We start from the raw sequence: 47540 nt of genomic DNA on the forward strand, positions 1-47540 counted from the left end.
CCCTCATCCAGCCGTGTAATTTACCTCCCATTGTAAACCCATCCCAAATTACCAGGCGTTTAACTCAAATCTCATCTTTTGGTCAAAAAACATTCTTGACATATTCACAATTCGTTAATAGTGTGGAAATGCGAGTTCTTATTCGCAACAACAAACAATAGAAGGAATTAGTTATGAAAACGATTAAAGCCAAGCTACTACGTGCACTCGGCGTTCGCAGTGCTAAGCCATCAGCTTCAACGAAGTATATATGGCCTTACTACAACAACATCTAATCAACAAGTTAGAAGGAATTAGTTATGAAAACGATTAAAGCTAAGCTATTGCGTGCACTCGGCGTTCGCAGTGCAAAACCATCCACCTCCGCGAAGTACTTCTGGCATCACTACAACAACATCTGATCATTGAGATAGAAGGAATTGACTATGAAAACACTGAAAACTAAGGTGCTTCGCGCACTGGGCGTTCGCGCAACATCCCCTTCTCAGTCCAAGCGTTACCTATGGATAATGTACAACAATATCTGATTGATATTGCCTGACTGAACACAACTTAGAAGGAATTGATTATGAAAACACTGAAAACTAAGGTGCTACGCGCACTTGGCGTTCGCGCTACATCAGCCTCTCAGTCCAAGCGTTATTTATGGATTATGTACAATAATATCTGATTGATATGACCTAAATAACCCGCAATCTAGAAGGAATTTAACTATGAAAGCACTTAAAACAAAAGTAATGCGCGCATTGGGCCTTCGCACCGCCACTCAGTCAAAGCGCTATCTGTGGAAGTTGTATAACAACATCTAATTCCGCTCTTCAGCCCATGACCTAACCCATGGGCTGTTTCACCACCTCTCCCCAGAATGGCAACCCACAGAGCGAATAATAACAATGATGATACCCAAAGAGCGCCCTGACATTACGGCAATGAGAGAAGATTGCAGTAAGGGAAAAGAAGATTATCAGGTTGACGACCAAAGCTATGCCTTTTTTAGCCCGCAAAGTGCCCGGCTGGCGAATCAGCTGAACTTTGCAGACATGACCCTGCCAGAGTCCCTGTTTGGTACCCAAGATAACGGCCAGCGGGTAATGAGCTGGCAGCATATTCGCAGCGGCTGGCTTAAAACCCTCAAAGAATTAGACACTCAGACCGCGCTCAGTCGGGTCAAACAGACAATGAAAGCGCATTTACTAAGTACCGCTGGCAAGCCTGCTAACCTGGACCTGCTAATCCAGGAATGTATAGCATTTTCTGTCCTGGATGTGATGATCTGCGATCTCACCGCACAACAGCGGGCACTGATAACCCGCCACATGCGTGCCCAGATCCAGGTGTTACTGAAACCCGAAACGCACACTCGAATGAGACAATATTCCTTGCTCTGGTATAATCTGCGTGCGGCTCAGGTGATCCGCAAGGCGATCCATAAACGCCGCAAAAGCAAGGAGCCCAGGCTCGACCTGCTGCAAAGTGTTGTCGATAACTATGCTGCGCTGGGTATCGACAGAGCACTGGACGCCATGATGACCCTGGTCACCGCGATTTCGGGTCCGCCCGGCGCGGTCGCCAGTTGTATGGCTGCGCAGCTCCTGCAATCTCCCCAATGGCAAGACAGGCTTCGTGCAGAATTTAACGCAGCCCCCACTCAGGTACCCGCTCTGCCCTTTAAACACACACCGCAGTTACACTGGTTTATCAAAGAATCGCTGCGCATGTGGAGTGTTCCAATTGTATTTCGTGAGGCACGCTGTCCGTTTAGCGTGGGTAAATTGACCGTGCAGGCTGGCGATACCTTTTTTAACAGCAGCTACTTTGTGCACCGTAACGAACAGTACTGGCCCGAGCCTCATGTGTTCAACCCGCTGCGCTGGCAGCAGGCAAACGTGCAACCCAACACCTATGTGCCATTCGGCTGGAATCCTCGCGCCTGTGTTGGTGCGCAGCTGGGCACAAACCAGCTGGCCATCTTGTGTCAGCTGTTATTGTGTGATCTCAACATCACCCTCACGAGTTCGTCGGCGCTCGCGTTTGAAAATATGAACATCCCCTCTGTAGCCGGTTTTGAGGGCACCATTAGCGAGCAGCAGGCATGAGATTAGAAGACACCGAAGAAAAATTTAACAAGCCTTTTCAGGCACTGGACCAGGCTCTGTCCAAATGTCCCGCACACATTGAGTTTGAGCAGGATAATTACTATGTGACTGACTTTGACTCCGCGAAACAGGCGATGGGAAATCCCGACGGCAATTATGTCGAACAATCCGATTTTTTTAACGTTAACGGCGCGATGTTTTCGACCCGGGATGTACAAATTGCCATCGGCAAAGACGCCATTCTCAGTCTCAAACGTTACTATGAACAGCGTCGGAGCAAGATAATTGAGCAATTCAAACATCAGATAAACCTTGGCCAGCGCTGGCCGGATAGTGCCAATGACCTGATGTACAATGCATTTTATGACTTTCTGGTCGATAACCAGCGCAGTCCCCAGCTACGTAAACTGCTCGATCAGGTGCTCATTTATTCTCTCTACAGTGGTCAAAAAACCCACGGGGCCGGATGGCGACGCGCCTTTATCCGCATGCGGGTGCACCGGGCGCTGCGTGCAGTATTTAAGGCACGCCGCCAGCAAAACCCGTATCAGGGCAATAACCGCGATGTGATTGACATCTTGCTGGCATCAAGTCCGGAAAACGAGTCACCCAAAGCGTTGGCACAAATTTTTTTGTCCTTCTTTTTTGCCATTAACAGCTCCATGGCGTTTACCCTGGCCTGGTCTTTGTATTTTTGTGCCAAAGAGGGCGGCGTTTTACACCCGGCCCCCTGGATTGTCAAAGAAGCTTTGAGGCTCTGGCCTGTCGCCTGGAACCTGCCCCGCACGCCCAGTAAAGCCCATACCCTGGGGGAACTGGACATCAAGCAGACGGACACCGTTACAGTCTGCCCATACGTGCTGCATCGCCACCCGGACAACTGGCCGCAACCCGAGCGCTTTTATCCGCCACGCTGGGAAAATGCCTCTGCTGACGCGCCCTATATGCCGTTTGGCTGGGGCACCCATAAATGCATTGCCTCTGCCTTTGCACTGACCTTTACCGCAGATCTGATTGGCGCGATACAAGGCCAGCAACTGACATTTGAGCAGCTGTCGGACGAGCTGCATCCGGAGCCTGCCATCGCGCCGCCCGCCTTTAGAGTCACGGCACACAACCCAGCCTGATCCTGTCCTGAAAAAGCCCGCTCTGCGGGCCTGTTCGGGGACCTTACTCCCTCACGTAACCTGTTGTAATAGTTATTACACGACTTTGCATCTAGAGTTTCATCAGATACCGATCGGCACAGCGCAGCTATACTCTCAGTGGGTTGGCGTGAATCGTCATGCCCGGTCGGGACAGGTAAACGGCGTATCTGTGACTCACGCGTTAACTCCGGAGTGACATGTGCGCTATTGCAGTTACCTGACAAGGAAACAAGATAAGCGGAAACCGTTATGAGCGATAAGAAAAAACGTAGTAAGCAACAAGGTGAACTGGTTAACCCCAAGTATCTGGATAAAAACATCAAACATGCCCCAACCGCCAACAAGGTACAGTGCTGGAGCGGTGGCGATGACTATCAGCCTATTGAGCTGGCCACCCAACGCCTCAAAGAAATGTTTGTTGAAATGGGACAAAAAACCCGTATTGAGCGCGGTCAAAAACCCGCAGAGCGGGCTGTATTTCGTAAGCAACATGGCATCGTCTATGGCACCTTCGAAGTACACGGAAAGCTCGATAAAGCCCTCCAGAAAGGGGTGTTTGCCAAGCCCGAGAGTTACGACTGTGTGGTACGCTTTTCCAGTGATACAACACCAGAGAGCCCGGATCTGCACACCACCTTAGGTGTCGGGATCAAACTGTTTGGCGTGAAAGGCCAGAAACTGCTGGGCGACAGCGACAATGTTGATTTTATCATGCAAAACATCGATCGCTTTTTTGCCCGCGATGCTTCACAAATGTGTGCCTTTACCACCGCCGGTGTCATCAACCGCGATTATCCGGCTTATCTTAAAAAACACCCAAAAACGGCCGCCGTGCTTGATGCCATGACCAAGGTCGAAGCCAGCTGCCTGAGTGCGCATTATTGGGCAATACTGCCCTTTAAGCTTGGCGAGCAGAATGCCGTGAAATACCGTATTCGCCCAGTGGATACCTATCGCGGTGCGCCGGCACAGGGCAATAATTACCTGGCTGATGATCTACAGATCCGTCTGCGTCAGGGTGAAGCCAAATTTGTATTTGAAATCCAACGTCGTCCAGCCAATGCCTCAGAAGAAGACTTTCCCATCGACAACGCCATGGTGGTGTGGCCGGAAGATCAGGCACCTTTTGAGCCCGTTGCAACACTAACGCTGCCACAACAAGATGTTTGTGCCATTGGCCAGGCCGAGTTTGGTCGCAACCTCGCCTTCAATATTTGGCGGACACTGGCCGACAATGAGCCTCTGGGTTCCATCGCTCAGGCGCGAAAAGTGGTGTATCAAGCCAGTGCCGATACCCGCCACCAGGCCAATGGTCAGCAAATGAATGAGCCCGATGCCATTGACCCAAAGTTCACTGGTAATACAGACGAAGACAGCACCTGTATTGTGCGTGCCGGTATTTATCCCCCCATTGGGGTGATGCGGGTTGGCGGTAGTAACGAGTACTTTATCGGCCCGCAAGTGCCTAACCCTAAACCCCGGCTGGAAAAAGATGCCTATCGTGATGGCAAAGGGCTGCTTAAACGTCAGGCAGCCGAATTCCGGATCTATGGCTTCAATGCCGCAGGTAAGGCCGTCAAAGAGCTGACCATGGACAATGCCAAAATCAGCTGGCAGGTGCATTTGGCCAATCAAAAGTCATCCTGGTATGAATTTCAGCTGGCCCTGGATGTACCGGAAGCAGCCGATGCGCCACCCAGCCTGCTGCGTAACGCCAATGTTGCCGATCGCAACCGCTTGCTAATCGATGGCGGCAGCCACACGCTCGATAAGCCCAAAGTGAAAAAAGGCCCGCAATTCCAGGGCGAGTTTATGGGCGAAGAAGTCTATCTGGGTGAGCTCAAATCCGATAAACAGGGCCGTTTGGTTGTGCTGGGCGGCAATGGTGTATCACGTAATATCAATGGCGATATTGCGATCACCTTTGCCAACAATGAAGGCTGGCACGACGACATTTCCGACGGTCCGGTCACTGCCGAGGTAGAATATGAGGGCGTTAAGCTGCAAGTTGACCCGGCCTGGGTGGTGTGTGCCCCACCTGACTATGCGCCAATGCAAAAATCCGTGCGTACCATGTGGGACTTAATGCGCTCAGTGGCCGTCAATGCCGGTATGCTCACCCGCCCGGCTCGCCCTTCTTTCAGGCAGGATATTTTGCCCATTTTCGAGCGTATGACCGACTTACAATGGGTCAATGCCGGTTTTGCCGCCGGATTTGGATTTAAAGCCCCCTTTAACTACACCAGCGAAGAATGGAAAGCTAAACTCGGCAACCCTTCCCCGGCTTATAAAGAGCTGCGTCGCACCCTGTCGAACAATTTCCGTCGCTACGGACAACCAGGCGCTCAGGCTGCACAACTGTGGCCCTGGCTTTATGGCGATGCGTTGTCGATCCCACCAGCGGGTTCTGAGCGACAGCACTCCACGTTATCAGCACTGCAATTGTCTTTCTTAGAACAGTGGGTTGAGGGCGACTTTACGGCCGATTATGTCGATCCCACAATTTGTCCGCATGCGGCTGAGCCCGATGACATAGACAAAGTGCCGGTTGCCGAGCAACCCGATATGCTAACCCGTGGCGCACTGGATTTTTGTCTTGCTGATGCCTTCCACCCGGGGTGTGAAATGACCTGGCCTATGCGTACGGCCGGTATGTATTCAGCGCCGTTCCGTATTAAGCATGCTGACAAAGCGATTTGTAAAGACACCACTTATTATGGCGCGCAGATCAATGGCGATACCATTACACTGGCACAAGGCCCCATTCTGGGTGGTCAGGTTGCCGGTGGTATTACGCGCTGGATGGCGATCCCCTGGCAAACCGACACAGCCAGTTGCCGGGATGGTTACACACCAGAATACGACCCGTATCTACCGACCTTCTGGCCAGCGCGGGTACCCAATAATATTCTGGATGTCGCGCGCTACGAAGAAGCAATTAACCCGGCACTGGATGCTCAAACCCGCGTTGAGGCTTTCAATTATCGCAGTGACTGGCTGGATGCCCTACCGCTCTATGGTCAGCCGGCCACCTACACCGCACAGATCAACAGCATGATCAAAAACTTCGACAAGCTCGCAGTAGTACAGGGCCGTCCGGGCGCAAGCGACGACGTCGACCTGCCCACCAGCATGCAAGTCGGTATCACGGCTGAAGATCATCGCGAAGGATTGGCCAGCGAGGCCGAAATCACCGAACTGGGCAAGCTACAAACCATTGCTGAGATTGCTGCTAATCTGGTACCCAGCCCGGATGGCCGCGATCCGGCTCAACCGGTGATGGCAACCTCGCGTTCTCGGGTCGATCTCGGGGTCATCGAAAAGGTCAGCCGTTTTGCGGTGAACTTCCCCAAAGACTTAAAGTAAGGTCGAACGCAATGACACAGGTAAAACACTGTCAAATTGCGATTATAGGTGCCGGGGTGGCGGGCTGTATCGCCGCCCTGGCACTGAGTCGCCACTTTCAGGTACTCTTGATTGATAAGCAAGCTGCCTGCCCTGACAAGGTTGGAGAGTGCCTGCCGCCTGCTGCGGCGCGGATACTTCGCAGCCTGGATCTGTTGCATGCTTTTGAACAGCGCCAGGATCTGCATATGCCAAACTATGGCATTAGAAGCCATTGGGGCAGTGAACATGGCCTTATCAACGATACCCTCAGCAACCCGGATGGAACAGGCTGGCAGCTTAACCGGGCCGGATTTGAAAACTGGTTACGCGAGCAGGTGACTGCGCGGGGCATAGAGACGCTCTGGCCTGCTAAGTTGCAGGATGCTCAGCCTGGCAGCGATGGTTGGCTACTGCATCTGACTACGCAAACACAAGTTCAGGCCAGAGCGCAAAGTATCGCGGTACCTTGTCACTTTGTGATTGATGCAACCGGACGTCACAGTGCGTTCGCCACCAAACTCGGGCTCAAACGCAAAGTGCTGGATAAGCAAATTGCGCTGTGGGCCAGCCTGGATTGCGCTTCAGAAAATCAACTGGCATGCATCAATACGAGCCCACAAGGGTGGTGGTATAGCGCCAAGTTACCCGCAAAGCGTCGCGTACTGGCATTGCAAACAGACAGCGACTTACTCGAAAAAGGGCTGCAACATGACCTGAGTCAGTTTTGCCACCTGGCACGCTCACAGGCAGGATTAAAAGCCCTGCTGCCAAAGGGGATTGAACAATCAGGGAACATGCAGCTGCATGGTGTGGTATCAGCCAACAGCACCTGTCTGACCCAAACCGCAGGACATCGCTGGGCCGCTTTGGGCGATGCAGCATGTAGCTTCGACCCTTTGTCTTCGCAGGGAATGTTCAATGCCATGGCAACCGCCATGCAGCTGACCAATAGCCTGACAGGCCATGGCCTGACTGACCCCAGTGCCACAATTGAGATTGCCCGCTTGCATCAGACGCAAATCGGCGCAATCTGGCAGCACTATCTGTCTCATCGGGCGCATTATTATGGCCAGGAGCAACGCTGGCCCGATGCCCTCTACTGGCAACGTCGCCATACGCAAAAAAACGCCGAGTTCAGTTGAGCCCGGCGTGAGGTTCGCAATTCAAGTCCTTTTTAGATACCTGTCCATTTTTATATTTGCTCATTTGGGGGGAGCAAAGTGGTATTATTTTACAATCAGCTGATCTTCATAGGTGTAGATGCCGTTTGGATCTGTCAGGTTAAAGACTTTCACCGCCATGGTCTTACCTACCGCGTTTTCACACTCAAGGATCTGATATAGCACTGGATTCTTAGCCTTGTTATCTACCACAGTGTCCAGAGTGAAAACGTCTGAATGGAATGGACCCTTGCGATCTTCACCATGGAATAAGCCCAAAGACACACCACGGTCTGCAACTATGCTACAACGCGCGTCATTGTTTTGGTTATCAATGACCAGACGGCTGCTGATGTGGTAAGCCGTGTGATAGCCATATGAGTATGGCTGATTCACAAAGTCACCAGCAGGTGTCAGCTCGATTTGCCAATCGACTACAGGCGCGCCCGGTACGTTAACCAGCACTTTGTACCAGTCACCCGCCGCATCATAACAGCTGACATGCAGTACTTTCTTTTCAGTCAGCGTCGCTTCAGGAATAGCAACACCCATTTCAACTGTATTGCGATCTGCAATCGTCTTCACACCCAGGTTAACAATATGACGACCGTCATTTGCAGAGTACAGGTTTGCAGATTCACAGTAAGCACCTTCACCACGCAGGACCAGTTGCGCTTCAAAGTTATGCGCAAACTCACCGGTTAGTAATGCTGAGCTTACCGGGCCTGAGGTGTAGTTAGTCAAACGCTCGTATCCATCAGTATCAAACACATTTTGATAAGCCGTAGCCTGGCTACCAAATGCACTGAACAAAGCGACTGCAGCAAATGACAAAGTTAAGGTTTTCATGGTTATGTCCTTTTAGAAAGTAACGAGTAAAAAATGTTAATGGTTAAACAGTGCAGCGCAGGTCAACGATTGACCATCATGTCTGACCCTTGCTGGCTAACTGAGGTCACCATAGCAAGAGAAATTCGCCCCGGACAAATTTCAAAAACAAGTAGGATTACTCATCTAAAAATGAAAAATATCCAATATAATCATAGCAATAAAAATCAAATTCCTTACTCTCCTAAGCATTACACAGCATTGCTCAGGGTTTCAAAAGCCACTCCTAATAGACCCTGTTTTATTCTGTTCAAAAAATAATGAAACTTCATCTGAGTCACTTTATTCCCATTTCTATAAGCTGATAAAGCTTGATCTACGACAAAAAAATTTATCACTCAGCAGCAAAATTTCTCGTCGAAGTAAAGCTTGCGCGCCCACCCCATGCGCCCTACTATTTGCGTGTTTTCTGAAGATAGCCAATCCGAGTACATCGCGGTGGTGTGTTTAGCATGACGTGTCAATGAGCCCGTTATGACGTGGTCACCCTGTGGCAAGGCGATAGAGCAACTATCCAGGATCTATCACTGGTTCAGGTAAAGGTAATACGCTGATGCGTCGCCCATACCCGAGTCGCTTTGCTCAAGACCTGAGGCGTTGATCGTGCGCACCACAAACAAGCACAGATCACACTGACAGCTTACAGGTCGTTATTCGCTGATACTATTTGGAGTCGCTATGCCTATTCAGCCGCAAGTACAAAATTTTGATATCGACGCAACGCTGGTCACCGACTTAGTTGCTCAGTACGGATCACCCTTATTGATGCTCGATTGTGCGCAAGTGCGTGAACACTATCTGGCCCTTGCTGATGCATTGCCCGGAGTACGTTTACACTATGCACTAAAGCCTTTGCCACACCCATCGGTGGTGCGCACTTTACTTCAGCTTGGTGCCTGCTTTGATCTGGCAACCAGTGGCGAAGTCAGTTTGGCTCGTGAGCAAGGTGTGCCGGCTGAGTGCACAATCCATACGCACCCGATCAAGCGTCGCAGTGACATTGTTGATGCACTGGACTACGGGTGTCAGGTGTTCGTGGTTGATAACCTGAACGAACTGGCCAAGTTTCGCGAGTTCACCGAACAAGCTGAAGTACTAATCCGATTGAGTTTTCGCAATAGCGAAGCCTTTGCTGATCTGTCGAAAAAGTTCGGTTGTAGCCCGGCCGATGCAATGACGCTCATACGCCAGGCACAACAATGGGGTATTCGGGTGAAAGGTCTGTCGTTTCATGTCGGCTCACAAACGGCCAATGCTGACAAATATATCGCGGCTATTGAAGCGTGCAAACAGCTGATGGACGAGGTGGTGGCTGCCGGATTGCCGGCGCTAAGCTGCCTGGACATAGGCGGTGGATTTCCGGTCTCTTACGCGAGCAACAAGGTGGATATTCATGCCTTTTGTGCACCGATCAATACGGCTCTGGCACAGCTGCCGGACACGGTACAGCGCATTGCTGAGCCAGGTCGCTTTATTGTTGCCGGTGCCATGACCTGTGTTGCTTCGGTCATGGGCCAGGCTCAGCGTGAAGGTCGCACCTGGTATTACCTCGATGATGGGATTTATGGCTCTTTCAGTGGGCTGATGTTTGATATGGCCTGTTACCCGTTACGCACCTTAAAAGCCGCAGATGTGGTCTACCCCAGTGTGCTGGCGGGGCCGACCTGTGACAGCATAGATGTGATCTGTGACGCCGTTGAACTGCCCAAACTGGAAGATGGCGATCTCGTGGTCACCCGCATGATGGGTGCATATACCAGTGCAACAGCAACCGACTTCAATTTCTTCAAACGTGCCACCACAGTGGTACTCAATGAAGTGATCCAACTTCACCAGGCCGAATTCGGCAGCTAAACGCCCACCCTTCAGAGGCCCTTTCGGGCCTCTACGCTTTATTTATTTACGCACACACAGCTGCTGTGCACTCAAAACCGTATTTTATCGGGAGAGTGCAATAATTTACGCAACGATATTCCATAAAAAGTAAGGTAACTCAGGTACACGTACCTTAATTTTACACCGAAAAAGAAAGAACAATCACTTCCATAAATACTAACACTTGACATTATATAGACCACAAATCCGACCAGATAAGATTTTTTATTCAATTAGTTTGACTTTCGTTCATTTAAACCTAACTTTTAAAACAACTCGACACACTGAGTTAACCAAATAAAAACAATTACCTTTATGACAACAGGAAAAACGAATGAAACATTCTTTAATTTGCTTATCGATTGTAAGTGCTCTATCCAGTGCCGCTGCGGCTGCGTCAGAACCCGACTACCAGGGTGCAGCCGCTGAGCTGACGATTAACAACACCTGCATAGTCAGATTCGACGACAAGACAGAAAAGCTGGATGTTGAGGGCAAGGCCAGAGGGTTGCTGGCACGCGCAAACGCACAAGCAAAACACATCTATAAACATGCAATGAAAGGCATGGCAGTTAATATGAGCTGCGAGCAGGCACGCACCATGTTTGCCGCAGAATCGGCCACAATGCGCTTTACGCCTGACGGTGCTGTGTATGCCAGCCCAGCAAAAAAACTTGGTAAACCCGGCGGCGGCACGCAAAACCAAACCATTCCATGGAGTGTCAGCCGTGTTGGTGGCCCGGTTGATGGCAGCGGTTATACAGCCTGGGTTATAGATACCGGCATTGATGTTGACCATGCCGACCTGAATGTGGACAGCAGCCGGGGCTTCAGTGCCTTTAACAAAGGCAAGAATGCCGGCGTTGATGATGCTAATGGTCACGGTACCCATGTTGCAGGCACCATTGCAGCGCTGGATAATAGCCTGGATGTGGTTGGTGTCGCAGCTGGAGCCACCGTTATTCCGGTGAAAGTACTCGACTCCCGCGGCTCTGGCAGCTGGTCGGGCGTATTGGCTGGCATTGACCATGTCGCAGCCAATGCGTCACCGGGAGATTGTGTCAATATGAGCCTCGGCGGTGGCTTTAACCAGGAGCTGAATGATGCCGTTGAAAGCGCAGCACAGCAATCTGGTGCTTTCTTTGTGATTGCAGCAGGTAATGAAAGCCAGCATGCCAGCAACGTCTCACCTGCCAGCGCTTCGCATCCACGCGTATATACCATCTCAGCGACGGATGCCAATGACCGCTTCGCCAGCTTCTCGAATTATGGTAACCCACCTGTTGACTACGCGGCTCCGGGCGTCAGCATTTTGTCAACACGCAGCGGCGGTGGTACGACAACTATGTCGGGCACATCAATGGCATCACCTGCAGCCTGTGCCGTGATCATGATGAACAATGGCAACCCCAGAACTGATGGACGTGCATCCGGTGATCCAGATGGAAATGCCGACAACATTATTCATTTATAAGTGATTATTAGCAGTTCAGCCTTCGCACTGAACTGCTGTCAACTCAGACATGTTTAATTGGCAATATAGTCCAGGTTGGCCTTACAGATTCAGACCGATATCCCTTGCGCTTGCATCGACCTGACGCCAGCAATCGCCTGCATAATATCCATAAAATACACATCCTCAAGCAGTGAAATCACATCATTCCACCTTGGGTTAAATTCGTTATTTTCCCAGCGCCTCAGGGTACGCTCCTCAATACCATAACTTGCGGCAGATTCTGCCTGAGTAAACCCTCTTAATTTACGCGCATACTTTAATAACTGTGCCCCCCGGGGAGCACGCAACAAATCAAATGCCTGTGCGTTATCTTGTTGCGGTGATGGCACACCTCCTCCCAGAGTGAACGGGTTAATCATAGTGTCTGTTGGGATCTTGCAGTTTGCTGTGCTGGTCATATCCACTTCCTTACTTTTTTACGCAATCTTGTCATGTTACCCATACATATTGGTGTAATTGGGTCATTATCTACTATCAGCAATGGCTGTTAACGCGGACTGAATCCTTAAAACGCCGCCAATGCGTAATTTATGAAAGATAATAGTTTAATTTTTTACGCGGATCAATGCGTAACAATCAAAATTTTGCGTAAAAATTTGAATTGCGTTTTCCCATATAAGTTCCTATAATGCCTTATTGCTTAAAAATGGGACACCAGAGGCGTGGTATCAAACAATGGAAAAACAACATAATACGGAAGCTGACAGCTCAGCATTCGCAGAGCGCGTTGAATATGCAATTAAACCGCATAGCATTCGTGCCTTTGCGTCAAAAATTGATATTTCGGAAGGCACCTTAAGACGCATACTCAAAGGTGAAGATCCAAAACTGAGCATTGTAGAACGCATTGCTCAGGTCGCCAATGTTGACCTGATGTGGCTGATCCAGGGGGAAACCGCAGCAGATTGCCCCCAATCTCCCATCATCACCCAGCCGCTGGTCAAGCTGGATGAATTTAACGAAGCCTTTGTCTTAGTGCCTGGCTATCATGTCTCGGTCAGTACCGGGTATGGTGCCTTTAATGATAATGCCCAGGTTGCGCGCCATCTGGCGTTCAGAAAAAAGTGGATCGACTACAAAAACCTCGATAAAAGTGAACTGGCAGTTGTGTTTGCTAAAGGCGACTCGATGGAACCCACCATCCATAACAACAACACCATTTTGGTCGATCTGAGCGATAAAAAGCTCAGCGAAGGTCTGATCTATGTGGTCCGGCTGGGTGAAGAGTTATATGCCAAACGGTTACAACAGTATCTGGATGGCTCAGTCAGACTGATCAGTGATAATAAAGAGTATGTCGAACAGGTTGTCCGTGCCGACGAGCTGGAGCAACTTGAAATCATCGGTAAAGTTGTGTGGATTGGTAAAGATCTGGCGTAAGCAAAGTGGCTAACGGCCACTGTACACGCTCAATGGCCTTGCCTGAGTATGCACATAGGCCTGTCGGGCTCAGTACCAGCCGCCTCGTTCTTTTTCGCTGGTGACTATGTCTCCCTGATACAGTTGATTACGCCCGGCACCGCCGTTCAGGGTATCGTACCCCGGACCTCCGGCCAGGATATCGTTACCCTCTTTGCCTTCCAGTACATCTTTGTCACCACCGCCGTTCAGGGTATCATCGCCGGGCCCACCCACCAGCTTGTCACGCCCGGCAAAGCCATTTAATTCATCATTACCCGCACCACCAAATAGCCTATCTCCGCTGCGGCCCCCCATGACCTCATCGTCACCGTTACCTGCCCAGATATGCTGCGCTATCGTAATAGTGCGACCATCGTAATTGTCATCACCGTCGCCCAGATAAACCTGAACTTGCTCAACCTGGCTGGCATAAATAAATACACAACTGGCACTGTCAGACGTCGCCCGCATCACTTTAATGCGCCGACCATCTCGTGTCAGGCGATATGTTTCTGCCTCAGCAGTCCCAACAACATTAAGTACAACCAGGTATTTTGCTGATTTCGCCGTTCTCAAAGCCATACGTTTGACCTCGACAACGGCTCCCCCACCGAGGCCGGTGCAGACACCATCTGATGCAATAGCAATGCGTGTCTCAACAAAGCTCAGCGCGCTCAGTAACAGCGCAAACAAACCATACTTATTCATATCCCTATCCCTCTCATAGTGCCACGCACTCGGGCTGTTTGACAGCGCAGCAGCGATATCAGCTCAAGTTGCTGTTATTTTAGCCATGGAGTGTGGACACAATGTGCAGATATCACACTGGGAGCAGGTTTCAGACCCGTTGTGAGTCATCACCATATGGCTAATGCTTGCAGCCTCAGCAATGGCACCATACTGATAAGTAAACAGTTCTAGCATAGCATGCGGTGTGTAATATGGCGTTCACACACAAAGCGCACAGACAAATGGGGCTGTGACAGATCCCGGATAACCCTAGACGGCACGCTTTATCACCATGCAAAATTTTAATTCACAACCTTACAATTAGAAATCCATAAAAATACGCCACGAATTTACGGCTCAATAACAAGAGAAAATTTATAGACCTACTTTATAAGGTAGAGAATCAAAACGAGGGACTTTATTTTTAGCCTGTAGATAATAATGAAAAGATAAAAGCATCAGCAGGAGACAGTAATCAACAAACCAAACCCTTCTGTCTGGGCACGGTCGATAGCAAAGATGAGCCCGGACCGGATTTCACGGGCTCAAATAACATTACGCAATAAGGTGCGTGTTAACACATACACTGCCAGAACTGATTGCCCGTTTCTGACTCAGCCGGGCGACAACGGTAGGTATAAGGCGCACCACCCGCGATGTTTGGCGTTTGTTGCTGTGCAAGCTGTTGTGTTTCTGTCAGACGTTTTAATGCAGACTTCTTAATTTGTAGCTTCATATTCTTTTCCTTGAGTTGAATTTTTTATGATCATAAAGATGATGATCACAAATAAACTGACACCAACAGAACAAAAAATCAACAACACCATTACTTTTTTATGAATCGTCCGTCATCCACTCAGCCATTCTTGCGACAATTTCCTCTTCACTCAAATCTTCCTGATGCGTACCTATCGTCCAAACATGGCCGAACGGGTCCTGTAAAGTACCCGCTCGATCTCCATAAAACTGATCGACCACAGGGCGAAGTTCTGTGGCACCAGCTGCAATCGCCTGGGCAAAGGTACTGTCTACGTCAGGCACATAAAACATCAAACTCACGGGCGTACCACCAAGCTGTTTCGGACTCTTAAAATGGGCATCCGGACACATATCAGACAGCATCAAATGAGAGTCACCAATTTTTAGCTCAGCATGCGCCACCCCTCCATCCGGCATTGGCAATTGCATTATCAGCTCAGCGGCGAAGGCTTTACGGTAAAAGTCTATCGCCTGCGCCGCATTTTCGGTGATCAAATAGGGTGTCAGGGCATGGTAGCCATCCGGTATCGCTGAAACTGTCATGGTGATTTCCTCACAGGTTACGGGCAGTATCACACTTTGTTTGTCGTTACCTATCGCCGATAATCGCGACACTGCTCGTCAGGCAAACGGTACATTTAAAGCTAGCCTAGTTCAGTGAAATGTCGAGTTGTGGCAGCGCTGAGAGAATTCGCTTTGCAGTGTGTTCATCGCTTTTTCAGCAAGACAAAAAGCGCTAAAATAAGCGCCTTTGACGCCTAACAGTGAGAGCATGATGCAACGTAAAAAGCTGGTAAACCACCTCAATGAATATCTTAAGCCGTTCCAGATTAAAGACTATTGCCCAAATGGCTTGCAGGTCGAAGGCAAGCCTGAGATCCGAAAGGTCATCACCGGAGTCACAGCCAGCCAGGCCCTCATCGATGCAGCCATCGAAAAACAAGCGGATGCCATACTGGTTCATCACGGCTACTTCTGGAAGGGCGAAGACCAAACCGTAACCGGCATGAAAAAGCGCCGCCTCCAGGCGCTGCTCGCACATGATATTAACCTGCTGGCTTATCATCTGCCGTTGGATGTACACCCAGAAGTGGGCAACAACGCACAGCTGGGTAAGTTACTTGGCCTGACATTAGAGCGTCCACTGGAACCCTGGAACAGCAACAGTGTTGCGGTAAAAGGAAAACTCAGCGAGCCTATGTCTGCAAGCGACTTCGCAACATTAATTGAGCAAAAGCTGGGACGCAAGCCACTTGTAAATCAGGCGGGTGATCACCTGATCAAAACCATTGCCTGGTGCACGGGGGGTGGGCAGAGCTTTATCGATTTGGCTGCCAGTCAGGGGGTCGATGCCTACCTGACCGGCGAAGCGTCTGAACAAACCATTCACTCATCCAATGAGCAGCAGATCCACTTCTTTGCCGCCGGACATCACGCAACCGAGCGTTATGGTGCAAAGGCACTGGGTGAGTATCTGGCCACCCAGTTTGACGTAGACGTTGAGTTTGTTGATATCGACAACCCTGTGTGATCTATGGCTAAGCACAAACAACGTACCCTCAACCGTGATGAGGACCGCAATTTCGGCGAGCTAACCGGTAAATTTAAAAACAACATTTATGGCACTACAAAGGGCCAGCTAAGAGAAGCCGTGTTGCAGCGCGATCTCACCCAACAAGTGCCCTGGCTCGGTATTGATCTGACTAAAACCGTACTTGATGTAGGCGGCGGCCAGGGTCAACTGGCGCTGTTTCTGGCCCAGCTAGGCCATGCTGTAACACTTGTCGATATCTCTGAGGAGATGCTGGCGCAGGCACAGCGTCAGGCCGACGCGTTGGGCGTGAGTGAGCAGATAACCCTGATCCATGCACCGCTTCAGGCACTCCCGGATCTGGCACTCGGTCAGTTTGATCTCGTGATGTGTCATGCCGTGTTGGAGTGGTTGAGTGAGCAACAACAGGCTTTATCACTGTTGACACAGCGGCTGACGCCAGATGGGTTTTTGTCGCTGATGTATTACAATCGTGCGGCTCAGCGCATGGCCAATATGGTCTATGGTAATTTTGATTATGTACGCAATGGACTCAAGGTAAAGCAAAAAGTCGGTTTGAGCCCGAACCGTCCGCTCGAACCCGCGGATGTCGACCATTGGCTGAGCCAGCTGCCGCTGCAAAAGCGAGTACAATCAGGAGTACGGTGTTTTCATGATTATTTACGCGATCCAAGTAAAGCCAGTGATGGATTTGATGCATTACTGGAGTTGGAGCTGAAGTACAACCAGCAGGAGCCGTATGCCTCACTCGGCAGATACACGCACCTGGTGCTAAAGCACCTCACCACCCCATCAAATACATAAAAAAGACCCTGGCACCGATTACAAGTGCCAGGGCCGAGACATGTGTCCAGGTCGTTAATCCTGTCGTCATATACTCACATTGCTCAGCAAGTATATGTCAATGCCAAAGGTCGGGAGAGCAACAATTTAACCGTGGCACAGCACTGTAAAAAAGTCATCAATTATCCTTTGAATAATTTGGAAAAGTAATTTTATCAATGACTTATGATGATTTATTTCTTAGCAAAGTGCGATAATATCTGGCCATACAACTGCGGCCGTTCAGTGGCAACACCCTGTCCACCACTGGTTTTGATCACCTCAAGCATCTCCTGATTGTCTATCAGAGTATAAAAATAATAAGGCGTATGATCCCCCTCAGACCTGAGATGTTGCAGCAACTTTAATCCCGCCAGAGGCTCCTGCGCCCGGCCCATGTCTGAAATAATCAGATTGTATTCATACATCTGCAACAGCAATAATGCTTCTTCACTGGATTTAACGGTATATACACCAATATGGTGGCGCTCAAAATAGCGTTTTTCCTGCAGATTATTTGCCGGATTGTCATCCACCCACAGTATTCGCCCAATCGCATCACTCGGCTCACCATAATGTAATCCCGCTGTTTGCTCTGTGCTATGTGTCATCAGTCCGACAAAGCACAGACAGGCAATCACCAAAACAGGCAACCAATATCGTGCTGGTAGAACGTTATCGCCCTGGGGAGCAACTGCCGGCAAAGGCTGTCCGGTCGCCAGCGGCACCTGTGCGCTCATTAAGGAGCTGGTCAATGGGTATTCACTAACCGCAATCGCGGGTGCAAACCGGTAACCCTGTCCACGCACAGTGACGATACAATTTTGCTGTAAGCCTGCACGATTTAACTGGCTGCGCAGATCGGAGACCAGCTTTGGCAGCGACCAGTCGGATACGACGGTATTTGGCCACAGCAATTTAACCAGATCGGCATGAGAGCAGACCTGCGGCCGGCGCTGCAATAAGCAGTGGAGAAGCATAAAGGCACGGTCGTCTAATTGTGTCGACCGCTCATCGATAATGACGCACTGCGTCGCAACATTCAAACGCGCGTTGGCGAATTGAAATTCCATAACCCTGACAATATTCTTGTTATTATCGCACCAGCGTAGCGGATTTCTCATTCACATGCTAGTTACATGCACTTGAATTGTTATCAACTTTGGTCTTACAGGCGCGGCGATTTATACTAAAAAATTCAATTTATAATTATAAAAATCATATAATTAAGTGTTTTATTCAAGCCACTCGAAAGCACGTTTCAAAAAAGCAACGGCGTCTTTTTCAATGATCAAACCATGCGCCATGACCAGACGTTCGGGTGCCCAGTCTAGTATGGTGTTCAGATGTGCCCTTGCCGTGTCATGGTGAAATATAAAGCTCAGTCGCCAGTCCAGTGGTGTCTGACCGTCAGGTGCCACTACGCCGGCACCTTTCGCCACAAAACGCTGGAATGTATTCAGGCTGTTCGGATCAAAGTTTTCTATCAGGTCTGTAACCAGCAAAGTGCGACTTTGAGGATGGAAAAACACCGCTTCTTCCATTGCGGGTGAGCCGGTAAAAAGCATTGTTTTCAGAGTATTAGCCCACGGGTAATGCTGCTCATTATCTAGGACCCCATCAAAACTGAGTGTCTTGCATTTCTCTTTGACCTCTTCAGTGCCAAAGGTTTGTGCCTCCGGGTAGGTTTCCTGCCAGGGCGACATGAATAAATGGTGCAGATGATTCGGTGCTAACAGATAGAGCACAGGTCCAAGCGCATCCACTTGCGCTCGTAATTCAGGCGTCAGGCGGATTGGACTGTGCACCCAAAGGCCGCCGCAAGGTAAACGTACTATGGTCATCCGGGTAGTGAATGGCATGGTGAAAAACGATACGGCTTCACCATCGAAGATCCAGATATTCTCGTCCAGCTGTCTCATATTAATCTCCCTGGGGACCTAATTTCCCCTCATCAAACTCATCTAATATAAGAAAAAGTAATGAGATTTGAGACTAACACATTTGCTGATATTTTATCCAATACACACTGTCGCATGACCAAATAACGCGTAAATTTTACTTTACTGACAGACGTCTTTAAGTATCTGTGCACCCAGATCGCGCATGATCTGTGGCTCCGGATGGGTGTGCGCAAAAGTGCGTAGCCCATAAATACTGACAATGAGGCTACGCGCTCTATCCAAAGCGCTGCGCGTACCAGCCAGATCCCCCTGCTCAGCAATGCGCTCAAATACTGCGCAAAGTGCATTGCGCCACATGGCACATTGCTCACTGAGAATAGCCTGCGCCTCTTCATCTTGCTCGGCCAGTTCGTTCAGTGCTTTTTGTGTCAGGCATAACTTTTGTGGATCATAACTCACACATTCCTCCACCACGTGCGTCAAATACGCTGCCAGTCCGGCACTGGCAGAAGGGTGTTGTGAAAACAGTGCCTGTAACTCATCGCTGCGATCTCGGTTATATTGCTCCAGTGCCGCCAACAGCAGGCCGCGCTTGTTTTGAAACGCACAGTAGATGGAACCCGGGTGCAATCCAGTTGCCGCTTTGAGATCCTGCATACTGGTTTTTGCATACCCCTTTTCCATAAAAGCCGTCATCGCGGCTCTGAGTACCTGCTCTTTATCAAATTCAGCACTGCGCATTCATTACTCTCCTCATCAAACGTAATGCATTTTACTCATTTTTGAACATTTGTTCAAAATATACTTGAACGTTCATTCAAACGATCATATCTTGAATAAGCATTCAAAAACTAACTGGGTCCGACTATGACAAGCAAACTGTTTGAAACTTATGCATTAAATGATCAAATTTCACTACAAAATCGTATTTTGATGGCGCCGCTTACCCGTTGTATGGCGGATGATAACTTAGTGCCAACTGAGGCAATGGCCGACTATTATGCACGCCGGGCCGATGCCGGGCTCATTATCTCTGAAGCCACCATCATTCGTCCAGACGCTCAGGGTTATCCGAATACACCAGGCCTGTTTACGAGCGAACAAATTGACGGGTGGCGCAAAGTAACCGATGCGGTGCATGCCAGGGGCGGTAAGATTTTTGCCCAGCTATGGCATACTGGCCGGGTCGCTCACCCGCACTTTTATAATGGTGATAAAGTACTGGCACCCAGTGCTGAGAAAGTGGAAGGTACTGTGCCCCGAATGCGGGATCTGAGCTACATCACACCAACACCGGCCACACTTGATGACATCAATCAGCTTATTGCCGATTATTCGCAAGCCGCCAGCAATGCCATTGATGCGGGTTTTGATGGCATTGAAATTCACGCTGCCAACGGTTATCTGATAGACCAGTTTTTACATTATGAAAGTAACACTCGTACTGATGAGTACGGTGGAACCCCTGAAAATATGAGTCGTTTTGCTCTGCAAGTTATCGACGCTATCGCAGATCGTATTGGTGCAGAGCGCACAGCCGTGCGTCTGACACCAGGCGCTTACTTCAATATGCAGGCTGATCCCCGTGATAGAACTGTTTTTGATTACCTGCTGGCACAACTGGAGCAGCGTACACTGGCATTTGTGCATATAGGTACTTTTGATGACGCCATGGAGTTTGACTTCCTGGGTGGGCGGGTCTCTGATTACGTCAGAGCCAACTATAGTAAAACTCTGGTTGGCGTGGGCGGCTTTACACCTCAATCAGGTGATCAAGCACTCCGTGACGACCGTTTTGACTTACTGGCAATTGGCAGGCCTTTTATTGCCAACCCGGATTACGTCGAAAAAGTCAGACAGGGTGAAACATTGACGCCCTATTCTGAAGAAATGCTGGAGACCTTAGTATAACCAATTGCAGGCAGGAAACAGATGCGGATGATCCCCTTCCGCTCTGTTTACCTTATTAAAGATGATCACTGCTCAGTCTTTACGGGGTCGGGCGTAATCACGGGCAGCTGGGCAGCTTGCCAGTCACGGAAATCGCCACTCAGGTGCAACAGGCTAAAGCCCTGCTCAGCCAACGCTTGTTCAAAAATGGCAGCACGACGCCCGGAGCGACAATAAACCACCAGCGTGTCGGGTTTGAGTGTGTCCAATAAAGATTGATGCTGTGAGATCTGGTCAAATGGAATATTAATGGCCCCTTTGAGATGTCCTGCCTCGAACTCGGCTGCACTTCTGACATCCACTATGACATGCGGCCGGGCTGACATCTGATTGCGCAGCAATGCCTGCTGACTAATGATATCGGTTGCTGCTTGTGCAACTAAACAAAACACACTGAGCAACGCAAAAATACAACTCCTTACCATATAACGCTCTCTACTTCATAGACTTTCCTGTAACTGAAAGCGTAGCAAAAAAGTACATTATTCACCTTAGGAATAATTTAATTTCACAAAGTGAGAATATGGGAATAATACTCTTTCTTGATTTGGACTTACCCACAACAGGCACATTACGCAAGATGGGAATTTTTCATGCTGAAACCTTACCATTTAATTTACAATTACTTAGTTATTTGATCTGGCTCATTGGTAAGACAACTAAGGCTATAGTCTAATACTCATCAGCTTATTTTACTTCTATTACTAATATCTTGAAGCTAGTGATCACTTGGTAAGTCAATGGAAAAGAAACATCTGAGTAAAACTTGAGCTTTTACTCTATTTTGCTATATTTTTTATCACCCCTGATATGACAATGCTTTAACCCCCTATAAGGGACAAAACAAAAATAACGAATAAACCGATGAAAATTTGTCTTGGGAATTAAATATATCGGTTATTAATTCGTCACAATGACGGATAACAATAACGCCAGTTCGTAAACCTTTTCGGTTGTATAAAACCCAACCGGAAACGTGGCTTAGAAGTGCGATAGTTGAGCCGCCTTAAGTTCGGAAGAGCAATATGGAAAGCAAAAAAATCGCAGTCGTCACTGGTGCACTGGGTGGCATCGGTTCAGCTATCGTCAAAGAGCTGGTAAATGCAAACTGTTTTGTAGTGGCTGTTGCCAGCCCACGACGTACCTCAGCGGATATTGACGCATGGCTCAATGAGCAGTCAATCAACCCGGCTGCCGTACATGGCATATTCCTGGATGTGACTGATCACCAGGCGTGCCAGGAACAGCTAGATGACGTAATCGACCAGTTTGGTCGCATTGATATTCTGGTGAACAATGCAGGCATCACTCGGGATACCTCATTTAAAAAGATGACCCTGACACAATGGCAGGAAGTTATCGACACCAACTTTAACTCTATGTTCAACATGACTCACCCGGTCTTTGCACACATGTGTGCAAACAAATCAGGCCGCATCATCAATATTTCCAGCGTGAACGGCCAAAAAGGTCAGTTTGGTCAGGCGAACTATTCGGCTGCCAAGGCCGGTATGATCGGCTTCAGCAAAGCGCTGGCTTACGAAGGCGCCCGCGCAGGCGTAACCGTAAACGTGGTTGCCCCTGGCTATACAGCTACCCCTATGGTTGAAAAAATGCGTGAAGATGTGCTTGAAAGCATCAAGGCACAAGTGCCGATGCAGCGCTTAGCCACGCCACTCGAAGTGGCTCAGTCGGTCGCTTACCTGGCGTCTGATCAGGCAGGCTATATCACAGGTGAAACGCTGGCGATTAACGGCGGACTTTATATGAACTAAGCGGCGTATATCAGGATTGAGCCTACGCTCTGAAGTACCTGGGCAGTAACGCTACCTATACGGACTTTTTTGATAAACAGGAAGCACACCATGTACAACGATCTAATGAAAACTTTTACTGAGCAAAGCGAGCAGTTTTTCTCTCCGGCAATCAAGTTCAACCAACTGGTTGCTAAAAACATTGAGCAACTGGCTCAAATCCAGCTTGATGCAACAGAAAGCTTCACTAAAACTTCTGTTGAGCAGCTTAAAACAGCCGCTGAAGTAAAAGATGTTAAATCTTTCATCGACTTCAACGCAAGCCAGCTCACTGCAATGAACAAGCTAAGCCAGCAAATGATCGACGATGGTCAGAAACTGACTCAACTTGGCAACGAGTTCAAAGAGCACCTAGACGCAATTTCTAAAGACAGTGTTAAAACCACTGCTAAAGCTTAATCGCTGTCGTCTGCCCCTGCCTGTTGCGGGGGCATTTTTTTAGCCTGTTTTTTGTAGTGGCTGATCCGCTATACCAAACACGACACAAGACACGTGCAATCAATTTGCCTATTAGGACACGAGTAATGGATACCGATAACACAGATCTTAATAAAACGCTGACGGCCTGGTGGCAGTACAATCAAGATCTCTACACTATATTCAGTAATAACCTGCTCAAAGAAAACCCCGTTCAACAAGCCCTGAACGAGCAAAGTGCCCGGGATTTTGGTATCTGGTTGAACGAAATAGCGAAGCAGCCAGAAACCTTTGTTCAGCATCAGTTTGACTGGTGGCAGGAACAAATCAAAATTATGCAACAAACCTGGGGTCAGGGATTCGACACCGAACAACCTGATATCATCGAAGCGGAGCGCGGAGACCGCCGTTTCAAGGCCGAAGAATGGCGTGATAACCCCTGGTTTAATTACATCAAACAAAGCTATTTGCTGTTTGGTCAGTCTTTATTGTCATCTATCCGTGAAACACCAGGACTGGATGACAAGCTCAAAGAGCGTCTGGAATTTTTTGCCCGCCAGGTCGTGAACTCTATTTCCCCCAGCAACTTTATTTCCACCAACCCTGAGCTGCTTAAGCTGACGTTAGATTCAAAAGGTGAAAACCTGATCAAAGGGCTGGACATGTTTAAAAAAGACCTGGCCAAAAGTGGTGACATGCTGCGGATCAGCATGACTGACGAACACGCTTTTGAGCTGGGTAAAGACATCGCGACCACCCCTGGGCGCGTGGTATTCCAGAATCATTTATTCGAACTTATTCAGTATGATGCCACCACCAAAGACGTATTCAAAACGCCTCTGCTGATCGTGCCACCTTATGTCAATAAATACTATATCCTGGATCTAAAACAACAGAACTCTCTGGTGAAATGGTCTGTTGATCAGGGCCATACTGTGTTTATGATTTCATGGAAAAACCCGGATGCCAGTATGGCTGATGTGGGTTTTGAAGACTACATCGTAGATGGGGTTATTGCTGCGCTGGATGCCATTGAAAAGCAAACCGGTGAAGCGTATGTCAATGCCGTGGGTTACTGCATTGCGGGTACTCTGGTCACCACAGCGATGGCATACTTTGTCTCGAAACGCATGAAGCACCGTATCAAGAGTGCCACCTTGTTAACGACCCTGTTGGATTTCTCGCAGCCTGGTGAGATTGGCGTATTTGTTAATGAGCCGACGATTTCTGCGCTGGAAAAATACAACCTGCAAAATGGTATCATGCATGGCCATTTGCTGGGCGTCTCATTCAGCATGCTGCGCGAAAACAGCCTGTACTGGAATTACTACGTTAATAACTACCTGAAAGGTGAGGCCCCCATGGATCTGGACCTGCTGTACTGGAACGGCGACAGCACCAACCTCACCGCAAAATGTCATAATTTTATGCTGCGCGACCTGTATCTGGAAAACCGCCTCGTACAACCTCGCGAAATTGAAGTCAGAGGCACTAAGATAGACCTCAGTAAAGTCAAACAACCGGTGTATATGTTATCCACGCGAGACGACCATATCGCCCTGTGGCAGGCTACTTTCCAGGGTATTCAGCACACCAGCGCAAAAACCACGTTTGTATTGGGTGAATCAGGTCACATTGCCGGTGTGATAAACCCACCAGCCGCCGAGAAATATGGTTTCTGGTATGGCCCGGAAGCAACCGGTGAAGCCAATGCCTGGCTGGACAAAGCCAAGCATCAGAGTGGCTCATGGTGGCCACACTGGGGTAAATGGTTAAGCCAGTATACCGACGAGAAAGTGCCCAAGCGCGTTACCAGCAGCAAAACCAATCCAGGCATTTATGCTGCGCCCGGTGAGTACGTTAAAGTTAAAATCTAACCAACTAAGAGGCTGCCAATTGGCAGCCTTTATTTTTGCCGGAGCAGCTCACTGTGTCTGGCTGACATCATATGTAAACCACTCAGTCTGACAGCCTGCTTGCTTAATCTTGGAAAATCCTGGCGCAGCTTATAACTGTGATAAAGATTACTAAATATACTGCTGCGAGAGAGCCTGTCCAGCTGACCCAGAAACACCTTTGCGCTGTCTGGCTGCCCCGCTGGAGCCTGCGTCCTGCAACAGGTCTGATAGCGCTTTAGCAAACTCACCAAAGTCAGCGCCGGATCTTTTTGCCGCAATGCCAGATCTGCTTCTATAAAAAATGCCGCACCACTCCAGTAAACACGAGCATGAGCCCTGAGCCGCCACATATCCTCACTGACCCGGGCAAGTGGACCTGGTGTCTCCCAGGTGCCCAATCGGCCCCGCTCCAGGCCAGCCATGATCCGCTGTACGTACTCATCAGTGGTGATCACACCGCCGTGCAGCATAATGATGTTTTGTAAATAGGTGGCAAGCCCTTCAGCTAACCAGAAATCCGGATAATCGAGCAAAGGATGATATAAGTGGGCCAGCTCATGATACAGGGTCCAGTCGCTGATCAGCTGCTGCTGCGTCGCGAAATAGCTGATATGCAACTCAATTCCATCCACTTCCGAGCGATTTACGGCTCCCCAGGGGACCGGCTCACTGCTCAAATACACGTTTTGTAACTTCACTGGCAGATGAGATTGTGCCAGGGGTCCCAAAGTCTGCTCGGTCGTTTTGAGTCCCTGATTCAGCCAACTTTTAACAATGGCTTGTTGCTTGCCATCGAGCACATGCAAATCCTGGTAAACCACTTCCGTGGCCCAACCCTGCGCGCACAGTAATATCGCCACTATCGATCCACGCATCATGCCTCCCGTTAGCCTCTTTCTCTCACCATAACATACACAAAGTATTTGTGACGTACTGTAATAGTCTATTGTTCAGCGGGCAACACGCCTCATCGCGAGTGAATTAACAATGTTGAGAAATTAATTGTTATTGACAATAGACAAAATTCCACTACGATACGACCATATGTGACGAATCGTCATATATAAAATTGTGAACAGACTATCCAGGTAAACATGGCACCCAAAGTATTAGATGAATTCAGCCTCAGAGCACGAGAGCAAGAAATTATTGACACTACAATCGCGCTGATTGACAAACTCGGCGTGGAGAACATTACCATGGATAAGGTTGTGGCTGCCGTTTCTTATTCGAAAGGTACTGTATATAAACACTTTCTTGGCAAAGAAGACTTGTTTTTGGCAATTGGAAACCAAGCCATTGCCATCATGTACGATTTATTCAGCCGAGCAGCACAACACAAAGGCTGCCCGCGTGAACGTATGTTGTTGTTAAATATATCGTACCTAATTTATGCCATATTACATCCGGCTTTATTTAAAAGTGTTCAATGTGCAAGAAGCCCCAATGTGTATGGTAAATCGAGTGAAAAGCGTCTCCAGGAGCAGGAACGCCTGGAGGCCCAGGTGATGAGTGCCACTATGGGTATAATTGAGGATGCAATAGCGAAAAAGCAACTGATTTTACCTGCGCACATGACAATGCACCAGGTGTGCTTTGCTATCTGGTCGCAGAATTTTGGCACCATTTCACTGCTGTCAAACGAAGTGGAACAATGCAGTGGCGCATCAGGTATGGTTGTGGAGCGCGAATTACTTAACCAGGCAAATCTGCTATTTGATGGCTTGCAATGGCTTCCCGCTACCCGAGAGCATAACTATCGCCAACAAATTGAACTGGCGTTACAAAAAGTCTTCCCGAGTGAACTGGCATTGATGAAGGCCATGGGAAGAGAACTGTGTTTTGAATAAGGTATAATGCGCGTTTATGCATGGATGCGCTTTACACGCATAATTGAGCGGCTTTTTGCCGTTTTTTTTAAAACTTATAGTGACGATTCGTCACCATAAAAGAAAACTATTGACCTAAAAACGAAGAGTTAATTGGGCATTTTTGCCCTTTTTTTAGAATACTATAGTGACGATTCGTCACAATGGAGAGCATATGAAAGACAAGCTATTTGGCTTTGTTGGAAAGCACCCTTACTGGGTCATCCTTGTGAGCCTGACTTTAGCATTTCTCGCCGCTTCTGGGGCGCAGAATCTGGTGTTTAAGAGTGACTATAGGGTGTTCTTTGGAAAAGACAACCCGCAGCTTGTCGCTTATGAGTCGATGCAAAACATTTACTCCAAAAGTGACAACGTATCCTTTGTTGTGGTGCCCAAAGATGGCAATGTATTTACTGCACAGCACCTGCAATCGTTGAAAGAACTGACCAAACAAAGCTGGCAAATTCCCTATTCAACACGGGTAGATTCGGTAACTAATTTTCAATACACCTACGCAGAGGAAGACGATTTGATCGTTGAAGATTTGGTAGGTGATACGCGAACTCTGAGTCAGGCGGATCTTGACAAAATCAAATCAATTGCGGTCAGGGAACCACTGCTGGTAAACAAAATTGTATCACCGCAAGGTCACGTCTCTGTTGTAAACGTCAGTATTCAGTTCCCTGGCATTGACCTCAATGCAGAAGTACCTGAGGTCTCTGCATTCGTAAAGAACATGACCAATACCTTTTTGGCTAATAACCCAGACGTCGAAGTACATCTGTCTGGCATGGTTATGATGAATGGCGCGTTTACCGATGTTGCAATGAGCGATAGCGCTACGCTGGTGCCACTCATGTTCCTGATAGTGATTGTATTTATCGGCGTCCTGTTACGCACCATAACAGGCACTTTTGCAACCGTCGTCGTGATTATTCTGAGCATTGCAACCACAATGGGCATTGCCGGCTGGATGGGAATTTTCTTAACAGGCCCTTCTTCATCTGCACCAACCATGATCCTGACGCTCGCAGTGGCAGACTGTATCCATATTCTGTCGAGCATGTTTTACGAAATGCGCCGTGGCGCCGACAAAAAAACCGCTATAGCGCGCAGCCTGCGCCTGAACTTCCAGCCAATTTTGCTCACCAGTGTAACAACCGCGATTGGCTTCCTGAGTATGAACTTTTCCGATTCACCGCCTTTCCATGATTTGGGCAACATGGTGGCCATAGGTGTGATGCTGGCGTTTGTTTTTGCTATCACAATTTTCCCAGCATTGTTGAGTGTACTACCGATAAAGGTAAAACAAGTGAGCACGAAAAAGCACGGCAAGATGGAGAAACTGGCCGAGTTTGTTATTAAAAAACGTCGCTTACTTCTGCCCGTCACCAGCGCTCTCATCATTGCTTCAGCGTTGTTCATTCCTAAAAATGAACTGAACGATGATTTCGTCAAGTACTTTGATACGTCCGTGCCTTATCGCGTTGCAACAGACTTCATGCAGACACACCTGTCAGGCATGACCCTACTTGAGATCTCTGTTCAGACTAACGAGTCCAGTGGCATCAATAAACCCGAGTATCTGCGTACCGTCTCTGATTTTAGTGAGTGGTTGCGCGATCAACCGGAAACCGACCACGTAAACACAATCACAGATACGTTGAAGCGCCTGAACAAAAACATGCATGGCGACGACCCCGCCTGGTACAGGTTACCAACCGATCAGGAAATGGCTGCACAGTATCTGTTGCTGTACGAAATGTCGCTGCCCTACGGTCTCGACTTAAACAACCAGCTTAACGTAGACAAATCGTCGTCAAAAATCGTGGGGACGTTCAAAAACATGACCAGCAATGAGCTTATCGCACTGGAAAGCAAAATCCAAAGCTGGTTCGGCACTCATGCAGCTCAGTACAAGGTCGACATAGCCAGCCCAAGCCTGATGTTTGCCCATATTGGTCAGCGTAGTATCAACAGCATGTTGCTCGGTACCGTACTGGCACTGCTACTGATCTCTGTGATTCTAGGTGTGGCCTTAAAGAGCTGGCGCTTTGGCGCAATCAGCCTGTTGCCAAACTTAATTCCGGCAGGCGTAGCTTTTGGTATCTGGGGACTGAGCGTGGGTCAGGTCGGTATGAGTATTTCCGTTGTGATAGGCATGACACTGGGTATTGTGGTCGATGATACCGTGCACTTCCTGAGTAAATACCTGCATGCCCGTCGCGAGCAAAAGGCCGACACGCACACCGCGGTTAAATATGCCTTTGGACATGTTGGTACAGCCTTATGGACCACGACATTTGTACTGGTTGCCGGGTTCATTGTGTTAGCTCAGTCCTCCTTTAGCCTCAATGCTGATATGGGCCTAATGACTGCAATCACCATTTTTGTGGCTTTAGTTGTCGACTTCCTGTTCCTTCCTCCTCTGCTGATGATGCTCGACAAGCGTAAAAATACGCAGTCATCTGCACAAAGCGAGGAAACACAACAAACCGACACGCCATTGGCAAATACCACCGGCTAAGTCACTTACACGCAAACAATGGCGACACTCTGCCACAGCACAGATGCAGGCAGAGTGTAGCTTTACAAAGAAACAAATAATCTGGAGTACCCTATGTTCAACAAACCCGCTTTTAAATCACAAACCCTGAATGGCATGTTCTTTACCAGCTTACTGACTTTCGCAGCTTTTTCTGCGTCAGCATCCACTGAGGGCAGTGCAGCAGCAGAGGCTAAAGGCCTTGCGATCTCACAAGAAGCAAAAGCCCGCGATACCGGTTGGGGAGACTCAACCGCGGATATGCTGATGATCCTGCGTAACAAACAGGGTCAGGAAAGTATCAGGGAAATATCCACTAAAACCCTGGAGCTACTGGATGATGGCGATAAAAGCCTGACGATCTTTAACAAACCCAGAGATGTTAAAGGCACGTCTTTTTTAAGCTTTTCACACCCAGTTGGCAATGACGATCAGTGGCTGTACCTACCGTCTTTGAAGCGCGTTAAACGCATCGCGTCGCGCAATAAATCAGGTCCTTTCATGGGATCAGAGTTCTCTTTTGAGGATCTCAGCTCCTTTGAAATTGAAAAGTATCGCTACAATTACGTCGGTGATGAACAACTGAACGGCCTGGATAACTTTGTCGTGGAGCAGTTCCCTGTTGATGAGAACTCAGGCTATACCCGTCGCGTGGTCTGGATCGACCAATCCGAATACCGCTTACAAAAAGTCGACTTTTATGACCGCAAAAACACTTTGCTTAAAACCCTGTCCTATCAGGGGTATCAACAGTATCTGGGCAAATACTGGCGCGCCGACAGTGCAGAGATGACCAACCATCAAAGTGGTAAAAGCACTACATTAAAATGGCAAAACTACGCCTTTAAAACTGGTTTGACCGACAGTGACTTTAACCGTAATTCTTTGAAAAGAGCGCGCTAAGCTATGTTGAAGTCAGCGAGCACTTTGACTAAAAAGAGACTAATGAGTGCCATCGCGCTGAGCTGTGCGATGGCTACCTCCTATTTGCATGCAGCGGAGTTCGAACTGTCCGGTAAAGTGGGCGCGGAGCAGCGCTACTTTTTTAATAAGGGTCAGTATAAAGACCAGTTAGGGAACACACAGGGCTCAATCTATGTGGAACCAGAACTATACTGGAGCTGGGATGACGGGGTTCAGTCCGTCACCTTTAAGCCTTACTACCGATTTGATGAGCGCGACAGTGAACGAGACCATGGCGACATTCGCGAATTGTCATATGTGTATGTCGGTGATGACTGGGAGTTGCGCGCAGGTATTCGCAAGGAGTTTTGGGGCGTCACTGAATTTCAACACCTGGTCGATGTGATCAATCAAACCGATAGCGTTGAAGACTTTGATGGCGAAGATAAGCTCGGCCAGCAAATGCTAAACCTCTCTCTGGTGAGGGACTGGGGGATTGTGGACTTGTATGTCTTGCCTGGATTTAGGGAGCGCACCTTCAGTGACAAACACGCTCGTTTGCGCTCAGATCTAGTTGTAGACACTGACAGTGTGCGCTATGAATCCTCAGCAGAAGAAAATCACCTCGATTTTGCAACGCGCTGGAGCCATAGCATAGGTGTGTTTGACCTGGGGGTTTACTGGTTTCACGGTACTAACCGCGAGCCAATTTTAACACCACGTTTTGTCAGTTCGCCTGATACTATTAATGGGATAGAGCCCATCGGACTCTCCCCTTATTATTTACAGATGGACCAGCTTGGTGTGGACGTTCAGGCAACGGTAGATGACTGGTTATGGAAATTCGAAACCATTTACCGCAGTACCAGTGAAGAAGACTTTGTAGCAACTCAGGCTGGATTTGAATATACCTATGTGGGTGTTTTCAACTCTGCTGCTGATCTGGGGTTGCTAGTTGAATATGCCTGGGACTCCCGGGGAGCAGGTGACAATAACAATCCCGGAGCTGCAATGCAAAACGACATCTTCATGGGGGCCAGGTTAGCATTGAATGATATTCAAAGCAGCGAACTGTTGATGGGCTTCGGCTCAGACCTAGATCACAGTGCAGTGAACTTTATCCTGGAAGCTAATCGCCGTTTAGGTGAAGATGTAAAAATTAGCGTCGATGTAAGATTGATGCAAAGTTCAGAACCAACTGACTTTTTAAACGCGATAAAAGAAGATGACCACGTACAGCTATCCCTGGAGTGGTATTTCTGAACGGGGCACCCCCTCTTTTTTGGTTGATGAATAACTGGCAGGGAAGCTGGTTCTTCTTATCATCCCAAAAAGCTCTTAATTACCTAATTGGTATACACAATGCCTTGTAAGCAGTGAAATCCAATGGTAATTTAACCCCAGTTTGAGAGTCGGTTTGCTTTGCCCTTGGTATCAAAATAGCAGTGCTTCACGCAGTTAAAGCCACAAGGAGCTCACATGGAGAATAATCGTCCACTCTTTATCGCGGGCTGTTTGAGCTTTATAGCGTCATTCCTTCACCTTATGTGTATTTGGGGTGGCCCTGACTGGTACCTGGCACTGGGGGCTGGTGAGGAAATGGCCAATCTGGCCGCGGCAGAAGATCCCTACCCAACAATAGTGACCTCGACAATTGCCACTATTTTAGCACTCTGGGGGCTATATGCTTTTTCCGGTGCAGGCCTGATATTAAAACTACCCCTGCTAAAAACTGGCCTGGTGCTCATTAGCGCAATTTACTCCCTTCGGGGTGCAGGTGGTTTGCTTGCTCCCTTCGTGACCAATTCCCCGATGATACAACAAAATTCCACTACCTTCTGGCTGCTCAGTTCACTGATATGTTGTGTTTATGGTACTTTTTACGTATTGGGCACAATCAGGCTGTGGGGTGAAAGAAATACGCTCTGATGGGTTTTGCTTTATTGCTATCCGCGCAAAAAAACCTACCAAACCATGCCTTTTTCGTATCCTCTTTGTTTACTATCACTGCTAATTTATTTCTCTGTGAAAGGCGTTTGCTCAGAACTTCACCTTTTGCAGGGATGCAGTGAATACTGTCACTCAGTGCTGTGCGCTTAACTCAAGGACACACAGCATTGTACAGTGCGCTGCAACAAAATGGATGACGTCTTTTTGGTCAATTGGAATGGTCAAACTTATGAAAACACCTACTTATGCAACCCTCACAGCCGGGGCTTTATCGCTCGCTCTTTCTCTTCCTCTGCTGGCAGCAACCAGCGATAACGCCAACTCAGGCGTGGGGATTAATCTTACCGGCATTAACTATTGGTCAAGTCAGTGGACCACACTGGATGTCATGAAGCATGCTTCTAACGGTAGCGGTCAACTGTGGGCAACCAGTAATGCCCACACCTGGGAATACAACACCGGCGATCAAGCGTTGCTGGACCTGGACGAGCAAGGCTGGCCGCGATCTTTACCGGGCGACTCACCCGATGCGCCTTTTCACTATGTCACCACCATTATTTATCACGATAACCCGCACCACCCGGTTGGCGAGTTTGTGGTTTTATATGAGGGCGAAGGCGAGCTCTATTACTCGGGCCCTGAACTCATCAGCTCGGAACCCGGGCGCGATGTAGTACGTATGGCCGCAAACAGTTTCTTTCACTTGCAGATCCACACCACCGACCCAAACAATACCGGCAACCACATCCGTAATATCCGCATTATTACCCCGGGCGGTAGTTGCAGTGACGCCGCTACGGATTATGCCGCCAGTGCTGCAGACTGTGCTAATCCTGACCAATTTGTTTCATTCGAGCACAGCTATCAGGAACGTCTATTCCATCCACTCTTTTTGGATGACATGCGTCAGTTCCGTACTTTGCGTTTTATGCAGCTACTGAGCACCATAGACAACCCGGTTCAGCACTGGGCGCAGAGAAACCAGTACGATTACGCCAGCTGGGCCCTCAATGGCGGCAGCCCCTATGAAGTGGCCATTGCCATGAGTAACAAGCTGGGTGCCGAGCCCTGGTACACGCTCCCGGTTCGGGTAGATGATGACTATATCCGCCAGTTTGCCCGGCTGCTGAAGACGCAAAGCGAAGGCAACTCTGCTATTTATGTGGAGTTTGGCAACGAGCTGTGGAATAACGCCTGGCCATATATTTTCGATGGCCTGTATCTGGAGGAACAAGGGAAAGCCCAGTGGCCCGACACCAGCTACCACGACATTGAGTATCGCATGAACTACTACGGACTGCGCAGCGCGCAGATGTGCGACATCATCAAAGCAGAGTTTGCCGAGGCAGCAGGCCGGATACAATGCGTGATGGGTGGCCAGACCGGTGTACCCTGGATAAGCGAACAAGCACTGAACTGCCCTATTCACGCAGCGAGTGTGGGTCGGCGGTGTGCCGATAATATGGATGTGCTGGCAGTGGGCAGCTATTTTGCCGGATACTTTGCCGATCAAAAATATTTGCCTATTTTACGGGATTGGGCCAGCAACGGCGCTGAAGGCCTGAATAACCTGTTCGAGGAAATGGACTCGGGCATACTGTATGGCCTGACTTACAACCCCGATGAGCCACCCTGGTGGCAGGCACCTGAGCATGGCGCACTGGCACAGGCCAGAGACAACATTCAGGGCAACCTGGCACTGGCCCAGCAAGACGGCCTAATGCTGGCAGCTTATGAAGGCGGTCAGCACCTCACCTATGCCGGAGATATTCGCGACGGGCGAGATACCATTAGCGAGGCTTTATTCCTGAGCGCCAATCGTGACCCGCGTATGGCAGCAGCCTTTACCAACCACCTGAACGACTGGCAGGCATCCGGTGCGGGACTATATGTGGTGTTTGAAAGCATCGGCCGCTGGGACAGCTGGGGCGCATTTCCACTCAAAGAATATCAGACTCAATCCCGCGAACTGGCACATAAATTCGATGCGGTGCAGCGCTTTATTGAGCAAACCCCCTGCTGGTGGGCAGGATGTGAACAAAGCCTAAACGATGGGAACAGTGCGAATAGCCAACCTGCTAGTGACGAGCAAGCCAGCATGCAACCTGCTCGTTAATACAGTGCGGTTGCCAGCAGAAGCTGGCAACCTTTATTTGCTTAAGAATCTTTTTGTCATGGATTTCAGGGCGAAGCAAGGCTTCGAAGCCCTTACCAACGAACCAAAACAACGCCTTTTCGGTTTGTTTGTCATCAATCTGACATTTTTTCAAATTTTTTACTAAAGAAGTCGCACAGCCGGACGATACACTAATCATGGCAGGCAGTGACTATCTCTTCCATCGCCATGACTTTAAAAGCTTTATCAACTTATACCCCAAGATAGTGCTAATTGATACGGCTCGTTCCTGGTCTTTGGCTTTGAACGAGCAATCACCTTCTCATGTTAAATTAAATCCCTAAAACCCCTCTTTCGGGCTTCTTTCCAGACAACATAACGAAAACAATGCCAAAAATGCCGTTTTTGATACAAGAATACTCGCTCTGAAACTGAGCTTACAGAAAAGAAAAAAGGCATATGCGAGTACATATGCCTTGATAGAAAGCTCTTATATGATTTTATGTTAAGCTTTACGCCAAGTCGTTTTACCGGCACTGTCTTCCAGTACCACACCCATTGCGGTCAAAGCATCACGCGCGGCATCGGCTGCAGCCCAATCTTTGTTAGCACGAGCATTTTTGCGTTGCTCTATCAGGGCTTCAATTTTTGCCACTTCGTCTTCGTCCTGGTCACCGTGTAAGAAAGCTTCCGGATCTTGTTGGGCAATACCCAGTACTTCCGCGAGTTTCACCAGGATAAAGGCATGTTCACCCGCCGCTTTGGCATCTGAGTCTTTCAGCAAGTTCACTTCTTTCGCCAGCTCAAAAATCACCGGCAGCGCTTCCGGGGTGTTGAAGTCGTCGTTCATTGCCGTTTCAAAACGTGCAACGAACGGGTTGCCCGCCAGTTCCGTGTCAACCAGTTCAACGCCACGCAGTGCCGTGTAGATACGCTCCAATGATGAACGTGCCTGCTCGAGGTTTTCCTGTGAGTAGTTCAACTGACTACGGTAGTGGCCGTTGATCAGGAAATAACGCACGGTTTCACGGTCATACGCTTTAAGCACTTCACGCACCGTAAAGAAGTTACCCAGTGATTTAGACATCTTCTCTTTGTTTACCTGCACCATTCCGGTGTGGATCCAGGTATTTACGTAACGACCGTTGTTGGCGCAGCATGACTGCGCAATTTCGTTTTCATGGTGCGGGAACTGCAAGTCAGAGCCACCACCGTGGATATCAAAAAACTCACCCAAATGCTTAGAGCTCATCGCGCTACATTCAATGTGCCAGCCCGGACGGCCTTCACCCCAGGGTGATGTCCAGCTAGGCTCACCGGCTTTGGCTTTTTTCCACAGAACAAAGTCAAGCGGATCGTCTTTGCCTTCTGCCACTTCAACGCGCGCACCCGCCTGAAGCATATCCAGATCCTGCTGAGACAGCTGGCCATACGCTTCAAAGGTAGAAACATCGAACAGCACGTCGCCATTACTGGCGACATAGGCGTGGCCTTTCTCAATCAGGCGCTCAATCATTACGATGATCTCATCCATATGGCCGGTGACAGTCGGCTCAATGTCTGCTGGCAGAATATTGAGCGCTTCAAAGTCTTCGTGCATGGCCTTGGTCATACGTACAGTCAGCGTGTCGATCTCTTCATTGTTCTCTGCGGCACGTTTAATGATTTTATCGTCCACGTCCGTAATGTTACGCACATAAGTGACCTGATAGCCCAAGTGGCGCAGGTAGCGATTCATCACATCAAAAGAGACATAAGTACGGGCGTGGCCTACATGGCAGAAGTCATAGATAGTAATACCACACACGTACATGTCTACTTTGCCTTCCACAAGCGGTTTAAACTCAGTCTTTTGACGTGTTAGTGTGTTGTAGATCTGCAACATGTAGCTTTATTCCTAAAATTTATCCAAATTCCCTGCAATCATATCACTTGCACCGCTCTGGCTCTATAAAAAATCCTGCGCTCAGTGGATGAAAAAGTAACAGTTAGTTGACAATTTCGCCGCTCGTCCACTCTGGGACTTTGTAGTTATCAATTTGTGCTATAAAATAGGCTCCTAATATGAAACATGTAAATCAAGGACCTGTTATGGTTGTTTTACAAACAAACTTTGGCGATATCAAAATCAACCTGTTTGCTGACAAAGCGCCGGCAACGGTTGAGAACTTCTTAAAGTACGTTGAATCTGGTTTTTACAACGGCACTATCTTCCACCGTGTTATTGATGGCTTTATGGTTCAGGGCGGCGGTTTCGAGCCTGGCATGAACCAAAAAGAAGTCGGTGCGCCAGTTAAAAACGAAGCCAATAATGGCGTTGCCAATAAAACAGGCACGCTGGCAATGGCACGTACGCCTGATCCGCACTCTGCAACGGCCCAGTTCTTTATCAATGTGAACGACAATGACTTTTTGAACTTCAGCAGTGAAACGGCACAGGGCTGGGGTTACTGTGTATTCGGTGAAGTTGCTGAAGGCATGGACATCGTGAACAAGATTAAAGACGTCGCGACGGGCTCTGCGGGCTTCCATCAGGATGTTCCACTGGAAGATGTTGTGATTGAAAAAGCATTCGTTGCTGAGTAAACGACTGCTTTTACAGCTTGAGAGGGATGTGTCACGCATACGTCCCTCTTCTCCTTTCCTGCCCTAGCCTGAAGTTGTCTCCATGCGCAAAAGCTACTTTATTTCTGATCTGCATTTAACCGAGCACCGCCCTGACATCACTGCCGCCTTCTACCGTTTCCTTGCTAAACATATGCAGGATGACGTCGATGCCTTGTACATTTTAGGTGACTTTTTCGAGGTCTGGATTGGCGATGACGAAGGCAATCCGCTGGCACTGGAGATTGCAACTAAGCTGCGCGCCATTTCCGAACGCGGTATCAAATTGTTCTTTATCCATGGCAACCGGGATTTCCTGGTAGGTCAGCATTACGCCAAACTATGCGGCATGACCTTACTGCCCGAGCAAACTGTCATTGACCTGTACGGCACCCCAACCGTCATTTTACACGGTGATGAAATGTGTACGCAGGACGAGGTGTATCAGAAATTTCGTAAAAAAAGCCGTGGCTGGTGGTGGCCAAGACTAATGCTGTCTATGCCCTTATGGTATCGTCGTAGGGTAGCACGCAATGCCAGAGAGAAAAGCAAACAAAGCCAGATGGGTAAAGCGCCAGAAATTTTAGATGTGACCGAGGAAGCCGTGCTGGCCATGTTTGCCCGCTACAAAGTCAGCAACATGATCCATGGCCACACACACAGGCCTGATGTCCATCATTATACTGACCAGACCCGCACGGTGTTAGGTGACTGGTATAGCCAAAGCTCTTACCTGGTGGCGACTGAGCAAGGTCAGAGCCTCACTCAGCATCCTTTTTCAGACTAGCTCATGCAACCAGTTGTGGCGCACCACTGTGGAATTTAAAATCGCTATCTGGCGTTAAGATCAGCGCGTTTTCGATCTCTTTAAATTCACCAACGCGTGCCGCAATATCGAACCGCTGTGGATCCGTGGCGTCGGCAACTTGCTGCGCCAATTCCAGATAATCCTGATAATGACGTGCTTCTGAGCGCAGCAGCGACACATAAAAACGTCCGATGTCCGGCTCCAGATACGGTGCCAATTTGGCAAACCGCTCACAAGAACGTGCTTCGATAAAGGCACCTATGATCAGTTTATCAATTAGTGCCGCCGGTTCGAACGTACGCACATGCTTGATCATCCCAGACGCATAACGGGATGCATTGAGGCTCTGGACTCGTAACCCTTTCTCGTTAATGATATCCAGTACCTGCTCAAAGTGATGCAGCTCTTCTTTGATTAGTCGCACCATTTTATCCAGAATATCCTGATTGTAGGCATACTCGGGCTTGGCGGTTAAGCTACCAATGAGCTCATTCTTACTGGCACTAAACTGACCATCGCCAATTTTACGGTAGACAAAGTCTTCATAAGGCTTGATCCAGCCCAACAAAGTCTGCGCAGAAGCGTTATCTACCGCATATTTACGGATTAAAAAAGCGGCGCTTTGTGCGGCTTTCAGCTCACAGTGCATGTGATCAACCAGCAAGGCTTGAAGATGTGCTGGTTTTTTCGCTTCGTCTATCCAGCTGTCGGGCGTTTCACATCCCAGAAACTGATAAATGGGTGCCAGCAGGTCGGCATACTTCTCTAACATGTCTCAGATAATCATTCGCAAAAAATTGCCGCCATTCTACCACAAGCGTGCCAGAGGGCACTATGAGAGGCTGCGAGTTAACATAAGTTTGTGCCAGATCAAAGACGCTGGGATTTCAGATTTGTTTCTTGACAAAAATTAACCAATCTTTCATAACTAAAGTGATGTTGTATAAATTTCATACTCACAGGCGTCGCCAGTGGTCCCGTTTTTATGGTGATTACGCAGATTAGCCGCATCCGCTCATGATGTTACTAAGCTGTTATAAAAGACAAGGAGTGCACCCGTGATCACCGGGCAACTTAGGCACGTCGGACAACAATCTTTTTTGAGGGGCTCGTTATGATTTTAAATCATCTGTGGGGCTTATATGCCCACCCAATCGAAGAGTGGCAAACCATAGACAACCGCCACGAAAGCGCGACCTACAGTTTATCTCACATTGCCTTGATTGCCCTGATCCCAAGTTTAATGGGCTACTATTCTTCCGTTTATCTTGGCTGGAAAATAGGCACCGGGGATGCCGTTTTCCTCACCCATAACAGTGCCGTATTGATTGGCATTGCCATGTATTTTGCCCTGATCATTGGCGTATTCGCGCTGTCTTATCTGGCGCACTGGATGGCTGTCACTTTCGGCGCTAAACCAACCTACACGCAAACGCTGGAATTGTCGGCGTACACGGCAACCCCCGTGTTTATGTCGGCCTTTGCCGCCTTTTACCCTGAATTGTGGTTTGTGGTGTCGGTGGGTCTGGCAGCACTTGCCTACTCAGTCTATCTGCTCTACACAGGTGTGCCTATTCTGATGCACATACCGGAAGAGCGTGGATTTATCTATGCCAGCTCAGTGGTGACCTGTGGCCTGGTTTTATTGGTGATAATTCTGGCTGCAACCGCGATATTGTGGACGAATGGCATAATCAGTCCTACATTTACCTAGGGAGCGCGCTTATGCCCCACTGAGGTGCATAGGTCAGCTCGCTTCCTTTGCTTTTATCCTATAGAAATCTAACAAAAAGGGCCGCAATAGCGGCCCTTTTTTTAAACCAACTAGGCAAGATTATTCGCCTTCACCCGTTTCCTGATTATGCAGTTCCAGACTGGCCGACATCGCTTTTTCACGTGTCGATTTTGCCGAGTCGTTACGCAGTGCATCAATACGATTCAGGTAATCCTGATTGACGTCGCCGGTGATGTACTGGCCGTCAAACACCGAGGTTTCAAAACGTGTGATATCTGGATTCTCAAGCGCAACCGCATCTTTCAGATCCGAAATAGACTGGTAGATCAGGCCATCTGACCCGATGCTGGCATTGATATCTTCTACGTCGCGACCGTGCGCGATGAGTTCCGCAGCCGAGGGCATATCGATACCATAGACATTCGGGAAACGTACTTCAGGGGCTGCCGATGCAAAGTAAACATTTTTAGCGCCTGCATCACGTGCCATTTCAACGATCTGTGCAGATGTGGTACCACGTACAATAGAATCATCCACCAGCAGTACATTTTTACCGGCAAATTCTCTGTCAATGGCATTTAACTTACGGCGTACCGATTTTTTCCGTTGTTCTTGACCTGGCATAATGAAAGTACGGCCAATATAGCGGTTTTTCACAAACCCCTGACGATAAGGTAACTCTAGTACGGACGCGATTTCCAACGCAATATCACAGGAAGTTTCTGGAATAGGGATGACGACATCAATGTCTTTGTCAGCCCACTCATGCTTGATTTTTTCACCCAGCTTAGTACCCATGTTCACACGAGTTGCATAAACCGACATATTGTCGATGTTCGAATCCGGACGTGCGAAGTACACAAATTCAAAAATACACGGCGCGTGCATGGTTTTGTCAGCACAGATCTGCGAAAAGAACTGACCGTCTTCAGTTACATAGATGGCTTCACCCGGCGCAACGTCACGAACGAATTCAAACCCGTCGATAGACAAAGCCACACTTTCAGAAGCGAACATGTATTCAACACCACGTTCCGTTTCGCGCTTACCAAATACCAATGGGCGAATGCCGTGCGGATCACGAAAAGCCAGAATACCATGACCAATGATCATCGCGATGGTCGCGTAACCACCAGATGCCTGTTGGTTAACTTCGCTGATGGCGTTAAACATATCCGCCGCATCCAGCTTCATTTTATCGTTACGACCTAACTCATAAGCCAGGATATTCAGCAGCACTTCAGAGTCAGACGTTGTATTTACATGACGACGTGCTTTAGTGAACAAACGCTCTTTTAGCTCTTCCGCATTGGTTAAATTACCGTTATGCGCCATCGCGATGCCAAACGGTGAATTCACATAGAACGGCTGAGCTTCTGCCGAACTAGAAGAGCCAGCAGTAGGATAACGCACATGCCCTATGCCGATGTTACCCTGCAGACGCTTCATATGACGGGTATGAAACACGTCTTTTACCAGGCCATTGGCCTTGCGCAAGCTGAACGTATTGTTGTCAATGGTAATGATGCCGGCTGCATCTTGGCCACGGTGTTGCAAAACAGTTAAGCCGTCATAAATCGCCTGATTAACAGGAGATGTTCCGACTATCCCAACGATACCACACATTAAAAATTTCCTCGCCGATTAACGGTTTGCTGAATTCAAAAAGCTTGAGTTATGTTCTAGATAGGAAAAAAACCATTCTATTACAAAGCCAAATTCAGGGATTACTTGGGATGCCTGCCACCACGATGTATCGGGGGCTTTGGTGAAGGCATCCAGAAAAAACAACGTGGCGCTAACGACCAGCACGCCCCGCATCGCACCGAACACAATGCCAACCAGGCGATCGGTACCAGACAAGCCCGTACGCTGTACGAGTTCACCTAAGATATAATTGACAAACCCACCTAACACAAGTGTCGCAATGAAAAGTATGGCGATTGCGGCGGCATTTCTTAAAAGGGGTTCTGAAATGAAGGTCAGGAAGGTTGCAAGATATTGGTAGAATAAGCTGGATATGAAAAAGGCACCGATCCAAACCACGAGTGACATGGTTTCTTTCACAAAACCTCTCATCAGGCCAAACACTGTCGAAATACCGACAATTGCAAAGATGGCGTAATCAACCCAGATCATATAAACCAATAAGTCGTTAATTTGGGGCGCATTCTATAAGACACGCCCATCAATTACCAGATCATTTTACCACGGTAAATTGAGTCAGGCGGCCATTCAACTTAGTTAATTTCTTTAATTCTGGGAGCTTAGCTTCGAGTTTTGCTTTATTTAAATCTGGTCCGACAAACACTTTCGTTAAAGTTCCATTGGGCGTTTTCACCGGACGGGTAAAGGTCTTGAAACCATTTTGGGTAAGCTTTTTCGTCAGCGCTTCGACATTGGACTTATGTGAGAAGCTACCGAGCTGGATCACATAGGCCATTTGCGTAAAGTTAGACGCCTCAGGGCGCGTTAGCGGCTCGCTTTTTACCTCAGGTGTGACTGTTGGTGCCGAACTTGATTCAACTGCTGGCACAGTTGGCTCAGGCTGCACAGTGACTTCACTCACAGTGGTGGTTTGATCCACCTCAAGATGGTCTGTATGCGCAGTTTCGGACACTGCCTCATTCGATTCAGGCACAGATAAATCAGTACTTAACTTGGCATCATCTGCTTTGATGTCTTCAACTACTTCCGCCATCGGCTCAGTGGCCAGTGATGCACGTTCATCGATCCGTGTCTTTAATTCTATGGTTGAGAACTCAGGGCGCTCCGGGATAGGCTTAAATCCCTCCTTATAATGGACTTTTTCGCCATCCAGAATATTGGGTATAAACACCACCGCTGCAATCACAACAATGCAGGTGCCGACCAGTCGGTTAATAAATCCTGAGTTCACAACTATTGCTCTCTACTGTTCAAAGTACTGCATGGCCGCAGCCACAGTCACAAATGAGCCAAATATGATCAGTGCCGTGTCCTGGTGTTGCTGAGGAAGCAGACTTTGCAGGGCCGAGTCGACACTCGGAAATACCTGACTGTGCTCACTATGCGCTGCAGGCAACAAGGTGAGTAGCTGCTCAGCATGCTCGCCACGGGGACCTTCCAAAGACGCACAGCTCCATTTTTCCACCACATCTGACAGGGCATCAATCACGCTCGCTTTATCCTTATCAGCAAGCATAGCGACTAAGGCATGAATTTTAAAGCCCTGATTTTTCAAACGCATTAATTGCGTTCTTAGGTAACGGGCCGATTCCGGATTATGCGCCACATCGGTGTAAATCAATGGCTGCTGGCTAAGCTGCATAAACCGCCCTTCGACTTGTAACTCAGCCAGAGTTTGCTTTACCAGCTCGGCATCGGGCATTAAATTAAGCCGGGCAAGGACGGTTAACGCTGTTGCCACGTTTTGCGCTGGGATGGCAGGCTGTGCCAGTGTCAGGTCATGCTCACCATATTGCCAGCGCAACCCATCGGGCAAGGGCGTAAAGTGGAAATCGCGTTTTGACAGAATGAGTTCTGCGTTAATTTCCTCACCATAGTCCGTCACCGTATGCGGAATCTCCAGGTCGCCTACAATTGCAGGTGTGTCTGTGCGAAAAATACCGGCTTTATCATAGCCCACTAACTCTCGTGTATCACCGAGATATTCCTTGTGATCGAGATCGATAGTGGTAATCACACTGGCATAAGGGGTGACAATATTGGTCGCGTCAAAACGCCCACCCAGACCCACTTCAAGGAGCACGTAATCCACCGCGTGCTGCTTAAACAGCCATAATGCCCCCAATGTGCCGTACTCAAAGAAAGTCAGCTCAACCTCTCCACGGCCCTGATCCAATGCATAGAAGGCATCAACATGTGACTGATCAGGTAAAGTTTTACCATTGATCCGAACACGCTCGTTATAGTGGATTAAGTGCGGGGAGGCATACGTACCAACACTGAAACCTTGTGCCAGCAACATGGCTTCGAGGCAACGAGCCGTTGTGCCTTTGCCATTAGTGCCACCAATAAGAATGATTTTACTGCTGCTGTTAAGCAGGTCGATATTGTTGGCAGCCTGCGCTACGCGCTCCAGGCCCATTGCAATGTTGGCGGGATGTAACTGCTCTAAATAACAAAGCCAATCATTCAGAGTCGATGATTGGCTTGGTGTAGTCTTTGACATAGTGCGCTCAAATTAAAAAATTTACGCTACTCTATGCTCTTGTTCGGTAGAAGGCAAGTTCATGAACTTGGCCAGAATACGTGCCAGTGAGTCACGCATTTCACGACGGTCGATGATCATGTCAACTGCACCGTGCTCCAGCAGGAATTCACTACGCTGGAAACCTTCAGGTAAGGTTTCACGTACCGTCTGCTCAATAACGCGTGGACCCGCAAAACCGATCAGTGCTTTAGGCTCAGCCACGTTGATGTCGCCCAGCATGGCCAGAGACGCGGAAACACCCCCCATGGTCGGGTCAGTCATCACTGAAATAAAAGGCAAGCCACGCTCACTCATCTTAGCCAAAGCTGCGCTGGTTTTAGCCATCTGCATCAATGACATCAGGGCTTCCTGCATACGTGCACCACCTGACGCTGAAAAACAAACCAGCGGCATATTGTGCTCAAGACACTCGTTCACAGCATCGACAAAACGCGCACCAACGACAGAGGCCATTGATCCACCCATAAATGAAAACTCAAACGCAACGGCAGCAACTGGGATACCTTTAAGGGTACCTTTCATAGCTACCAGGGCATCTTTCTCGCCACTGACTTTTTGTGCCGCAGTGATACGATCTGAGTACTTTTTCGAATCTTTAAACTTGAGTACGTCCTTTGGCTCGTGCTGCGTACCCAGCTCGACGCGACCACCATCGTCCAGGAAACTCTCCAGACGCTTACGTGCGCTGATGCGCATGTGATGATCACACTTAGGACAAACGTGTAATGACTTTTCCAACTCCGCTTTGTACAGGATTGAATCGCAGTCTGTACATTTTGCCCAAACGCCTTCAGGGATCTCTTTTTTGCCCGTCGATTTAGCCGTTTTAGGTAAGATTTTTTCTAACCAACTCATTTGCAACTCTCTTAGTGCTCAATCTGTGTCGCTCTCTGCAAATAGCAGACATATTTTCTCAATTAAAACATGATTAAGACATCAGTGATATAAAAAACTGGTCTTAGTTGTATCAAATGATTAAGACGCTCGCGCTCAGTTTTGCTTTAGTCATTATTCAACTAAATTAGCGGATAGTCACTTCTGGTAAAAACAGCGGTCCGGCAGGTGTTGACGGGATCTGCCAGCGCTCAGGATAATCCACATCGACCAGATACAAGCCATTCGGTTTCGCAGTCGCGCTGGCCTGAGTACGGTCTTTGATACGTAATAACTCAGCCATCCACTCCGGCGGGTACTTGCCCACCCCGATATCCATCAAACATCCCGTGATGTTGCGCACCATGTGATGCAAAAATGCGTTGGCTTTAACATCAATAACAATGTAGTCGCCAAACCGGTCTACCTGTAAATGATGGATATTGCGACACGGCGAATTTGACTGGCAATGGACTGCCCGAAAAGAAGAGAAATCATGCTCGCCAATCATCACAGGGCAAGCTGCCTGCATCAATTCTGCATCCAGCGGATGATAGTAATGGGTCACGCCGCTGCGTAAAATGCCCGGGCGATTGACACTATTGTAAATCACGTAGCGGTAGCGTCTTGCCGTTGCACTAAAGCGAGCACTGAACTCGTCATGGACCGGTGTGGCGTAGCGCACGGCAATGTCGTCAGGCAGCTGAGAGTTCACACCGAGTGTGAATGCTTTCATATCCCTGTCAGCGTGGGTATCGAAATGGATGACCTGACCGGTAGCATGCACACCCGCATCTGTTCGCCCGGCACAGACCACGTCAACCTTGTGATTACAAATGTTAGACAGGGCTGTCTCCAGCTCCTCCTGAACACTATTTACATTACACTGACGTTGCCAGCCACTGTAATTACCACCATTGTATTCAATCCCCAAAGCTACACGCATAAACTACTCAAACTCTCATTTCGAACTTAGCCGCGCATTTTATGCGATCGCCGCCGATAATACCAACTTCATCGTACCACTCGTGGCTGACGGCTTATTTGATCTGCTTTTGGAGTGCCTGCGCTTCAGCCTGTACCGACTCTGGCCCATCAGCAAGAATTTCTTCAACGGCGTTTTGCGCCGAATCAAAATCGCCAATTTCAATGTAGGCACGAACCAGGTCAAGTTTGGCGGCATAGCCACCCTCTTCGAGGTCAACATCAGTGGCATTTTCACCGGCCAGCAGCTCTTCAAAGTCTCCCAATCCCACATCCATATCCGGAGATTGATAGGGCTCTTCCTGTGCCGGCTCATCTTCGCTTTGCGAAAGCAAATCGTCTATCTCCAGGAAGTCCCCTTCTGCCGCAGCCGTTTCGCTGTCGACGAGATCACTGTCAGCTGGCTCATCGATATTCTCAATTTCCAGATCCTGTGCCAGCTCTTCACTCAATAACGCGTCAAAATCCAGCTCAGGTTCCTCTGACAAGACCACTTCGGAGGTATCCGGCTCCGCAGACTCATCGAGTAAGGCACTGAAATCAGTGTCATTGAGCTCTGCAAGAAACTCATCTTCTATGGCCGCTTCGTCTATATTGATTTCAGGCTCTGACGTTTCGTCTGCGTCATCCTCATCGGCCAGCTCACCCAGCTCATCCAAAAATGCATCTGGCTCTTGTGTGAGCTCAGGTTCTTCAGAGACATCGGCTTCTTCTGGGTTGCTTTGCGCCAGCTCGGTCAAATCGTCATCTGTAAGCATCAGATCGGATAAGTCATCCTCCAGATCTTCAAGCTCCAGTTCCCCTTCAGGCTCCGACGCCATGGCACTGAGTGCATCTTCTTCATTGAACTCAGGGAAGTCTTCGTCTACCAGCGCCTCATCCGCTAGCAACTCTTCTGCTGTTTCTTCTGCTTCTGAAGGTGCCGCTTCAGCCTCCGGCTCTGCCGCTGCTGGCTCTGCCTCCATCGCTTCTAAAGCATCATCTTCTTCGAACGCCGGGAAGTCTTCGTCTTCCAGCGCCTCGTCCACTAGCAACTCTTCTGCTGTTTCTTCTGCTTCTGAAGGTGCCGCTTCAGCCTCCGGCTCTGCCGCTACTGGCTCAGCCTCTATTTCTTCAAGGGCGTCATCTTCATCAAATGCCGGGAAGTCTTCGTCTTCCAGCGCCTCATCCGCTAGCAACTCTTCTGGTGTTTCGGCTTCTTCTGAAGAGACCTCTTGGACCTCTGGCTCCGCCGCTGCGGGCTCCGCATCCATTGCTTCGATCACATCATCTTCATCAAATGCCGGGAAGTCTTCGTCTGCCAGCGCCTCATCCGCTAGCAACTCTTCTGGTGTCTCGGCGTCTTCTGAAGATATCTCTTCAGCCTCTGGCTCCGCGACTGCCGGCTCCGCCTCCATCGCTTCTAGCGCATCGTCTTCTTCGAACGCGGGGAAGTCTTCATCCGCCAGCGCCTCATCCGCTAGCAACTCTTCTGGTGTCTCGGCGTCTTCTGAAGATACCTCTTCAGCCTCTGGCTCCGCGACTGCCGGCTCCGCCTCCATCGCTTCTAGCGCATCGTCTTCTTCGAACGCGGGGAAGTCTTCATCCGCCAGCGCCTCATCCGCTAGCAACTCTTCTGGTGT

42 protein-coding genes are annotated in these 47540 nt (G+C 48.8%); 23 read left to right on the plus strand and 19 right to left on the minus strand.

The window, feature by feature from the left end:
• Window positions 1-893 precede the first annotated feature (893 nt).
• The 4 genes from QNM19_RS10220 (at window position 894) to QNM19_RS10235 (ending at window position 7773) form a co-directional block, all read left to right on the plus strand.
• Window positions 894-2096: a cytochrome P450 gene (locus tag QNM19_RS10220; protein WP_049865195.1), complete on the plus strand. Its 1203-nt coding sequence runs from the start codon at window positions 894-896 to the stop codon at window positions 2094-2096.
• On the plus strand, window positions 2093-3223 hold the full coding sequence (locus QNM19_RS10225; RefSeq protein WP_284026659.1) for a cytochrome P450: 1131 nt from the start codon (window positions 2093-2095) through the stop codon (window positions 3221-3223). Before QNM19_RS10220 ends, QNM19_RS10225 begins: the two co-directional genes overlap by 4 nt.
• Before the next feature lie 270 nt (window positions 3224-3493).
• The gene (locus QNM19_RS10230; protein WP_284026660.1) at window positions 3494-6610 is read left to right on the plus strand and encodes a LodA/GoxA family CTQ-dependent oxidase; all 3117 of its coding nucleotides are present in this window, start codon (window positions 3494-3496) and stop codon (window positions 6608-6610) included.
• 11 nt (window positions 6611-6621) lie between these two features.
• Window positions 6622-7773 carry a tryptophan 7-halogenase gene (locus QNM19_RS10235; protein ID WP_284026661.1) on the plus strand — a complete coding sequence of 384 codons (1152 nt, stop codon included), beginning with the start codon at window positions 6622-6624 and terminating at the stop codon, window positions 7771-7773.
• Window positions 7774-7857: 84 nt separating this feature from the next.
• Here QNM19_RS10235 and QNM19_RS10240 read toward each other — a convergent pair whose 3' ends face one another.
• Window positions 7858-8640 carry a hypothetical protein gene (locus QNM19_RS10240; protein ID WP_284026662.1) on the minus strand — a complete coding sequence of 261 codons (783 nt, stop codon included), beginning with the start codon at window positions 8638-8640 and terminating at the stop codon, window positions 7858-7860.
• Between the two features lie 33 nt (window positions 8641-8673).
• On the opposite strand from QNM19_RS10240, the gene QNM19_RS10245 reads away from it, so the two are divergent.
• The 3 genes from QNM19_RS10245 (at window position 8674) to QNM19_RS10255 (ending at window position 12028) form a co-directional block, all read left to right on the plus strand.
• Window positions 8674-8940: a hypothetical protein gene (locus tag QNM19_RS10245; protein WP_284026663.1), complete on the plus strand. Its 267-nt coding sequence runs from the start codon at window positions 8674-8676 to the stop codon at window positions 8938-8940.
• A 417-nt stretch (window positions 8941-9357) separates the two neighbouring features.
• A complete protein-coding gene (locus QNM19_RS10250) occupies window positions 9358-10533 on the plus strand; it encodes a type III PLP-dependent enzyme (RefSeq protein WP_082225575.1) in 1176 nt (391 codons plus the stop codon).
• Window positions 10534-10888: 355 nt separating this feature from the next.
• Entirely contained in the window at window positions 10889-12028 is a 1140-nt protein-coding gene (locus tag QNM19_RS10255) for a S8 family serine peptidase (protein WP_049866053.1), read from the plus strand.
• An 89-nt stretch (window positions 12029-12117) separates the two neighbouring features.
• Here QNM19_RS10255 and QNM19_RS10260 read toward each other — a convergent pair whose 3' ends face one another.
• Window positions 12118-12468 (minus strand): helix-turn-helix domain-containing protein, encoded by a 351-nt coding sequence (locus QNM19_RS10260; RefSeq protein ID WP_284026664.1) that lies wholly within the window; start codon window positions 12466-12468, stop codon window positions 12118-12120.
• Window positions 12469-12745: 277 nt separating this feature from the next.
• On the opposite strand from QNM19_RS10260, the gene QNM19_RS10265 reads away from it, so the two are divergent.
• Window positions 12746-13450 (plus strand): XRE family transcriptional regulator, encoded by a 705-nt coding sequence (locus QNM19_RS10265; RefSeq protein ID WP_049866054.1) that lies wholly within the window; start codon window positions 12746-12748, stop codon window positions 13448-13450.
• 69 nt (window positions 13451-13519) lie between these two features.
• Here the strand turns inward: QNM19_RS10265 and QNM19_RS10270 are convergent, their stop codons facing one another.
• From QNM19_RS10270 to QNM19_RS10280, 3 genes are all read right to left on the minus strand, one after another.
• Window positions 13520-14179, minus strand: a complete 660-nt coding sequence (locus QNM19_RS10270; protein ID WP_049866055.1) for a calcium-binding protein — start codon at window positions 14177-14179, stop codon at window positions 13520-13522.
• A gap of 595 nt (window positions 14180-14774) precedes the next feature.
• Window positions 14775-14936, minus strand: coding sequence for a hypothetical protein (locus QNM19_RS10275; RefSeq protein WP_164487840.1), 162 nt, complete (start codon window positions 14934-14936; stop codon window positions 14775-14777).
• Window positions 14937-15034: 98 nt separating this feature from the next.
• Window positions 15035-15502: a VOC family protein gene (locus QNM19_RS10280; protein ID WP_049866056.1), complete on the minus strand. Its 468-nt coding sequence runs from the start codon at window positions 15500-15502 to the stop codon at window positions 15035-15037.
• Window positions 15503-15734: 232 nt separating this feature from the next.
• Here QNM19_RS10280 and QNM19_RS10285 point away from each other — a divergent pair, with 232 nt between their 5' ends.
• Entirely contained in the window at window positions 15735-16490 is a 756-nt protein-coding gene (locus QNM19_RS10285; protein WP_049866060.1) for a Nif3-like dinuclear metal center hexameric protein, read from the plus strand.
• Window positions 16491-16493: 3 nt separating this feature from the next.
• Window positions 16494-17315 (plus strand): methyltransferase domain-containing protein, encoded by an 822-nt coding sequence (locus QNM19_RS10290; RefSeq protein WP_049866057.1) that lies wholly within the window; start codon window positions 16494-16496, stop codon window positions 17313-17315.
• Between the two features lie 212 nt (window positions 17316-17527).
• On the opposite strand, the gene QNM19_RS10295 is transcribed toward QNM19_RS10290, so the two are convergent.
• From QNM19_RS10295 to QNM19_RS10305, 3 genes are all read right to left on the minus strand, one after another.
• Window positions 17528-18406 (minus strand): winged helix-turn-helix domain-containing protein, encoded by an 879-nt coding sequence (locus tag QNM19_RS10295; protein ID WP_049866058.1) that lies wholly within the window; start codon window positions 18404-18406, stop codon window positions 17528-17530.
• 162 nt (window positions 18407-18568) lie between these two features.
• Window positions 18569-19255 carry a DUF4336 domain-containing protein gene (locus QNM19_RS10300; protein WP_049866540.1) on the minus strand — a complete coding sequence of 229 codons (687 nt, stop codon included), beginning with the start codon at window positions 19253-19255 and terminating at the stop codon, window positions 18569-18571.
• Between the two features lie 141 nt (window positions 19256-19396).
• On the minus strand, window positions 19397-19978 hold the full coding sequence (locus QNM19_RS10305) for a TetR/AcrR family transcriptional regulator (protein ID WP_049866539.1): 582 nt from the start codon (window positions 19976-19978) through the stop codon (window positions 19397-19399).
• Between the two features lie 126 nt (window positions 19979-20104).
• Here QNM19_RS10305 and QNM19_RS10310 point away from each other — a divergent pair, with 126 nt between their 5' ends.
• Window positions 20105-21148, plus strand: a complete 1044-nt coding sequence (locus QNM19_RS10310; RefSeq protein WP_284026665.1) for an alkene reductase — start codon at window positions 20105-20107, stop codon at window positions 21146-21148.
• Between the two features lie 65 nt (window positions 21149-21213).
• Here QNM19_RS10310 and QNM19_RS10315 read toward each other — a convergent pair whose 3' ends face one another.
• Window positions 21214-21612, minus strand: coding sequence for a rhodanese-like domain-containing protein (locus QNM19_RS10315; protein ID WP_284026666.1), 399 nt, complete (start codon window positions 21610-21612; stop codon window positions 21214-21216).
• Between the two features lie 600 nt (window positions 21613-22212).
• Between QNM19_RS10315 and QNM19_RS10320 the strand changes: the two genes are divergently transcribed.
• The 3 genes from QNM19_RS10320 (at window position 22213) to phaC (ending at window position 25295) form a co-directional block, all read left to right on the plus strand.
• Window positions 22213-22962, plus strand: coding sequence for an SDR family oxidoreductase (locus QNM19_RS10320; RefSeq protein WP_010382709.1), 750 nt, complete (start codon window positions 22213-22215; stop codon window positions 22960-22962).
• Between the two features lie 90 nt (window positions 22963-23052).
• Complete coding sequence (locus QNM19_RS10325; protein ID WP_010382711.1) at window positions 23053-23400, plus strand: phasin family protein; 348 nt, start codon at window positions 23053-23055, stop codon at window positions 23398-23400.
• A 125-nt stretch (window positions 23401-23525) separates the two neighbouring features.
• Window positions 23526-25295 (plus strand): class I poly(R)-hydroxyalkanoic acid synthase, encoded by a 1770-nt coding sequence (gene phaC / locus QNM19_RS10330; protein ID WP_049866548.1) that lies wholly within the window; start codon window positions 23526-23528, stop codon window positions 25293-25295.
• 29 nt (window positions 25296-25324) lie between these two features.
• On the opposite strand, the gene QNM19_RS10335 is transcribed toward phaC, so the two are convergent.
• Window positions 25325-26191: a gluzincin family metallopeptidase gene (locus QNM19_RS10335; protein ID WP_284026667.1), complete on the minus strand. Its 867-nt coding sequence runs from the start codon at window positions 26189-26191 to the stop codon at window positions 25325-25327.
• Between the two features lie 219 nt (window positions 26192-26410).
• Here QNM19_RS10335 and QNM19_RS10340 point away from each other — a divergent pair, with 219 nt between their 5' ends.
• From QNM19_RS10340 to QNM19_RS10365, 6 genes are all read left to right on the plus strand, one after another.
• Complete coding sequence (locus QNM19_RS10340; protein WP_284026668.1) at window positions 26411-27166, plus strand: TetR/AcrR family transcriptional regulator; 756 nt, start codon at window positions 26411-26413, stop codon at window positions 27164-27166.
• A 193-nt stretch (window positions 27167-27359) separates the two neighbouring features.
• The gene (locus tag QNM19_RS10345; RefSeq protein WP_284026669.1) at window positions 27360-29711 is read left to right on the plus strand and encodes an efflux RND transporter permease subunit; all 2352 of its coding nucleotides are present in this window, start codon (window positions 27360-27362) and stop codon (window positions 29709-29711) included.
• A 93-nt stretch (window positions 29712-29804) separates the two neighbouring features.
• Window positions 29805-30632: an outer membrane lipoprotein-sorting protein gene (locus QNM19_RS10350; protein ID WP_082225545.1), complete on the plus strand. Its 828-nt coding sequence runs from the start codon at window positions 29805-29807 to the stop codon at window positions 30630-30632.
• Between the two features lie 42 nt (window positions 30633-30674).
• On the plus strand, window positions 30675-31895 hold the full coding sequence (locus tag QNM19_RS10355) for a hypothetical protein (RefSeq protein ID WP_156202407.1): 1221 nt from the start codon (window positions 30675-30677) through the stop codon (window positions 31893-31895).
• A gap of 216 nt (window positions 31896-32111) precedes the next feature.
• Entirely contained in the window at window positions 32112-32561 is a 450-nt protein-coding gene (locus tag QNM19_RS10360) for a hypothetical protein (protein ID WP_049865774.1), read from the plus strand.
• A gap of 250 nt (window positions 32562-32811) precedes the next feature.
• Complete coding sequence (locus QNM19_RS10365; protein ID WP_156202408.1) at window positions 32812-34698, plus strand: hypothetical protein; 1887 nt, start codon at window positions 32812-32814, stop codon at window positions 34696-34698.
• 505 nt (window positions 34699-35203) lie between these two features.
• Here the strand turns inward: QNM19_RS10365 and cysS are convergent.
• Window positions 35204-36583 (minus strand): cysteine--tRNA ligase, encoded by a 1380-nt coding sequence (gene cysS / locus QNM19_RS10370; protein WP_049865776.1) that lies wholly within the window; start codon window positions 36581-36583, stop codon window positions 35204-35206.
• A 206-nt stretch (window positions 36584-36789) separates the two neighbouring features.
• Between cysS and QNM19_RS10375 the strand changes: the two genes are divergently transcribed.
• A complete protein-coding gene (locus QNM19_RS10375) occupies window positions 36790-37284 on the plus strand; it encodes a peptidylprolyl isomerase (RefSeq protein WP_010382721.1) in 495 nt (164 codons plus the stop codon).
• 82 nt (window positions 37285-37366) lie between these two features.
• Window positions 37367-38089 carry a UDP-2,3-diacylglucosamine diphosphatase gene (locus QNM19_RS10380; RefSeq protein ID WP_049865777.1) on the plus strand — a complete coding sequence of 241 codons (723 nt, stop codon included), beginning with the start codon at window positions 37367-37369 and terminating at the stop codon, window positions 38087-38089.
• Window position 38090: 1 nt separating this feature from the next.
• Here the strand turns inward: QNM19_RS10380 and miaE are convergent, their stop codons facing one another.
• On the minus strand, window positions 38091-38882 hold the full coding sequence (gene miaE, locus QNM19_RS10385) for a tRNA isopentenyl-2-thiomethyl-A-37 hydroxylase MiaE (protein ID WP_010382724.1): 792 nt from the start codon (window positions 38880-38882) through the stop codon (window positions 38091-38093).
• 342 nt (window positions 38883-39224) lie between these two features.
• On the opposite strand from miaE, the gene QNM19_RS10390 reads away from it, so the two are divergent.
• Window positions 39225-39824 carry a Yip1 family protein gene (locus tag QNM19_RS10390; protein ID WP_058796058.1) on the plus strand — a complete coding sequence of 200 codons (600 nt, stop codon included), beginning with the start codon at window positions 39225-39227 and terminating at the stop codon, window positions 39822-39824.
• 120 nt (window positions 39825-39944) lie between these two features.
• Here the strand turns inward: QNM19_RS10390 and purF are convergent, their stop codons facing one another.
• The 7 genes from purF to QNM19_RS10425 all read right to left on the minus strand — a co-directional run.
• Window positions 39945-41471, minus strand: a complete 1527-nt coding sequence (gene purF / locus QNM19_RS10395; RefSeq protein ID WP_284026670.1) for an amidophosphoribosyltransferase — start codon at window positions 41469-41471, stop codon at window positions 39945-39947.
• Between the two features lie 18 nt (window positions 41472-41489).
• On the minus strand, window positions 41490-41984 hold the full coding sequence (locus tag QNM19_RS10400) for a CvpA family protein (RefSeq protein WP_010382727.1): 495 nt from the start codon (window positions 41982-41984) through the stop codon (window positions 41490-41492).
• A gap of 61 nt (window positions 41985-42045) precedes the next feature.
• On the minus strand, window positions 42046-42744 hold the full coding sequence (locus QNM19_RS10405) for an SPOR domain-containing protein (RefSeq protein ID WP_284026671.1): 699 nt from the start codon (window positions 42742-42744) through the stop codon (window positions 42046-42048).
• 12 nt (window positions 42745-42756) lie between these two features.
• The gene (gene folC / locus QNM19_RS10410) at window positions 42757-44019 is read right to left on the minus strand and encodes a bifunctional tetrahydrofolate synthase/dihydrofolate synthase (RefSeq protein WP_284026672.1); all 1263 of its coding nucleotides are present in this window, start codon (window positions 44017-44019) and stop codon (window positions 42757-42759) included.
• Window positions 44020-44040: 21 nt separating this feature from the next.
• Window positions 44041-44916: an acetyl-CoA carboxylase, carboxyltransferase subunit beta gene (gene accD / locus QNM19_RS10415; RefSeq protein ID WP_010382732.1), complete on the minus strand. Its 876-nt coding sequence runs from the start codon at window positions 44914-44916 to the stop codon at window positions 44041-44043.
• A 166-nt stretch (window positions 44917-45082) separates the two neighbouring features.
• Complete coding sequence (truA, locus tag QNM19_RS10420; protein WP_010382734.1) at window positions 45083-45880, minus strand: tRNA pseudouridine(38-40) synthase TruA; 798 nt, start codon at window positions 45878-45880, stop codon at window positions 45083-45085.
• A 94-nt stretch (window positions 45881-45974) separates the two neighbouring features.
• Window positions 45975-47540: FimV/HubP family polar landmark protein (locus QNM19_RS10425; protein ID WP_284026673.1), on the minus strand; the 1566-nt coding region annotated here is incomplete at its 5' end.

The organism is Pseudoalteromonas ardens (genome assembly GCF_030125445.1).
GTDB classification, from domain to species: Bacteria; Pseudomonadota; Gammaproteobacteria; order Enterobacterales; family Alteromonadaceae; genus Pseudoalteromonas; species Pseudoalteromonas ardens.

Excerpts from the sequence above, each read along its gene's own strand:
- cysS (WP_049865776.1), bottom strand. The coding sequence starts at position 36,583 with ATGTTGCAGATCTACAACACACTAACACGTCAAAAGACTGAGTTTAAA.
- QNM19_RS10350 (WP_082225545.1), top strand. The coding sequence starts at position 29,805 with ATGTTCAACAAACCCGCTTTTAAATCACAAACCCTGAATGGCATGTTC.
- QNM19_RS10320 (WP_010382709.1), top strand. The coding sequence starts at position 22,213 with ATGGAAAGCAAAAAAATCGCAGTCGTCACTGGTGCACTGGGTGGCATC.
- QNM19_RS10255 (WP_049866053.1), top strand. The coding sequence starts at position 10,889 with ATGAAACATTCTTTAATTTGCTTATCGATTGTAAGTGCTCTATCCAGT.
- QNM19_RS10295 (WP_049866058.1), bottom strand. The coding sequence starts at position 18,406 with ATGGAATTTCAATTCGCCAACGCGCGTTTGAATGTTGCGACGCAGTGC.
- QNM19_RS10250 (WP_082225575.1), top strand. The coding sequence starts at position 9,358 with ATGCCTATTCAGCCGCAAGTACAAAATTTTGATATCGACGCAACGCTG.
- phaC (WP_049866548.1), top strand. The coding sequence starts at position 23,526 with ATGGATACCGATAACACAGATCTTAATAAAACGCTGACGGCCTGGTGG.
- QNM19_RS10375 (WP_010382721.1), top strand. The coding sequence starts at position 36,790 with ATGGTTGTTTTACAAACAAACTTTGGCGATATCAAAATCAACCTGTTT.
- QNM19_RS10310 (WP_284026665.1), top strand. The coding sequence starts at position 20,105 with ATGACAAGCAAACTGTTTGAAACTTATGCATTAAATGATCAAATTTCA.
- QNM19_RS10315 (WP_284026666.1), bottom strand. The coding sequence starts at position 21,612 with ATGGTAAGGAGTTGTATTTTTGCGTTGCTCAGTGTGTTTTGTTTAGTT.
- truA (WP_010382734.1), bottom strand. The coding sequence starts at position 45,880 with ATGCGTGTAGCTTTGGGGATTGAATACAATGGTGGTAATTACAGTGGC.
- QNM19_RS10260 (WP_284026664.1), bottom strand. The coding sequence starts at position 12,468 with ATGACCAGCACAGCAAACTGCAAGATCCCAACAGACACTATGATTAAC.
- folC (WP_284026672.1), bottom strand. The coding sequence starts at position 44,019 with ATGTCAAAGACTACACCAAGCCAATCATCGACTCTGAATGATTGGCTT.
- QNM19_RS10240 (WP_284026662.1), bottom strand. The coding sequence starts at position 8,640 with ATGAAAACCTTAACTTTGTCATTTGCTGCAGTCGCTTTGTTCAGTGCA.
- QNM19_RS10300 (WP_049866540.1), bottom strand. The coding sequence starts at position 19,255 with ATGAGACAGCTGGACGAGAATATCTGGATCTTCGATGGTGAAGCCGTA.
- QNM19_RS10230 (WP_284026660.1), top strand. The coding sequence starts at position 3,494 with ATGAGCGATAAGAAAAAACGTAGTAAGCAACAAGGTGAACTGGTTAAC.
- QNM19_RS10340 (WP_284026668.1), top strand. The coding sequence starts at position 26,411 with ATGGCACCCAAAGTATTAGATGAATTCAGCCTCAGAGCACGAGAGCAA.
- QNM19_RS10360 (WP_049865774.1), top strand. The coding sequence starts at position 32,112 with ATGGAGAATAATCGTCCACTCTTTATCGCGGGCTGTTTGAGCTTTATA.
- QNM19_RS10390 (WP_058796058.1), top strand. The coding sequence starts at position 39,225 with ATGATTTTAAATCATCTGTGGGGCTTATATGCCCACCCAATCGAAGAG.
- QNM19_RS10345 (WP_284026669.1), top strand. The coding sequence starts at position 27,360 with ATGAAAGACAAGCTATTTGGCTTTGTTGGAAAGCACCCTTACTGGGTC.
- QNM19_RS10270 (WP_049866055.1), bottom strand. The coding sequence starts at position 14,179 with ATGAATAAGTATGGTTTGTTTGCGCTGTTACTGAGCGCGCTGAGCTTT.
- QNM19_RS10235 (WP_284026661.1), top strand. The coding sequence starts at position 6,622 with ATGACACAGGTAAAACACTGTCAAATTGCGATTATAGGTGCCGGGGTG.
- QNM19_RS10275 (WP_164487840.1), bottom strand. The coding sequence starts at position 14,936 with ATGAAGCTACAAATTAAGAAGTCTGCATTAAAACGTCTGACAGAAACA.
- accD (WP_010382732.1), bottom strand. The coding sequence starts at position 44,916 with ATGAGTTGGTTAGAAAAAATCTTACCTAAAACGGCTAAATCGACGGGC.
- purF (WP_284026670.1), bottom strand. The coding sequence starts at position 41,471 with ATGTGTGGTATCGTTGGGATAGTCGGAACATCTCCTGTTAATCAGGCG.
- QNM19_RS10335 (WP_284026667.1), bottom strand. The coding sequence starts at position 26,191 with ATGCGTGGATCGATAGTGGCGATATTACTGTGCGCGCAGGGTTGGGCC.
- QNM19_RS10325 (WP_010382711.1), top strand. The coding sequence starts at position 23,053 with ATGTACAACGATCTAATGAAAACTTTTACTGAGCAAAGCGAGCAGTTT.
- QNM19_RS10285 (WP_049866060.1), top strand. The coding sequence starts at position 15,735 with ATGCAACGTAAAAAGCTGGTAAACCACCTCAATGAATATCTTAAGCCG.
- QNM19_RS10305 (WP_049866539.1), bottom strand. The coding sequence starts at position 19,978 with ATGCGCAGTGCTGAATTTGATAAAGAGCAGGTACTCAGAGCCGCGATG.
- QNM19_RS10280 (WP_049866056.1), bottom strand. The coding sequence starts at position 15,502 with ATGACAGTTTCAGCGATACCGGATGGCTACCATGCCCTGACACCCTAT.
- QNM19_RS10290 (WP_049866057.1), top strand. The coding sequence starts at position 16,494 with ATGGCTAAGCACAAACAACGTACCCTCAACCGTGATGAGGACCGCAAT.
- QNM19_RS10220 (WP_049865195.1), top strand. The coding sequence starts at position 894 with ATGATGATACCCAAAGAGCGCCCTGACATTACGGCAATGAGAGAAGAT.
- QNM19_RS10225 (WP_284026659.1), top strand. The coding sequence starts at position 2,093 with ATGAGATTAGAAGACACCGAAGAAAAATTTAACAAGCCTTTTCAGGCA.
- QNM19_RS10265 (WP_049866054.1), top strand. The coding sequence starts at position 12,746 with ATGGAAAAACAACATAATACGGAAGCTGACAGCTCAGCATTCGCAGAG.
- QNM19_RS10380 (WP_049865777.1), top strand. The coding sequence starts at position 37,367 with ATGCGCAAAAGCTACTTTATTTCTGATCTGCATTTAACCGAGCACCGC.
- QNM19_RS10245 (WP_284026663.1), top strand. The coding sequence starts at position 8,674 with ATGTTAATGGTTAAACAGTGCAGCGCAGGTCAACGATTGACCATCATG.
- miaE (WP_010382724.1), bottom strand. The coding sequence starts at position 38,882 with ATGTTAGAGAAGTATGCCGACCTGCTGGCACCCATTTATCAGTTTCTG.
- QNM19_RS10400 (WP_010382727.1), bottom strand. The coding sequence starts at position 41,984 with ATGATCTGGGTTGATTACGCCATCTTTGCAATTGTCGGTATTTCGACA.
- QNM19_RS10355 (WP_156202407.1), top strand. The coding sequence starts at position 30,675 with ATGAGTGCCATCGCGCTGAGCTGTGCGATGGCTACCTCCTATTTGCAT.
- QNM19_RS10365 (WP_156202408.1), top strand. The coding sequence starts at position 32,812 with ATGAAAACACCTACTTATGCAACCCTCACAGCCGGGGCTTTATCGCTC.